This is a genomic window from Psychrobacter sp. H29, assembly GCF_059073055.1.
Genome location: NZ_JCACRY010000001.1, coordinates 1 through 57,671 on the forward strand (window position 1 = coordinate 1; position 57,671 = coordinate 57,671).

The window sequence follows — 57,671 nt, forward strand, 5'->3', positions numbered from 1 at the left end:
ATAGCGACGTTGTCCTTCGGCATAGAGGGTATCGAAAGCCAATGAAGACTTACCAGAGCCAGACAAGCCTGTGATTACCACGAACTTATCTCGCGGAATGTCTAAATCAATATTTTTTAAATTATGAGTACGTGCGCCGCGTATTGCGATATGGTCATGTGCCATCGTTTATGGGTTTCCTATTTGCTAAAAGGGGAGTGAAAATATGTCAAATAAAAAGCTAAATACAGATCAATACAATGTTTATTTGATAGTGGCATATTAAAGATATGCAGTGGTTGGTTGAAAATGCGAATAAGTTTTCAGTTTGTAATTGTGCTACCACTTATAATTTTACTATTAATAGTTTCGCTGCTGACTACCAGTGCTTTATATGGTTACTTACTATTTATTTCGCGAGGCAATTGATTCTGTATATCTGCCTTGTGCGTCTAAGCAAATCTAAATCAAATCCCTGTTAAGTAACAGGCATCGTTTGTTATGGTTTTGACCAAAAGTGTCATTTTTTGAAGGGGTTTGTCATTCAAATTATCGTCTGAGTCGAGTGCTAATAACGTTTGCGACGCCTTACTTTATTGTCATGGCGACAGCATTATTCAAGGTGTAATAAGGTATATGATGCAGTTGGTAACAAAATAATCTTGTAATATGAACGGCTTGAGCGTGAGCGGTCACTAGAGTATGTTCGCTTGAATGGTAGCGTCAGCACAAAAACCCAAAAGTCTCGGCAACCAAACGGCGAATGTCTTATACTAGGGGGCTTGATTTGTAGGCTGATGCCTTGATAAACCAGTAGTGATAAATCATGGTGTAGTAGAAATGCCAGCAGCGAAAAACCAGCAGTGATCAACCAGTGAGGCAATTATGAATAGCGTAGAGAAACGGGCAATCCTCGGGGTCGGTGGTATCTTTGCCTTGCGAATGATTGGCTTGTTTATGATTGTGCCAGTGTTCTCTGTTTATGGGAGCAATTATACACATGCGACGCCGTTTTTGATTGGGCTGGCAGTCGGTATATATGGTTTGGGGCAAGCTATTTTTCAGATACCAATGAGCCTTGCTGCTGATAAGTTCCCGCGCAAACCCATTATATTTTTGGGATTGGTATTGTTTGCGATTGGCGGGATAATTGCGGCAAATGCAACCGACATATATGAGGTAATCATTGGACGGGCGCTGGCGGGTAGTGGCGCGGTCTCTGCGGTATTGATGGCGCTCTTAGCCGATGTGACGCGTGAGGAGATGCGCACCAAAGCAATGGCTACCATGGGTCTGACTATTGCGACCTCTATCATGCTTGCCTTTGCCTTTGGTCCATTGTTAGTCGGTTCGCTCGGTATATCTGGGCTGTTTTGGCTGACATCAGGGTTTGCCGTATTGGCGATGTTATTGCTGCTTGCTGTGCCAACACCGATGCGTGTGCTCAAACACAATCTAGACAACAAAACCATCGGTCAGCAACTGGCAACTGTCCTCAAGATTGGCGATCTTAACCGCTTACACATGGCTATATTTGCTTTGCATTTAACGATGACGGCTATATTTGTCATACTGCCACACCAGCTGAGCGAAGTGATGGGGCTATCAGTACGTCAGCAAGGACTGGTGTATTTGCCGCTGTTGTTCATTGGTTTTGCAATCGCGATACCTTTTATTATTATCGCCGAAAAGAAACGTAAGATGCGTCAGGTGTTCTTGGCAGCGATAGCGCTAATGACCGCAGCATTGGCGCTGCTTGCACTGGGCAGTCAGGTTGGTGTCGGCATCATCTTGGGTTTGCTACTGTACTTTATGGGCTTTAACTTACTTGAGGCCACCATTCCTTCATGGATCTCTAAGCGTGCACCAGTTGCCAATAAAGCAACGGCAATGGGGCTTAACTCTTCGAGTCAGTTCTTTGGTGCGTTCGTTGGCGGTGCGATGGGTGGTTTACTGCTAAATCAGCCGAACTTATTGGCATGGGGTATCTTGGCTATCATTATGGGCGCCGCGCTATTGATCATTCTTCCGATTGCGCAGCCGCCTTATTTATCAAGTACGACAGTGACGATACCCAAAAACATCAATATCCAAGAGTGGTCACGTCAAATGCTCGCGGTAGATGGCGTTGATGAGCTGGTCGTGATGGCAAAAGAGCAGGTGGCTTATTTAAAATTAGATAAGACGCAATTGACGGACGACTCGCGTCAGCAGCTGTCAGGTTTGGCACAGAGTCCACTCGACCTCTAGTACGTTATTTATAGACTCATAAATTCGTAGAAGCGGGACTATTGTAGAAACGAAGATAAATGTGCAGCGCTGAGTAGACAATACTCCTATAGATGGCCATTATGAGTAAGTAGACATTAACCCTTTATCTCTATTTACAAGGAATTGATATGAGTAAGTTTAAAAAGCTAGCGATGGGTTTTGGACTGTCAGCCACGCTATTGGCTTCTGGCTGTGCGACACAGAATATTCAAGCCTATCAGAACACGACGCCGACGCTCGATATGCATGAGTTTTTCTCAGGTCAAATTGAGGGTTGGGGAATGTTCCAAAGTCGCAATGGTGAGGTCAAAAAACGTTTTTATGTCGACATCGATGCAACTCATGAAGGCGATGATGTCATCGTCTTAAATGAAAAGTTCTCATGGGCAGATGGCACAAAGTCTCAACGCATATGGCGTCTGACTGAACAATCAGACGGTCGCTGGGTTGGTACCGCTGGAGACGTCGTAGGCGCGGCAACAGGTGAGGTGGTAGGCAATACCTTGCACTGGAACTACGTATTAGAGCTACCTGTTGAAGATAAGACTTATAATGTCAATTTTGATGATTGGATGTATCTTATCAATGAAGATGTCATGCTCAATCGTTCAGTGATGACAAAGTTTGGCGTGGAGCTGGGCAGTGTGACGCTGAGTATGCACCGTCAAAACGCTACTGATAAGTAATTACTGTCAGGTAACTATTCTTAAGTAACTATTGTCAAGTAATGGTTTATAGGACTGCGATTGGATAACACTATAAATGGATAGCGCTGAATTTGGATAATGCGATAAATTATTAAGCACAATAAAATATGCTTAAAAGTACCCAGTATTCAGCGCATCTTGAAAATGGCAAAATGCCCCTAATAGTAGTAGAACTACGATAGTTTTGAGAAATTATTTAGGCGACATAGATTGACGTCTACCCTAAGTAGACTGTAGATATTTCAATAAAAATTGGTTAAAGTAAACTCATATAATTGATATTACTAAGAGTTGATAGCATCAAATGCTGCTATTAGATAACGATTAAAACAACGTATTAAATTATTCATCAATAAAAGGACAGTATCATGCGCGGAGTTAATAAAGTTATCATCATTGGTAACCTTGGAGCAGATCCTGAGGCACGCCAGTTCAATAATGGTGGCAGCGTGACCAATATTTCAGTTGCGACATCAGAGCAGTGGACAGACAAACAAAGCGGCGAAAAAAGAGAAGCGACAGAGTGGCATCGTATCTCGCTATTCAATCGTCTGGGTGAGATCGCCGCGCAGTATCTGCGTAAAGGCAGCAAGGTCTATATCGAAGGCAGTCTGCGTACGCGTAAATATCAAGACCAAAGCGGCCAAGATCGTTACATTACTGAGATTCGCGCTGAGCAAATGCAGATGCTTGATGGTCAGACTGGCGGTGGTCAGGGACAAGGCAATAGTGGTGGTTTCAGTAACAACCAAGGTGGCTCAAATCAGGGTTATGACAATCAAAATGGCCAAAACAACTATGGTCAGCCAGCTCAGCAAGGCGGGTACAATAACCAAGCGAATGGTGGGCAGAACAGTTTTAATAATCAAAACGCGCCTGCGCCGCAAAATCAGTTCAATCAATCAGCACAAAAGCCAGCACAGTCTAAGCCTACAGCGATGCCAGATGGTCCTGTAGATGATGATATTCCGTTCTAATTTATATAAGAAAGGAAGTGTAAAGTTAATTGAATAGATAAAGAACCTCGTCACTGGCGGGGTTTTTTAATGTGTGATCATAAATACTTAAAAATTCAGTCACTGCTAAAATTCTAATATCAGCTTTGGTCATATTACAAGTTGGTTGCTAAGACATATAGAAGCATCTATCTTTAGAAATACATAAAGATAAGACTTCTGTTTGTTTTTGCCTGCTTTATATTTTTAAATTATTCATTATCTTTATTCATTTTTTTGCCACAAGTAAATGGACAATAGCCACCTGCAAATAAAATTAATGCCATAAACTACTTTTTATGACTGTTTTCATTATCATTTTTTATATTGAAATTTATAAAAACTACCTTTCATACCTCATATAAACCGTTTGTTCTATCCAGTTTAATTGAGACTAACAGTTTATTGATGACATTGATATACTCAGCTCAAATAAAACTGCACACGACTTTAAGTATTGATGCTGCTACTAAAAAGTTATCTAGCAATAAATACGAATCAATTAAAGTTCGATCATGTGACGGTTTAAAACATAAAATTATTTGGGTTGGCATCTTACAGGCAGGGTGCTTATCTGACTGCCAGTACAGAGTATAAAGAATGAATGACGGTGATGTGTTTCGCAAAAGTGATGTGGGTAGAGAAGAGATAAAGTCTCAAAGTCTTGGTGTATTACCAAGAGAAGCAAGAACGTTGTTAATTATGATCGACGGTAAGCGAACCTACCAAAACTACCTAGATACACTCGATAATAGCAAAATGTTTGCTGACTTTGGTGGTGTTGCACCTCTATTCGAGCTGCTTTTAGAGCTCGAGTGTATCGAAGTGGCGAATACCACGAATACGCGTGCCCGTATCAAGACAGAACCTCAAGCATCTAGCAGCACGCAAGTGCCAGAGACCTTGCGATCTCAATCAACACAAAACTCGTTTGATACCAGTACCGAGACAGAGTTCGATCGTACTTTTAATAGTAAATCACCTAGCAGCGTTATAGACGCTGGTAAAAAATCGTTAGGCGGTATTTTTAAGTCAAAAGTATCTGATAGCAATTATGGAACGATAAAATCGGACTTGGCGACTTATATTGAAAAAAACGCCCCGCCTGCTGAGGCTTGGGGTTATCTGTTAAGTTTGGAGCAGTGCAATGACAGCTCACAATTGCTGCGATTGGCACAAGAGATACAAAAGAGCAGCAACGCAAATTTATCACGTGGTATGAATGAGTTTATCAAAAGAACTCAGTAGTAGAGTGGATAAAACAACTGGCTCATTATCAAAAGTAAATAAGCTGTCTTTGCTTATTGGGCTATCAAATATGTACACACTATTAAATATCTACAAGCTATTAAATATTTACAAGCTTAACAAACTAATTGGAAAAACCTATGGAATCAGTCGATCTTTCAGAGTCAAATCGTCAAAAAATGCAACATGGAGAGCATCTCATTGTACGTTTGACTTATATTAGCCGTTATAACAATAATAATCTCAACGGTGAGGTGACTCGTATTCTTGAGCAAGCGCAGCAAAACAATGAGCGCAATGGTATTACTGGTGCCCTAGTATTTAACCACAACTACTTTTTGCAGAGTATTGAAGGGGCAAGACCAGTGATCAATGCACTGCTTAGAAAACTTGTCCAAGACGATCGCCACCACTCTTTACAGATCGTTGAGTGCCGCGAAGTTGATCAGCGTCACTGGAACAAATGGTCAATGAAATACTTGATTCCAAGCGATGAGAACAAAGGGATTGCTCTGAAGTTTTCGACAGGTAATGAGTTCAACCCTTACCTGATGAGTACCAACCAAATTATGATGTTGATTGATACGTTATCGGAGCTTCAAGAGCAAGAAGGACAGCATGCTTCTCAAAAGAAAAAACCTTGGTATGCTTTTGGCTAATTGGTTGATGCCTATAGAGTCTACCTGCTTCCATAACTTTTTTATAAGAGAAAAAATATGACATCAGTAAATACAGATGCTCACATCTTAATGAGCATGACCTATGCCAGTCGCGCAAACCCAGATGTATCGGCTACTGACTTCAACGAGATATTGCAGCAAGCACAGATCAATAACGCCGCCAACGGCATTACTGGCATGCTGACATTTAATAAAGATTATTTTTTGCAGACCGTAGAAGGTCCAAGAGCGCAAATTAATCGTTTGCTATATAGCCTGATTGCTGATGAGCGTCATTATGATTTACAGGTTATTGAAACGCGAGAATTAAAGCACAGAGAATGGTCAAAGTGGTCTATGAATTACGCATCTCCAACCGAAGAGAACGCTGCTGTGTATCTAAAATACTCTACTACGAATGGGTTCAATCCATATTTGTTGAATGCCGACTCTGCCAATGGCTTGATGAATGAGCTGAGTGCTCAAAAAGGTTAGATAAAATATCTGGGTCTCGATAGCAGTCAAATACCCTGAAGTTAATCAAAAAATATTTTGAGATAATAATTAGGATAACAGTCGATTGACTTTAATTATATCTAATATAATGAATATTTGTTGTGGCCAATAATGCTGCATTGCCAATAACGCTCAATTGTTAGTATGACGAAATATCAAAACAGCAACGATGGTTTTTGATAAATGAATGATCAAGCAAATTTTTGAAGATGTAATATCGACTTAGTTAAAAACAGTGTTAATGATGAATGAATATTCATTCAGGTTCTCAATAGGAATGATAGCTCTATTGAGGTGAATAACTTTTATACAATTGGATTTATTATGAGCAAAAACAACGCAATCGATTTAGACAACTTAAACGTAGACGAGCTACGTGCTATTACTGAAAATGCACAACAGCTTATCGCCAAAAAACAACACCAGCGTTTGTATGACGCGTATATGCAGTTCGAAAAAATCGCAAAAGAGAGCAATGCGACTATCGAAGAGATCCTAAAAGCTGGTGAGACGTTAGAGAAAAAACGCAGTATTAAGTACCGCAATGGGGATAACAACGAAGAGACTTGGACTGGTCGCGGACGTAAACCAACGTGGTTGGTCGAAGCACTCGCAGCAGGTCGTGATCTTGAAGACTTTGCGATCTAATGGTGTAGACCTAGGTCGCCATACAGTACGCAGACGAGCTTAGCAGTCTTGTAGATAGTGGTTTATTTACAAGTATTTAGTCGTAAGTGACGTCACATCGCAAAACAGAGAAGCCAGTATCTATGTTGCCATTATTTTGGCAAAAAGATACTGGCTTTTTTTCTGTCATCTATAGGCCATTGTTTGTTATGATAATGACGTTTTGGTCTTATATAAGAGTTGTGCAACTGTGACCCAAGTATCTGAGTTGTCTCATAAACGTCCTCGTAAGCTTTGGTGGCTGATCGGGTTCGTATTGTTTGCACTATTTGCCGTGTTGCAGATGCCAGCGGCGTGGCTACTTGAGAAATATGCGCCCAATACCCCCTATGTACAGCATGTGTCAGGCAATGTCTGGCAGGGCTCTGCTATCTGGCAACTTCCCATATCATCGACACCGCTCATAGGCATGGCCGACTGGTCGTGGCAGCCATGGCAACTGCTCACAGGTAAGCTTGGCGCAGATATCAACATAAAAACAGAGCAAACAAGACTGAATGGACAGGTGAAGCTTGGTTTTAACTCATGGCAAGTCGACGATATGAGTGGGAAAATCGCGCCTGAGACTCTAAAAAGTGTCGTTGACTGGCAATTACCCAATACGCCTATTCAGGTCAATGGCGTCTCATTGACGCGCTTATCTGATGACGCCGACAACAAGGTAACATCAGAAACTTCTAACAATGCATCTACTCAGAGTACTACTGGATTCAGTGCTGCAGAGGGGCAGCTGACATGGGTAGGCGGTGAGGTGGGCTATCCCAGTGGTGGCAAAGTTTTTTATCTGACTATGCCTGCATTACGGGCAGAGCTGAGCGCAGAGCAGAAAAACAATAGAAACCTTCTGCATATCAACTTGTTGAATAATCAAGATAAGCGTCTGGGTGATCTGTATATAGACGGTGATAATATGCTGGATGTCAGTCTGACCCAGCGCCTACTAGAAAACATGCCTGAGTACAAAGGACAGGCACCGCAAGATACGCCAGTCGTTAGTGTGCGTCAACCGTTGCTAACTGGTCTAGGGGCAAACTAAATGGCCAATATGACCGCAAGCCTAAAACCCGTTATAAATACTCTCAATCGTTTTTCAGGATGGTTATTGCTACTCGCCATTGCTTGGTTATGTTGGACAGCTGCCCGTCTTTTGTGGTTATTGTTGGCAGCGCCCTTAGCACCTGCATTACCGCTAGCCCCTTTGCAAAGTAATGCAAAGTCTACCAATGATTACAGTGGTTTGTTTGCGATATTTGCTGATCCCGATCCCATTGCGGAGGCAGTCCAGCCACCACCCAACGTTGAGCTCAAAGGGGTGTTGCTAGCGATACCTGAGAGTATGTCTTCGGCATTACTTAATATTAATGGTGAGGTGAAAAACTACCGAATCGGTGATGGACTAAAAGATAGTGACTATATTCTTGTCGCTGTTGATTGGAATTCAGTTATTATCGCTGATGCTAATGATAAAGAGACCATCATTAGCATGCCAGATGCCATGATACTAGATCAAAGCAAAATGCTGGCAGGCGGCGTTAGTAATCAGCGCTTGCCTAGTAACAGTCTATTACCAACTGCTCCTCAGGCATTGCAAGAGACACCTTCTGAGCCCGCAGTAGAGACGAGTGAAAGTAGTCCGCAGTCAGCTATTGAGGAGGCGGTCACGGCGTTGCAAGAGAACCCTGCCAGTTATTTGAGTAGAATGGGGGTGATGGCGTCAGGTGAGAGCTATCAAGTGACAGCCGCGATGCCGTCAAAACTACGTAACCGATTAGGGCTTGAGCCGGGTGACAAAGTACTGACGGTAAATGGACAAAGCGTGGGTAACAATCCGGCTCAAGATGCGGGCGTGTTACAGCAAGTACAGCAAGCAGGTGAAGCACAGATCGAGGTTCAACGTGGTGAGCAAGTCATTACGATTCGCCAGCAGTTCTAGCACGGCGGCTCTTTAGCACAGGTTGCTCGTTAAAAACTCAGTACATATTATGCAATATCATTGTAGGTAATTATAAATATGGTAAGTTTTCATCAATTTTCAGCCACACCTTTACATCGTGTTCTGCAGCGCTTGATGCGTCTAAGCCGTCCTATCTGCCTAGCGGTACCATTGTGGGCAGCCAGTATGGGCCTTGCGAGTGCTGAGAGTTGGAAGGTCAACTTACAAGATGCCGATATCAAAGCTTTTATCAATGAAGTGGCAACCATCACTGATCAAAACTTTGTCCTTGATCCTCGTATCAATGGCAATGTCACCGTCATCTCCAACAAAGCCTTATCCCGTGATGAAATTTATCAGCTGTTTTTGAGTGTGATGCAGGTCAATGGTATCGCGGCGATTGAGTCGGGTACGACGACCAAGCTAGTGCCGGATAATGTTGCCAAGCAATCTGGCGTTGCTGTTGATTTGCGTGGCAACAGTGTTGGGGAGTCATTGGCAACCCGAGTGATTTATTTGACAAATACCCAAGCTGCGGAGGTTTTAGGGGTCATACGGCCACTGATGCCGCAGTCAGCCCACGCTGCTGCGGTACCTGGCGTAAATGCGCTTGTGCTATCGGATCGAGCAGATAGCCTCAATCAGCTGACAGCGCTTATTCGTGATTTGGACAGCAACGTCAATGATAGTTTACAAGTGATTCCATTACGTCACGTCGATGCCGAACGTATGATGGAGCTCATTAGTGCGTTGGTCGCAAATGCTGGTAGCGGTCAAGCGCAAGGTAGTAACAATCAGCTAAAGGTCATCGCTGATACCTCAAGCGATAGACTGCTGGTCAAAGGCAGTCCTGAGATGATTGCCAAAGTTCAGGAGATGGTCAATCAGCTCGATACTACGCCTACAAGACGCCTAAGTGGCCTCCGTGTCTTTCGCCTAAAGTATGCTAGTGCCACTCACATTGCCGATATGCTAAGAGGGTTGCTGGCCAATCAGTCAATCAATAGCGCTGGTGCAACATCCACATTAGAATCAGCCTCTTTGAATGATGCAAGCAGCATAGGCGCATCCATCAATAGTGCTGCAAATGAAAGTATTAATAATAGCAGCCCCTCAGTGGTACCCACCAGCAATGCAGGCGTAGCGAGTACAGGCGTCGGGAGCCGACCGTTTAGTATCATTGCTGATGAGACGCAAAATGCCGTTATCGTAAACGCTGCGCCTGAGCTCATGTTTGAGATTGAAGATGCCGTCAATCAATTAGACAGTCGCCGCGCGCAGGTATTGATTCAGGCTGCTATTGTAGAAGTCTCAGGAGATGATGCGACTCAGCTCGGTGTTCAGTGGGCGCTTGGCAATGCCAACAGCGGTTACGGCGTTGTAAATTTTAATAATGTCGGCGCTAGTGCAACGACGCTGGCTGCCGCTGCACTGGCAGGGAGCAGTACGGGTATAAGTGCGGCTGCCAGCTCTATCGTTGGTGCATTGGTCGGTATCGGTGACAGTCGAACAGACAGTCAAGGGAATACTGAGTTTTATGGTGCTATTTTGCAGGCACTTGATTCTTCTACCAGTGCCAATCTACTATCTATGCCGTCTATTTTGACATTAGACAATGAAAAAGCCAGTATTCTGGTTGGACAGAATGTTCCTTTTGTCACAGGCTCATTCACCACTAGCGGCAATGATTCAAACAACCCTTTCCAGACCATCGACCGTCAAGACATTGGTATCAACCTTAATGTCATTCCCCACATTGGCGATAACGGCACAGTACGTTTGGAGGTGTCTCAAGAAGTCTCGTCTGTCGTACCAGGCAGTACTGGCAATGCTAGTGGCTTAATCACTAATAAAAGCCTTATTAATACGACGATTTTAGCAGATGATCAGCAAACCATCGCTTTAGGCGGTTTGATGCGTGACAACAGCACCACTCGCCAACAAAAAGTTCCAGGTCTTGGTAATGTTCCGCTAATTGGAAGATTATTCCGCTCTGATAATGACAGTACCCAAAAGAGCAATTTGATCATATTTTTGCAGCCAACTATCTTGCGTGATGGTGGTGCGGTAGCGAGTGTGACTGAGCGCAAGTTCAATCAGATGCGTGTACTGCAGCTGGTCATTGACAAAAACGGCACGATTAAACAACTGCCACTGAGTGGTACACAAGGTTGGGATGGCGATGTCAGTGCAGACTACGAGTTAATGCCACTCAACCCGCTCATTCCTAAGCGTGATCAGACCCCAAATTCAACTTCTCAAGGTTTTACCAAGGTAGACAGTCCTAATAGTGGTATAACGACCTATCCGCTAAGTCGTTAAAGCTAACGTAGTTCGCTACTAGTTATTTGCTACTGTAGATCGCCAATGTCCCTTAATTACTATGAGCCAATGCACGATATAATTGTATAGTTATGTCGTACATTGGCTTGCGTGTTCACAATATAGCCACTACTATACTAAACATTAGTAGAATAATATCGCGTATCCGATATCTGTTGATATGATTTATATTCAGGTAGTAAATGGAGCCAAAATGGCAAATCATAAAATGTTTAAGAAATGGCTAGTCCTGAGCGCTATTGCTACCGCTTTGACGCTCATTCCTCGGCGCAGCAGCCGCAACGCTGACACAGAGGTATCCAATAAAGACTGCAACAAAGCCAGTGATCAAAGTAGCTCTCATGATGATACGAACGCTAATTAGATCACGTATTAAATAGGCAGTGCAGGCTTTTTATATTGGGTTTTATAGTTAGCGCATCAGCTGTTAATATAGTCATTGGTATAATATGATGATTGATAAGGTATTTTGCTAAAACAGTTATTTTGGAGCATATCAATGGCGGCTACCGAGTCATCGACTCTCGATAAAAAAACATCAGTCAGGATGTATCCCCTCATTGATACACATACTCATTTTGATACGCCAGTATTTGATGATGATCGAGCTTGGCAGGTACAGCGTGCTTATAGTCAAGGTGTACGCCATTTAGTGTTGGTAGGTTACTTATATCAGTATTTTGAGCGGATGTACGACACTGAGCAGGTACTGAACAAAAAAGCATCACAGTCTTCTGCCAGCGATATTCAATATCAGGACGAACCTTATATACATACTCATATTGCGCTGGGTTTGCATCCTTTTTATATCGAACAGCATACTGACGAGCACCTGATAGCATTGGCACAGATGATGACAGAGCGCCGCCCTTTAGCTATTGGTGAGATTGGCCTAGATACATTTACTGATGCGATGAAAGCGCCTAGTGTATTTGCTAGGCAAAAGCGCTTTTTTAAGGCGCAATTAGATATTGCAGTGACCCATGAATTGCCAGTGATGCTGCATATTCGTAAGGCGCATGCCGAAGCACTCGCTATATTAAAAGCGCATGATTATGATGCACATGAATTGGGCGGTATTGCCCACAGCTTTAGCGGCGGTGAACAAGAGGCCAAGGCTTTTGTAAAATTGGGATTTAAGCTGGGTGTTACCGGTCAGATTACCAATCCAAATGCCAAAAAACTCCGCCGTGCGATTACAGCCGTTGTTGAAGAGTATGGTATAGCATGTTTGGTGATAGAGACTGACTGCCCAGATATGACGCCTATGATGTGTCAAACATCGCATGATGAGCATTCAGAGTCTGGACAGAGCCCCTATAATGAAAGAGAAAATGCCCATAAGCATGATAGAAACGTCCCTGCTAATTTGCCTTGGGTGCTAATAAGTCTGAGTGAGCTATTGGGCGTATCACGTGATAAACTTGCTAAGCAGTTGTGGCAAAATAGCTGTGACGCCCTAAAAATAACATGGACCTATCCGGCATGACTAATCTTGTATGATTGGTCTAGCATGACCATGAGAGACGATAGGAAAATGGAAAAGGCGAGGGGTAAAACGCAAGTCATAAATGTCGTGGTTAGCACATAAAGCAATAGTTATCATTAAAAAGAGTAATTCGAACCGTTATGAATGAAACACAACAATTTGAGCCGCCAAAATTAAAAGAAAACGCTCTAGTACAACGCGACGCTGATCAAGAAAGTGAGCAGTATGATCGCCGTTTTCAAGGGACGCGCACGCTCTATGGTACGTCAGCGGTAGATACTTTTGCGGCAGCTCATGTCTACGTTATTGGCGTAGGGGGTGTGGGCTCTTGGGCCGCTGAGGCACTGGCTCGAACAGCAGTAGGTACCATCACTTTGATTGATTTGGATGTATTGGTCGCCTCTAATGTCAATCGGCAGCTACCTGCTTTAGACAGTAGCTTTGGTCAAAGTAAGATTGCGGCAATGGCAGCACGTATCAAAGAGATTAACCCCAAAGTGACGTTGAATCTTATTGATGATTTTTTGACAGTAGATAACGTCGCTGCCCTACTACCAAGTCTTGATGATGCAAAAGCTGCTGCCAAGCAAGGTAAGCCCATAGTAGTGTTAGACTGTGTAGATGACATGAATGCCAAGCTAGCAATCGCACTGCATTGCCGTTTTAATAAACTAAAGCTCGTCTGTGCGGGCGGTGCAGGTGGCAAAATAGATCCAAGTCAAGTTAGAGTAAGCGATTTGCGCGACAGCTATCAAGATCCACTACTGGCCAAACTGCGCAATAAATTACGTCATGAAAAAGGCATCAATAGCGCACTAAAAGACAAGTTCGGTATCAAGTGCGTTTATTCTATAGAGCCGCCACATGTAGACAAGAGTTGCCAAGCAGGCGGTTTACAGTGTGGAGGCTATGGGTCAGCAGTGGTTGTCACATCGGTAGTAGCAATGATTATGGTCAATGAAGCATTACAATTATTGATAAAACAGACGAGCCCTCAACCGAGCGTCTGATATTATTTAATGGAGTCTACCTTGTCTATATCTAACTCACCTAAACAAAGTTACCCAGTCGCGGTAGATGAAATAGAGCGCATCAATAAGCTCAGAAAATATCAGGTGCTCAATGAAGATGAGGAGCCAGCATTTGATAGACTGGTCGACCTTGTAAAGTTATTCTTTGACGTACCCGTGGTCACGATCACTTTTATGGACGAAGAAACGCAGTATCTAAAACCAGCCTGCAAATTTGAGACGATGTCTGAGAGTGTCAGTACAGCACCACGCGAAATGGCTTTTTGTAATTACACCATACTGTCTGATGATGTGTTAATAGTACCCGATACATTGGAAGACAGCCGATTTAGCCAAAGCCCAATGGTTACAGGGTCGCCATACTTAAGGTTTTATGTTGGTGCCCCAATTTTGCTACATGAAGACAATAAAAACTATCGTCTAGGTACGTTGTGTCTCATGGATATCAAGCCAAACCATAATTTTGATGCCCAGCAAGAGCAAATATTAGCGCAGTTTGCCATGATGGCAGCAGACGCATTGCAATTACAAGACAAACAGCGTGATGCCAAGCATGCCAATGAAATGAAATCTAGTTTCTTGGCCAATATGAGTCATGAAATACGCACGCCAATGAATGGCATCATTGGTATGGTAGAAATGCTGGGTGATACCGAGCTTAGTGCTGAACAACGAGAATACGTGGATAACATTAAGGTCTCAAACGAGCATCTGATGGTGATTATCAATGGTATTTTAGACTTATCGAAGGTTGAATCAGGCAAAATGACTATTGATTCTATCCCATTGAATTTATCGACATTATGTAACGAAGTGGTCAGTCTGTTCTCTATCAAAGCACGTCAACGAGGTTTGACGTTAGATTATCATTATACTGAGTCATTATCGCCTTACGTGAAAGGAGATCCAGTACGCCTTAAGCAAATCATAGCAAATCTGGTTAACAATGCGATAAAGTTCACTCGTGAGGGTGGGCGCGTGAGCATTGATGTCAGGCATATGGACAACTGTTATTGCGAGGAGATTGACAAGACTGGCGGCAATAAGAGTGTGGTAAACAATAAGTCTGACAAAAATATGACCTTGTGTATTGAGGTGACAGATACGGGTGTTGGTATCAAACCTGAATCGTTAGAAGCAATATTTGATGCTTATGACCAAGCCAATAAGTTTACGCATCGCCTCTATGGTGGCACCGGTCTAGGTCTTTCGGTCTGTAAGTCTCTGGTTGATCTGATGGAAGGTTATATCCATGTGGAGAGTAGAGTGGGAGTGGGTACGACCTTTCGTGTTCTATTGCCCTTGCCAACGATTGATGAGAATAAGTACGAGACATGGCAAGACTCTAATGATCTAACATTGACAGAGCCGAGCCATGAGCGTGCAGGACATATCTTGTTGGTTGAAGATGATGCCGTCAATGCAATCATCGCCAAAAAAGCATTGACCAATAGTGGTCACAAGGTGACGCATGTGACAGATGGTCAACAAGCCATTGATGCTTTTGCGCTATTTCCTAACCGCTATGATGTTATTTTGATGGATCATCATATGCCGATCTTGGATGGCGTACAGGCAACGATCAAACTCCATGAGCTTTATGACCCTCAAGATCTGCCGCCCATTATTGCTCTGACTGCCAATGCTATGGATGGCGAGCGCGAAAAATATTTAAAAGTTGGTATGCAGGATTATTGCACCAAACCCTTTAAACAAGAGCAGCTGAACGCTTTGGTACAATACTGGTTGATGCAGAAGCCGCCATTAGAAGAAGAGTAAACAGTAGGCAGCATTTATAGTAACGTCATGGTGTAAACGACTAATTTACTAGTAAAGCGACAGTTATAAAAACAAAAAAGCTTAACCACTCTATTGGTGGTTAAGCTTTTTTGTTGATGATAGTGATACCAGTATCAGCTGCCAGCTAGGCTTACAGATCGGTTAGCTCACACGAGTCTGATAGTCGCCAGTACGAGTATCAACACGAACAACTTCACCTTGCTGCACAAATAGAGGAACACGTACAACGGCACCTGTCTCTAGCTTGGCAGGCTTACCGCCACCACCTGACGTGTCACCGCGTACGCCAGGATCAGTTTCCGTAATCTGCAATTCAACAAAGTTAGGCGGCGTGACTGATAATGGAGAGCCGTTGAACAGAGTGATGGTACATAATGCATTGCTATTCTCTTTTAGCCATTTAGGAGCATCACCGATGGCGTTTTTGTCAGCTTGAATCTGCTCAAAGCTTTCAGGATGCATGAAATGCCAAAACTCACCATCGTTGTATAGATAGTTCATTTCAGTATCCATCACATCAGCGGCTTCTAAGCTATCGCCTGATTTGAATGTTTGCTCTAATACCTTACCGCTACGAAGGTTACGCAATTTAACGCGGTTAAAGGCTTGACCTTTACCAGGCTTTACAAACTCGTTTTCAAGAATGGCACAAGGGTTGCCATCAAGCATAACTTTTAGACCAGCTTTGAATTCATTAGTAGAAAAACTTGCCACAAGAGACTCCTAGGGGTTGTAATAGATGAGGCTGACTATACCAAAAGCTATTGTTCAGCCAAGTATTTACGTATCAGCGGGTATACTTTGATAGGGTAGACACTAAGGGCGTATAATATCGGATTTTGGGTACAGGTAGTAGGCTGTCATGATAAACCATTTAATCACACAAAAAAACTGGCAAAATCAATTATCCGAAGCCATTACGTCCGTTGACGAGCTGCTGAGTATCCTACAGCTGGAGTCATTGCGTGCCGATGTCTATATACCCAAGCATTTTGCGCTACGTGTGCCGCGCGCTTTTGTAGCAAAAATGGTCGTGGGTGACCGTGATGATCCGTTATTAAAGCAAGTACTGCCGGCTCAGCAGGAACAAATCAACGTCACAGGCTACGTGGCCGATCCTTTGAGTGAAAATACTCAAAACCCTATCAAGGGCATGCTACATAAATACCAGTCGAGAGTCCTGTTGACAATTACGGGGGCGTGCGCCATTCATTGTCGCTACTGCTTTCGTCAGCACTTTGACTATAGCGCCAATATGCCTACTGCGGAGGCAAAACAAAATATCATCAATTATATTGGCGAACACCCCGAGATTAATGAAGTGATTTTAAGTGGAGGTGATCCATTAAATGTGACCAACAGACGCTTATTTGCATGGTTAGATGCTCTTGAGTCTGTTGCGCAGCTCACTACGATTAGGCTGCATACCCGCTTGCCACTCGTCATCCCAGCGCGTTTAGATACCGATCTATTAGATAGACTGTCTCAAAGTCGTTGCCGTATCGTCATGGTGATCCATTGCAATCATGCCAATGAGATTGATGAATTAACAGCTGAATACTTGCAACGTGCCCGGGCAGCTGGCGTTACGCTATTGAATCAGGCAGTGTTATTAAAAAGTGTCAATGACACTGTCGACGCACAAGTGCAGCTTAGTCAGCGTTTGTTTGCTTCTGGCGTATTACCATACTATTTGCATGTGCTAGATAAAGTGGCTGGTGCTGCACATTTCGATAGCGACGAGCGGTCGTCAATTGAGCTTTACTGGTCACTATTATCAGCATTACCAGGATATTTGGTACCTAAGCTGGTGAGAGAGCTGCCGAATAGACCGTTTAAAGTGCCGATTGACATTTACAGCAAGACTTAGTTTAGGCAATATGGTGTTTTGAATAGCAAACAAAAAGCAATTATTAAAAGCGCGCGTACTATTAAAAGCGAGTGTGCCAGTTGTTGTGACAACATAGTGCATATGGTAATAGTGCGTAAGGGAGTTGTATTTGCTTATAAAAGCTACCTCGTTGTGCTTAGATAATAAAATCTGTAATACAGCCTGTCCTTATATTTGATAATGTGTATCTATCAACTCGATTGTATAAATACTTATGAGTGTAGGTACTGCTCTTTATAGCGTTATTACATTTATATTTTGTATCTCATAGGACGCTATTTTTTGTGATTGCGTACTTTTGCACGTTCGTTCAAAGCGAATGATATTGACTGATAGTGAGTAGTAATACCAATGATAACGTTATCCATGTTTCAAGAGCATTTGTCTTCTACTGTACCATTGCCAGTATCGTCAAATCGATCAGTAAACGGTCAAGAGCGTTACTTAGTCAAGCTACTTACCACGCTACCATCACAAACGCCTGAGGAGCAATACCAGCATTTAGAGAGTGTACTCATAGCATTACGAGAGGCTCATATAGATGAAGATCAGCGTCTCAAGTTGATGGCATCAGTACTTGACGCTTCAATTCGATTGATTGCTGCTTTACGGCAACAGTATATTTATGACACAGGGGTGTTCGATGAGGTTCAGCTAGGCTATGTCGCACAAACCAAGTCGTTACATTATCTCATCATCATGGTCTATGATAGGATCATACGCCAACAAGATTCAGAGCCTAATACTGGGTCTAAACGCTCTTTGGGCAATGGCTGGCAGCGTTATTTCAATAATAAGAAATCTTCTAATACGTTTGCTATTGCTATTTACCAGTCTCTGTCAAGCTATCAAAAAATACTGGCAGAAGAGGTACTCTGCTATCGACCACCAGCAAGTTATCTGTGGTCAAAAGTCAATCAGCTGTATCATCTGGCCTATCAGCACCGCATAACCGATATTGATTTGGGCATAGACGCGGCTGTCCCTCATGCAAACAATATCTATCAGCTATATTGTCAAATCTGTTTACACAGTCTGCTAAACCTACGCGGTATGCGTCGCACCAATATTTTGCTAGTGCAGCGTTTTTTGCCTGAATGGGCAAAGCATATGGTCGCGACAACAGAGCCTACCACCAGAACACGCGTATTTGTTGATTTGGAAGCTCATTACCCACCAAGCTATCTCACGGCCAACTCTGAGATAAACCCTTATGAAGAACATCGCACTTGTCTGTTCTTAGAGCTGGCACCGATGATTGAGTATTTTGATTCACGCAAGCAGGCTCTACTTGGAGATAGTGGTGCAGCGTTAGAGTACGGTTTGCTCAATACAATCGCATCAACAGTCAGTTATCGTTACTTACAGCCTCCGCTTACTTTGCCTACCAAATATAGCAAAAAACAAGAAGCGCTATTGGTCACAGGTTTTAATGACATTCATTACCGTGTGGGTGATTTCAACAGCTTTGCTAATTTGGTCTCAATAAAAGAGCTAGCAGAGGAGGAGAGACCTCGTTATGACACATTTGGTAAAGAGCAAAATAGCAACAATCCGTTAAACATTAGAGTATTTGATAGCCAGGATCATCTGTCATTATTTCGTGTATTGCAACTGTTGCCAGAAGCAGAAGGGCCCGAGAAAGAAAGTGCTGATAGCCCTGATCAAGTGATAGCTGAAGATGACACTTCTAGAAATGCACCGCCACTATTACATCTCATGCGTTTGTTTTTGATCTGCCACTCTACGGCAACAGAACAAACTGACTGGTCAATAGGTGTCGTGCGCTGGACGAATCTTGATAGCAAAGACCCAATAATAGAGTGGCAGGTGCTTGGACACAAACTGGTGGCTTGTGGTTTGCGTCTGGAGGGTAGAGAGTTACGAAACCGTCACTTTGTACCTGCATTTATCTTGGGTAGGGATGAGCAACTAAAAACCACGAGTACGCTCATCGTACCGCCTTCTTACTTTCAGAACAATGACCGAGTCGTTATGCGTATTGGTAGCAAGCAAACGCCATTACGCTTGGGAAACAAGATACTGATGACTGATGAGTTTAGTCAGTATGAGATAGTTCAGTTGTAGCCTACGGTATTTTTGTCAAAAAGCAGACACATGTTGATATGTGGAGGTTTTGGAGGGTTTCTTCGCAGAATCCTAATAAACAAGAAAGGTCATAAGTTAATCTGCAGCTTGCCGAGTTATTGTCTATAATGATGGATATTGTTATTCTAATTGATACCCCATTTAATGTGACCAAAATTAGTTAACCAAGCGTATTATACAGAGCAAGGCTCAGTTATTATTATGATAATCGCCAAGCTTAGTGTTTTCTGTGCTAGTTTTATTTTTGGAAAAGGTGTCAGGTTATTAGAAATAATAGATAAAAATACGTCCATAAGATTAAAAGGCTTCCTATGCGCACTCAGTCTACCTTAAACTTGTTAGTTATCAATGATGATCAGCTTTACGCGGAACGTCTTGTGCAATTGCTTAGCGGTTATTATGACAGTGTGAACTTAGGATTTTTAGACGATAAAGAAGAGTTGTTAAAAGTACTACGTCAACAGTGGGACGTTCTCGTATTTGGCAAAGCCTATGATATGAGCTTTACGGATGTGGTGAGTATCGTACAAGAGCAAAGTATCGATTTGCCAATGATTTGCTTAGTGAATGAAGAGACGGCAGCAGCGGTCTCTAATGATGAAGGGCTACCTGCTGTTGTTAGTGGCACGATGATTAAAGCGCTTAGGTTTGATCAAGAGCTGCCAGTAGTTATGGCTATCTGTCTGCAGCACAGTAACTTGCGCAGTCGCCGTACGCTAAAAACCTTACGCCAAGTGCTCTCCGAATCAGAACAGCGTGCCAATGTTTTGATTAAGAACTCAAAAAGTGCCGTTGCTTATATCGATGAAGGCATCCACATCTATGCCAACGACCCGTATCTGCAACTATTTGGCTTTAAATCGATGAATGATGTCGTTGGTGTGCCAGTAATTGATTTGATTTCGGGTGGAAGTAATGTCAAAGGTTTCAAGCAATTTTTGCGTCAGTTTGATAAAGGCAGTCGCAAAGATGTAGAGTTTAATTTTGAGAGTGTACGTACTGATGGCAGCACCTTTGAGGCAAAGTTACAAATGGCTTCAGCGACGCTCGAGGGTGAGCCGGTCACTCAGATTATCATTCAACAAAACCAGAGTAACAGTGCAGAGGTTGCTAAGCGCTTAGCTGAAGCTGAGCGCACAGATAATCTGACAGGTCTCGATAATCGTCGCGGCTTTGAGGAACAAATGGTGGTAATACACCAGCAAGCGACTCAAGGTGAGCTGACAGCAGGGCTGCTGTATGTGCAACTCGATAGCGTTGGTAAGATTAGAAGCAGTCTTGGTTTGAAAGGGATTGATGCAACCGTCAAACAAGTGGCTTATATGTTAGATGAGCTCATACCTGATGGGCACGTCAGCCGCTTTAGTGATACTGCATTTATGATACTGGTCAAAAATAAAAGTACCGCTGATCTTGAAAAGCTCGCAGCACATATTGGCTCTCGTATCAGTGAGATGCTCATCGAAGTCGATAAGCGTACGACCAGTACGACCGTCAGTATCGCAGTGGTCAAAATCGAGAAAAATACCGCTGAGCCTACCATTGTACTTGAGCGTGCCATGGAAACCATCAACCATATTATGGTAGAAACCTCTAATCATGGCGGTACCTATCATATATACGATCCAAGCGAACACGCCAACAGTGATGACCATGCGCTTGCTGAATCGTTAGTTGACGCTATCACTAACAACCGCTTTGAGCTGTCATTTCAACCAATCTATGATATTGATCGGGATCGCAGTGACTTTTTTGAAGTGTATCTACGCCTGCCGCTCTCCGATGCCGAAAACACCGTATTGACACCAGATCAATTTATGACTGTGGCCAAGAGCCACAACCTACTAGAAAAGATAGATCGCTGGGTACTTATTAACGCCTGCAAAAAAATCAATGATGTACGCAAGCACCATCCTGAAGCCAGACTGTTGATACAGCTGACGAGTGCAACCTTGGTCGACAAAAAACTACCCAACGTTGCAAGCCAGTTGATCAAGGCAGTAGGCGGTGCCGCCGGTGTATTAACATTACAATTCAACGAAAAAGACATCGTTGATCACCTAACTGTAGCCAAATCTCAGTTCTCCGCTTTGAGTGAAGTTGATTGCCAAATGGGCATTAACAACTTCGGATCTTCTGCCAAATCTATTGAAATTGCTAGTTTGGTACAGCCAGATATGGTGCGTCTGGCGCGCAGTTACGTACAAGATATCAATTCAGCAGATAACCTAGATACTGTCAAATCACTCATCACAAGTACCAACGAGGTGAAAGTGGATGTGTTGATGCCTTATATCGAAGAGGCAGCGACCATGTCTGTTGCATGGAGTGTTGGTGCGCGCTATCTACAAGGGTACTACTTAGAAGAGCCTAGTCAGACGATAAAACTAGAAAGCCATGCAGCAAGTTAGAAAGTTGTGATGCTAAAGTTGTAATGACATAGACTCTTTATCACTGACACTTACCAACCAAAGATTGCCCAAATGCCACTTATTAGTAAATATCAAATAAGCAGTCTTTTTGCCGCTGTTTTGTTGCTCACCGCGTGTGAGAGCAGTATTCCGCCTGACCATCGAGACCCAGTGACCCTACCTTTATATACAAAAGGTGATGTTAAAAATGGCTTGGTGGTTTACAAAGAGGCGTGCGGTCAATGCCATCAGCTCAATGCAGGTCTGAATAGAAAAGGCCCACAGCTCATGAATATATATGGTGCGCCAGCTGCCGAACTAAAAGATTATGACTATAGCAAAGGACTAGAGTCATCAGGGTGGGTATGGGATGCCAAAACGCTTGACCCTTATATTGCGGATGCACAAAAAGCCATACCAAACTCAAAAATGCTATCTGACCCCATGCCAGATGCCAAAGAGCGTGCAGACGTCATTGCTTATCTATCTACCCTCCGCGCTGAGCCTCCAGCAGCTGCAGAGGATACAAACTGATGCTAACTGTTGAACGTTATGACATAAAAATGAGCCGATAACTGACTATGACCCAGACCGCGAACGATATATCATTATCCAACTCTCAAAAAACAGCAGCGACGCCTAATCAGTCCATGCCGACTACTGCTGACTTTCAATATAATCAGCAAAAAATTGCACAGCTGATGACCCAGTTGAATCAAATCGTATTGGACAAGCCTCAAGCCGTTAAACTTGCACTCAGTGGTATCTTGGCAGGTGGGCATCTGTTATTACAAGATTTGCCGGGCATGGGTAAAACAACGCTGGCGCAAGGATTGGCTCAGCTATTAGGGCTTAGCTTCAGCCGCGTGCAGTTCACTAATGACATGCTACCTGCTGATATCTTAGGTATGAGCATCTACGACCAAAGTAAACAACGCTTTGAGTTCCGTCCTGGGCCTGTCTTTACCCAGCTATTACTCGCTGATGAGATCAATCGCTCTAGTCCTAAAACGCAAAGTGCGCTACTCGAAGCAATGGAAGAGCGACAAGTGACTCAAGATGGCCAAACGTATCCCTTACCTCGACCGTTTTTTGTCATTGCCACCCAAAACCCATTACAGCAAGCAGGTGTCTATCCACTCCCTGAATCACAGCTAGATAGGTTCTTATTATGTTTATCACTAGGTTATCCTTCGCCTATGGCAGAGCGTGAGCTGTTAAGAGGTCAAGATCGCCGCGAGCTACTAAAAGATTTAGATGCAGTACTTGATACTGACGCGGTACTGATGGCTCAGCAAGGTGTCAGACAAGTGTATGTGGCAGATGTTGTGTTGGATTATTTACAAAGGCTCGTTGCAAAAACTCGAGCAAGCCAGGAATATCATGGACTATCACCGCGTGGCGTACTATCGCTACAGCGTGCTGCTCAGGCTCATGCCTATGTATCGGGGCATATGGAGGTGGTACCTGAAGACATCCAAGCGGTGTTTGCAGCCGTAGTGGATCATCGTCTGGGTCAGCGCTTCGTGCCTGCACATGTGAGCGGTGGACAGGCAACCAAAACGATCGCACAGCGTATATTGGCAGAAGTATCAGTTACTGTTTAACTGTCTATACTGTAGCTCGAATAGTGGCTACAACAAATGGCTACATTCGTCGGTTGAAGACGAGTATCACAGTCAATCACATGGCAAGAGTAGGGTAGTCATGAGCTTTTTACCAAAGGCCTTAACCGTACCAATCAAGTCAGCATTGAGCCGTTGGTTTGCCTCTCGTGCACCCAAAAACGATAGTGCCACCCTCAATCTACGCAATGTTTATATTTTTTTTAGCCGTGAAGGCATGCTATTCGCTGTACTATTAGTGATTACCTTTATTGCGGGTGTCAATTACGGCAACAACCTGGTGCTTGGCTTATGTTTTTATCTGGTCAGTGTCTGGCTGATTAGTTTCCATGTGACTTTTGCGCACATATCTGGTCTACAGATTCGGCTATTAGACGTTACGATGACTCAGGCAGGTAGCCCGGCTTGGGTGACGTTACAGTTAGATAGCAAGAGTCGTCAACCACGCAGGCAGCTGTTATTTGAATTTGAGACATCTACTTATCGTAAAGATAAAGCAGATACGAATGATCAAAACGCTATCCTCATTACCAGACTACAAGGTGAGCAAGTCATAAGGCTACCCGTGCAAACGAGCAACCGTGGTCAATTTGAGTTACCACGGTTGACCATCAAAACCGTTTATCCTTTGGGTATCATGCGGGCATGGTCTTATGTCTATTTTGCGCGTAAAGCTTGGGTATACCCCAAACCTGAAGCCTTTGATTGGCAAGCTCAGTATGCAGTTGCAAGCATGGAGGATTTGCCAACAGGCAGTCAGTATAGGCAAGGGCAAGACGACTTTGAGCGCCTAGATAACTATATAGAAGGGGAGTCATTGGCACGTGTCTCTTGGAGTCACGTAGCACGGGGCCAAGGAATGTTTACCAAGCATTTTGCAGATCCTGTCGGTCATGAGCAGACATTAGATTATGCAGATATGCCAGCTGCGCATCATGAACAAAAACTGGCGCAACTGGCTCATGGTGCGTTAACGCTCGGTCAGCTTGGTGTGCCTTTTCAAATGCGGTTACCCAGTGATGCTCCTGCTACCGCGGTGATGGGTGACGGTGAGGTTTTTGCGCAAGCGTGCTTGCTAAGGCTAGCGAAAGCACCATGACCCAATTCAAGCAATCTCCAGCGACTGATGCGAGTGATGTTACAGACACGGCGAGCTTTGAGCAGTTGTCACTTGGGTCTCGCACTCGAGCGAAAAATAGTACTCAAACGCTCCACCGCGTAGCAGATAACAAAAAATGGTATCGGCAGCTGCTGGCATTACCAGCGTACTACTGGGTCCTAATCGCTCAAGTGGCAGTCATACTACCGCATGCTGCTCACTTGCCGTTGTGGTTAATAGGGTTTGCTGTTGTCAGTATTATTGGGCAATTGCCACGTATCAAAAGTCGATTCAAAAAACTATCTCATTTAAAGCGTGTCTATCAAGGCATGCAAATGCTGGGCTTTTTGTTGGGGTTGGTCGGTCTGTGGCTGACTTATAACACCGCTTTTGGTTTGGACATGGGCGTGGCATTTTTGGTGCTATGCCTGGTCAGTAAACTTTGGGAATTGTACAAGCGCCGTGATGCTTACGTGGTGCTGAATTTATCATTGTTTGTGTTGGCTGCTTTATTTTTGATGGATCAAGGCTTGATTACCACGCTAGAGGTCATCATTGGTGCCGTCATCGTCTTATTGGCATTTATCGCGCTCAACGATGATAGTAATGCTCGCGGTGATGGACGCATGCGTACCTTGGGGGTATTGGGTATTGGCGCGTTACCTTTATTGGTAGTGCTGTTTTTATTTTTCCCGAGATTGCCACCGCTGTGGTCCGTACAGTTGTCAGGTCAGCAAGCGATTACAGGGGTCTCTGATAGCATGTCACCTGGTGATTTTGCTAATTTAGGTCAGTCGACCGAGCTGGCTTTTCGCGTAGAGTTTGCAGATGAGCGTCCACCGCAGCAGCAGCTTTACTGGCGCGGTTTGGTATTTAGTGATTTTGATGGGGTAACTTGGCGTCCAAGCCCTCAGGCAAGCAAGTGGTCAGTAAGATCACAACCACCTATGTGGATCCAAAATGCTTTTGCTACTGTTCCTGAACAAGTGCAAGCAGCACCTACTCGTTATCAAGTTATTCTAGAACCTACACAACAAAACTGGTTGTTTGGACTAGATTATCCTTTCTCTCAGCAACCAGATATCAACATCACGTCCAACTTTACGTTATCCAAAGACCAGCCGGTGACGCAGCAGCTTCGCTACGATGTAGTGCAGTTTGCGCCGATGCGTATAGATCCAGTGTTAGCAGAAGCATCCCGGCGCTCGAACCTTGCGCTGCCTAATGAAGGTAATCCTCAGGCACACGCGCTTGCTAAGCAGTTGTTTGCGCAGTCAGGCTCAGATCCGGTGCGCTATATGGCTGCTATCGAGCGCTGGATCAATCAGACAGAGTTTCGCTATACTTTATCGCCGCCGCCACTGAATACTAATCGTATCGATGAGTTTTTGTTTGAGACCAAAGCGGGGTTTTGCGAGCACTATTCTTCAAGCTTTACCTTTATGATGCGGGCAGCTGGTATCCCTGCGCGAGTAGTAGCAGGCTATCAAGGCGGTGAGCCGAGTCGTAATGGTAACGTATGGGAAGTGCGTCAAATGGATGCACATGCATGGACTGAGGTATGGCTTGAGGGCCAAGGCTGGGTGCGTGTGGATCCGACGGCATTTGTCGCACCTGAGCGTGTTGAGCAGGGTATGAATACGATGACCCAGCAGCAAGGGGCCGCTATGTTTGGCAGTGGTGCTAGTGCTCAAATCAGCTATCAGCAGTATCAAATGCTACAAACATTAAGGCGCTTATCAGACCAAGCAAGCTATTACTGGCAAAAAGATGTCGTTGGCTATGATCAAGACAAGCAGGCAGACTCGCTATTAAAATGGTTCAATATCAGCTCAATCACGCAGCAAATCATTTGGTTAGCAGCCAGTGCTGTTATCATTATGACAGTCTTAGTATTTATCATATGGCAGCGCCGCCGCAAGCGCTGGCATCCAGCGGACTTGCCACTTGCACAGCTCTCAAAACGTGTGGGTAAACGTGATCAATCGCTGGCTCGAGAGGACAGTGAGGGGCAACTGGCGTGGCTAGAGCGTTTGGCTACTGCTATTGATAGTCGGCTTGACGGTAACACTCATCATGCAACAAGTAAGTTAACAGATAGTGAAAACCCGATAACGATTCAGTCCAAGCTCATTGAAATTAGACAAGACTACCGTCAGTTACGCTATGGACGATTGAGTACCTTTGATGCCAATCATAGCGAGTATCAAAAAGCACTCCAGCAACTCAAAAAAAACGTACGTGAATTACTCTAAGGTTTTTGGGTTTGGTGTCACTGATTTACTTGTGATCAGAAATACTCATGCCAACATTAGAGCAGTTGTTAGAGTAGAACTCGATACAGCATGCTAGGTCAGCAAATAAGTAAGAGATTGAGATATGGCGATATATGTAGATTTTGTGCAGATACCATTCAAAGGCTATAAATGGTGCCATATGCTTGCGGACAGCCTGCAAGAGTTGCATGATTTTGCGGCACTGATCGAGGTAGATGCGCGTTTATTCCACCGTAATGCCAGCTATCCTCATTATGATATTACGGTACAAATGCGCGAAACAGCTATTGCCCAAGGCGCTATTGCTGCCGATAGGAAAAAAATTATTGAATGCGCCAAAAAGTTAAAAGTAGAACTTAATGACCAGATAAGGTGACCTGGTCATCGTTCATTTCGATTTTTTGAATCAATCGCTAGCGCTTTTGCCAAATTAAGTGAATAGCGAAGCGTCTTATTTTACGGCTGCCGTGCTGATGGCATTGAGTGCTTTTGAGATATTGGCAATCTCAGTATCGCAGCCTTTGATATTATGACGTGTCTTAAGATAGTCAGGGTTGTTGTATGACAACCATACCTGGTTATCAGCATCTTCACTAATGAGGATTTTTTGTGGTAAATCAATAGCAACGGTCTGTTCACAGCTCATCAAGGGTGTGCCTGCTTTAGGGTTCCCAAACATAATGACTTGTGTGGGTCGCAATGACAGATCGACACTTTGCGCATTTTTTTGATGATCAACGCGTGCAAATACTTTCATACCTTTGCTTTCGATAACTGAGACCAGTTTATCAGCAGTAGCTTGGACAGAGTGATTGCTCTGTAAAGTGACCAAGCCTTTTTCGGCATTCATAGACATCGTGGTTTTGGTCATAGCGCCTGTAGTATCCGTGTTATCTAATAGCGTATTGATACTGGCACAGGATGATACGGCGATTGCTAGAGCAGTGATAGAGATAATTTTGATCATAGGTATATCCTTTTAGGTTATCCATAAGTTGGTAACGTCGAATAGTCATTGTGCGTAATCAATTTGGTTATTGCAACACACCTTCATAGATGACTAAACCAGCTGCTCTGCTAAATAATCAACCAATAATCTAATCTTTGGTGATAGATGACGGTTGTGTGGATAGACGGCCCAAATGTTTTCTGTGGGTTCTCTATAATCATCAAGTAAGCTCACTAACTCACCAGATGCGAGATGCTTTTGTACATAGTAGTCAGGCAACTGTACGATACCAAGCCCTTTTAGGGCTGCGTCAACCAGACTATAGCCGCTATTATATTGTACGGTACCAGAGACGCGCAGGTTTTTTTCTTTACCTGCATCCTCACTGATACGTGGGTCAGTATCTATAAAGTGCCAGTAGTCACGAGTGCCAAGTAAGCAATTATGCTGACTGAGATCATTGAGCGCTGTCGGTATCCCATATCTATCAAGATAAGCAGGCGCTGCACAGACAAAGTTGGTACGCTGGCTGAGTTTTTTTGCCATCATGGTTGAGTCGTTTAATTTGCCAATACGAATGGCCAAATCATAACCTCCTTCAATCAAATCGATTTTTTGATTACTCAAAAAAGCACTCACTTCAATATCTTGATACTGCACCATAAAATCATTGATGAGTGGTAATAACTGCTGCTCACCATAAGTCACGGGTGCAGTTAGTTTGATCTTGCCCTGAGGTTTGGATTGTAAATTACTCACTGCTTGCTCAGCGGCATCTAGCCCATCGAGTACACCGCGGCAATGCTGATAAAAGACGCGACCTTCTTCGGTAAGTGAGACTCTGCGCGTCGTTCGATAGAGCAGTTTGATATTCAAACGCTGCTCTAAAGCGCTGATTTGCCGGCTGACTTGAGCTGTTGAGATGCCAAGCGCTTTTGCCCCTTGTGTAAAGCTCTCGTGCTCTGCCACATAAACAAACTCACTGATTCCTTCCCAGTGCATGATTATTACCAATATGTAAAAGATATTTGCAAATATAGCATATTGTTATCTATTTAGAGATAAATATAATGATTAACAACAATGTATAGAGATGGTGCTTTCCTTTTATAGAAGCTTGCCTATAGACAGCAGGCAAGATAAGCTCAATCTATCTTTAGTCGTCTCAGCGATGACAGTCGTAGCTATCAAGCCGAGTAGATAATCGGATGAAATAATGAAAAAGGGTGACGGTGATGATGGTTTGCTAAGTCTGCATTACGCCGCAACCCACAAATAACAATCAACTAAAAGAGAGACTCCTATGTCAGATAAATTTATCAAATCAAAAGCTGCCATCGCTTGGGCACCAAATGAGCCACTATCTATCGAAGAAGTGGACGTGATGCTACCGCGTAAAGGTGAAGTGCTGGTCAAAATCGTCGCAAGCGGCGTCTGTCATACAGATGCGTTCACCTTATCTGGTGAAGATCCAGAAGGCGTATTTCCTGCGATTTTGGGTCATGAAGGTGGTGGTATCGTTGAGCAAGTTGGCGAAGGCGTGACTAGCGTAGAAGTTGGCGACCATGTTATTCCGTTATATACAGCAGAGTGCGGCGTTTGTAAAATGTGCCGCTCAGGCAAAACTAACCTTTGCTCTGCGGTGCGCGAGACTCAAGGTAAGGGCCTGATGCCAGATGGTACCACACGTTTTTACAAAGACGGCGAACCAATCTATCACTACATGGGCTGCTCAACGTTCTCTGAATATACGGTGTTGCCAGAAATCTCATTAGCCAAAGTTAATAAAGAAGCACCATTAGAAGAAGTTTGCTTGCTAGGTTGCGGTGTGACCACTGGCATGGGCGCAGTCATGAATACGGCAAAAGTCGAAGAAGGCGCAACCGTGGCTATCTTTGGTCTGGGTGGTATCGGACTATCAGCAGTAATTGGCGCTGCAATGGCAAAAGCCCAACGCATCATTGCCATTGATATCAACGAGAGCAAGTTTGAACTGGCCAAAAAGCTAGGCGCAACCGATTGTATTAACCCGAAAGATTACGACAAGCCGATCCAGGAAGTCATCGTTGAGCTGACCGATGGCGGAGTTGATTATTCATTTGAATGTATTGGCAATGTCGATGTCATGCGTTCGGCGCTAGAGTGCTGTCATAAAGGCTGGGGCGAGTCAGTCATCATCGGTGTCGCTGGTGCTGGTCAAGAAATCTCAACGCGTCCATTCCAGTTAGTGACAGGTCGCGTCTGGAAAGGGTCAGCATTCGGCGGTGTCAAAGGTCGCACAGAACTACCAGGGTATGTCGAGCGTTACCTTGCGGGCGAAATCCCATTGCAGGATTTCATCACGCATACGATGCCAATAGAAGATGTCAACGAAGCGTTTGACTTGATGCATAAAGGTGAGAGCATCCGTACGGTTGTCAATTTTTAAGCGTCGCTACTGATGATGATATCAGAATCAAGTTTTTAACTCGACGACTGCATAATAAAAAAGCTGCTTCAATATCGAAGCAGCTTTTTTGTATGTTATGTCTAAACACAGGCTCTTAGCTTGGTGTATCAAGTGTTTTGCTTGCTAATGATTCGGTCCGTTAGTGTCAATAAGTCTGCTGCGGTCAGATCTGGTACGGGTACATTTGGCGCGCTCAGCATCTCATTGTAAGGCCGCGTCAAAAAGGCACCTCGGCAACCTGCCGCTTGGGCACCGATGGTATCCCAAAGGTGACAAGCAACTAAGCACAAGTCCGACGTCTCAACAGCAAGCGTATCAGCTACCATCTGGTAGGTCTCAGGCGCTGGCTTGAACTTACTAACGGTTTCAACACTAAAATGTTGTTCAAAGAACTGGCTTAGCCCTGCTTTTTCTAACGGCGTAGGAGACGGGCTACTCGCTGAGTTGGTGAGCGTCACCAGTCGGAGTCCTGCCTCGCGCAAACGTGTAAGGGCAGGCGCCGCATCAGGATGAGCAGGCAGCGCGCTCATTCTTTCTTTGAACTCATTGATATCGTTGTCTGTCAGCGTCACTTGTCTGATATCAGCCACCATCTGCAATGCGCCAACACCAATCTCGCCAAAAGGCGCATACAGACCAGAGAGTGTCATTGTCTGAGAGTACAACACCAGCTGAGCAAACCATTCGCGTAATACTATTTGCTTGCCAAAAACTCGCGTAAAAAATGGCGTAAGCGTATCGATATCCAGTAGCGTTTCATTGACATCGAACACGATAATCGAAGGAAGGTTTTTAGAAGACATAAAGTATCCCTTTTTATAATAAGGTATTTATAACGACAAGTGATTTACTCAGTCATGTTAGCCAGTTGCTCTAAGATACTGACATAGTTCTCCACACCTTGAGCACCACTGACCAGATGACGCTCATTAAAGATGATCGCTGGTACACTTTGGATGCCCTGTTGTTGCCAGTGTTGTTCTTCAGCCCGTACTTCTTTTGCAAAAAACTGACCTTCTAATACTGCTAACGCTTCACTGTGATCAAGACCAGTCTCTGCTGCAATATCAGCAAGTACATGGATATCTGAGATGTCTCTATTTTTAGTAAAGTGCGCGGTAAATAACGCTTGTTTTAAGTCATGCATGCTGCCTTGTTGATCTGCAAAATGCAGAAGCTGATGCAAATTAAAGGTATTGTGCATGCGCGTGTCGTCATTGAAGTTGAACTCAAAACCAACCTCACGACCAGCTTCGGTCATTCTGACTCGGCTCGCATCTGATTCTTGTTTGGTCGAGCCATACTTTTCGATGATGTGCTCGCGTAAGTTTTGACCCTCGTCTGGCATATTTGGGTTCAGCTCAAACGGATGCCAGTGGATAGTATGTTCTGTATTGGTTTGCTCAAGTGCTGCTGCCAATTGACGATAGCCAATGACACACCATGGGCAGACAACGTCAGAGACGATGTCTATACGGAGCGTGTTTTCTGATGGTTTCATAAGTCCTCGCAGGGATTTTTATTGGTATGTTGTGTGATAGTGCGATGACAGGGCTATAAGGGACAGTTGTCTAGATAACCCTGCTCACTGCAAAATAGGTCAGTTCATACTAAGAGAATGATCGAGTGATTACAATGTAGTCTGCGCAGCCAGCGTTACCACTTAGGTAGCTTAATTGTAACTGTCACCAATGAGACAAATGAGTCTTTTGCAAACTCTGACTGGTGTCTAAGATGGTTTAAAGTATTAATAATAAAGCATATGAAAAATTAACCCATTTATCACGGTCATAAAAAAGGTGGTTGTCTGAGATGATCTTATATATGAGCAATGACAACTGATAACGTAGGCTAACAAATAAACCACGTTAATATCGGATACCTAATCAATAATAGAGCTCTAACCACAAATAAAATTTTAATTATAGGAGTCATATATGAAAAGTATCACTGAAGCAATGAGATGGCGTTACAGCACCAAAGAATTTGATACCGATAAAAAAATATCAGCAGAAGACTTTCAAAGTTTAAAGGACATTTTGCGACTCAGTCCGTCAAGCACTAATATTCAGCCTTGGCATTTTGTGATTGCTGATGATGAAGCTGGCAAAGCTCGAGTCGCCAAAGGCACTGAAGGTATGTATGAGTTTAATGATGCCAAAGTAAAAGATGCTTCGCACGTCATCGTATTCTGTAGCCGTGTCTATACTGATGATGAGTTTTTACAGGAAATATTAGATAAAGAAGATAGTGATGGTCGCTTTGCAGAACCAAAATTCAGAGAGCAAATGCATCAAACGCGCAAAATGTTCTTGGATATTCGCCGTTATGAGCAAAAGGATGAGCCGCATTGGTTGATTGAACAGCTCTATCTCAATATGGGTGCACTGCTACTGGGCGCTGCTACTTTGGGTATCGATGCTGTGCCGATGGAAGGCGCAGACTTAAAAGCACTTGATGAAGAGTTTGAGTTACGTAGTAAAGGCTATACAGCCGTTGCCGTTATTTCACTTGGCTACCGTAGCGAAGATGATTTTAATGCTGAATTGCCCAAATCTCGCTTTGACGAAGAGACAGTTATCACCAAGGCTTAATATATTATTCCCAAAGCTTAGTATAGCATGCTTTGTTCGCCGCTAATCTTAGCAACAATTATTTCAAATTAGTTTTTAAGAGCCCCATAAACTCTCGTTTATGGGGCTCTTTCTTATCGAAATTTATTTAGTATGCTGTTTTTCTAAGAACGTATTGCTCGCATCACAAAATATATTATTCAGATAACAGAGCCTAGGTTTGAGTGCTTATAGACAACAACCGAGTAATGTTAGGCATCAGTGGGTAATTAAAATATTTGATGCAAATGATTATCAATTACCCTGCAGCTATTGGTAATGCTTGCTTTCAGAAATTGCCACGGTTTAAAAACTACACTGCAATAACTACAAAGTAAAAACAAAACAAGTTTTTTGGTACGTCATAATGGATTTATTGCCGCTGTAGCTAAACTTATTGTCACTGTAGCTATAAGGCACTTTTTTCACCCATTATATTCATCTGCCAGCGAGAAGCCAGCATGTCTACCTTGACGTTAACAATCAATAAGCAGGATTATCAGCTCGAGAATCTTGACGCCCGTACGACACTGCTCGACGTCTGTCGTCAACACCTACAAATTACTGGACCCAAAAAAGGCTGTGACCACGGTCAATGTGGCGCTTGTACCATGCTTATCAATGGTCGCCGGGTCAATTCTTGTCTCACACTTGCCATCATGCATGATGGTGATGATATCACGACGATTGAAGGTATCGGCATGCCAGATTCGCTCTCGGCATTGCAGCAAGCCTTTAAAGATAACGATGCCTTTCAGTGCGGATATTGCACACCAGGGCAGATTTGTTCGGCCACTGCATTGATAGAAGAAGTAAAACAAAATTGGCCAAGCCATGTGAGCACAGACTTACAACATCCTGATGGTCTACTGGTACAAGAAATCGCTGAGCGTATGAGCGGTAACATCTGTCGTTGCTCTGCCTACCCAAATATTATTAAAGCCATCTCACAAGTACTTGAAAGTGAGATGTCAGAGTCTACTGCCCAGACCAATAACACCTCCACACAAAATTCAAGCGTGACAGGTATTTGGTCACCGCCACCAAGCGAGACGCAACTTGGTAAAGCTTCAGCAGCCAATAAGAATACAAACAACACGACAGCAACTGGTACGACAGGAGGCCGCTCATGAAACGTTTTGAATACAGCCGTGCTGATGCACCAGAGCAAGCCGCAATATCTGCAAGTACCAAAGATGCTTCTTTTATCGCTGGTGGTACCAACTTATTAGATCTTATGAAACTAGAGATCGAGAGCCCAATCAAACTGGTCGATATCACCCGTTTAGAATTAGAGCAGGTTGAGACTACTGATAATGGTGGTTTACGTATTGGCACGCTAGTCACCAATAGTGATCTAGCCGCCCACCCTGACGTGATTGCCAATTATCCAGTATTGTCGCGAGCAATTTTGGCAGGGGCGACCGGTCAGCTACGTAACAAGGCGACTACAGGCGGCAATTTCTTGCAGCGCACTCGCTGCTACTATTTCTATCAAACAGACAGCGCTTGCAACAAGCGTGAACCGGGCACAGGGTGTCCTGCTATCAATGGGGAGAACCGTACCCTAGCTGTCTTAGGTACCAGTGATTCATGTATTGCTCAGCATCCATCCGATATGGCAGTGGCAATGCGCTTACTAGATGCGACGATAGAGACGGTTAAAGCAGATGGCTCGACTCGCACTATCGATGTCAAAGACTTTTATTGCTTGCCAAAAGACACGCCACATATCGAAAATGTATTGGAGGCAGGTGAGCTGATTACGCATGTTGTATTGCCAGCTCCTATTAAGGGTATACATACTTATGACAAAGTACGTGACCGAGCCTCTTATGCTTTTGCACTGGTCTCTTGTGCTGCAGTGGTAGATGTTGATGACAGTGGTAAGCTGAACACAGTACGTTTGGCATTTGGTGGTATTGGTACTAAGCCATGGCGCAATGAAGCGGTAGAGGCATTATTGACAGATACCGATGGCAACAATGACGTCATCACACAGGCAGCCGATCTGCTATTGAGTGATGCCAAAGGTAATGGTCAGAACGACTTTAAGATACCATTGACGCGTCGCCTACTAAAACAAGTCATTCAGCGCGCACTAGCGGGCGAGGGAGCATAATCATGGCACTATTACAATCAATCACGCAGTCAGAACCGACCAAAAAACTGACCATGGATGAGCCTGTTGAAACGCTATTTAGCTCAACGGCAAGTAAGCTAGTCGGCAAGCCGATCAATCGTGTCGATGGCTCATTAAAAGTCAGCGGGCAAGCGCATTATAGTGCTGAGATACATCTAAACAACAAAGCGTATGGTGTCTTGGTAGGTGCGACAATTGCCAAAGGGCGAGTTGAGAGCATTGATAACGATTCGCTCAAAGGCATTCCTAATATTATTAAGGTTGTGACCGATCCTGAGCATTTTTTACGTAACTCTCAACAAGGTGGATTAAAAAAAGCACCGACGCAGGGAGCGACTGAGATTTTTTATCATGGTCAGCCCATCGCGGTAGTCATTGCTGAGACTTTTGAAGCAGCGAGAGAAGGCGCGAAGGCGCTCAAGGTTACTTATACAGACGAGACTGATGAGGCAGCATTAAACTTTACCCAAGAGCTCTCTAATGCACACGCGGTCGATGAGCAGAAAGGTTCTGACAAAAACTATGTTCAAGGAGATCCAGAACAAGGCTTAGCTGATGCGGCAGTGACTGTTGATCGCTTTTATCATACACCAAGTCAAAACAGCTCGGCGATGGAGCCCCATGCAACATTGGCTCATTGGGAAGACGATAAGCTAGTCCTGTATACCGCCAATCAAATGCTCGCGTCTTGCAAACAGCAGGTCATGGATGCTCTAGATTTGAACAAAGATCAGGTACAACTGATCGCACACTATGTCGGTGGTGGGTTCGGTAGTAAGCTTGGTATTGCTCCTGAATCTATTGCGGCGGCGATTGCTGCAAAAGATCTTGGTCGCCCTGTGCTGATCACTATGACGCGTCCACAAGTGATGGAGGCGACAATCCGACGCTCAAACACGCGTCAGCGTATCGCAATCGGTGCGAACAATGACGGTGTGATCGATACATTGATTCACGATACGATCTCTAGTAATTTGCCAGATGAGGCTTTCTTTGAGCCAACTGCCTTGTCTACACACTATCTATATAGTGGCAAAAACCGCCGTGTAAATTATGAAATGGTAGACATGAACCAAGTGTTATCCGGCTCAATGCGTGCGCCTGGGGAAGCGGTTGGTATGATTGCCGTTGAGTGTGCAATGGATGAGTTGGCTACCCAGTTAGCGCTTGATCCTATCGAGCTGCGTCGTCGCAATGAACCTGAAAAAGATCCTAGCAAAGACATTCCATTTTCGACACGTAAGCTGATTGAGTGTATGGAGCAAGGTGCTAAGCAGTTCGGTTGGGATAAAAGAAATGCAAAACCTGCCAGTCAGCTAGAAGGTGACTGGTGGATAGGTACAGGCATGGCTGCTGCTGCCCGCGGCAACCAATTACAGGCATCTGAAGCACGTGCAACCCTACAGGTAGATGAGTCAAAAGCACTCGGTATCAAAGCTGTTATCGAGACAGATATGACAGACATTGGTACAGGGTCTTATACGGTGTTTTCTCAGGTAGCTGCAGACCTGCTAGGACTGCCTATCGATCATGTCGAAATGAAGTTAGGTGACAGTGCATTGCCACCAGCATCAGGCTCAGGCGGTAGTTGGGGCGCTGCGAGTTCTGGTAGTAGTGTCTACCTAGCTTGCGAGCAGCTGCGTGAAATGCTAGCAGAAAAAGTTGGTCTGTATCCTGATAACATTCAGTTGGACAATGGTCAAATCAAGAAAACAGGCGAGCATGATTTAACGGTAGTAGAAGCGGCTAAGAAGGGTGGTCAATCATTTGCTGATAGTACTATTGATAAGCTATCGCAAACCACAGGGCTTTCATTATCAGGAGAGTCGGCATCACAAGAGTATGACTTTGATAATACAGATGCTTACGCGCTTGCAGAAGTAGTCGCTGGCTATGATGAGCAAAAAGTCAGTGCTAAAGGTCAGATAAAGCCAGGCAAGAATGGCAAAAAGTATCGTCAGTCGTCGTTTGGTGCTAACTTCGCTGAAGTCGCTGTTCACAAGGTGACTGGTGAGATTCGGGTCAAGCGTATGACAGGTGCATTTGCCGCTGGTCGTATTCTTAACCACAAAACAGCAACCTCACAATGCTACGGCGGCATGGTGTTCGGTATCGGCTCAGCACTAATGGAGGAAGTTATCCATGATAAACGTGACGGTCGCCTCTGCAATCACGACCTCGCCGAGTACCATGTGCCAGTCAATGCAGACGTACCGCAGTTGGAAGTTATCTTGGTAGAAGAGGATGATCCGTATACCAACCCAATGCATATCAAAGGTATCGGTGAGACGGCTATCGCAGGTGCGGCTGCCGCGATTGCCAATGCCGTCTACAACGCTGTCGGTGTTCGTGTCTACGATTTCCCAATTACGCTCGACAAGCTGCTTTATGAGATGCCAGAGTAACTTTATAAGTTTATATATGACGAAAACCCGCTTACTGAGCGGGTTTTTGTAAATTAATCGGTAGTATGTTTCAACATTATCAAAAAATAATCATTAAATAAGAGACGTTATGAATCAAGTCGCTGATATTCTTAAACTGGCAGGTAACGCTCAGCAGCAAGGGGTCGAGGCTGTATTGGCAACGGTCGTACATACTGAGGGCTCAGCATATCGCCGTGCTGGTGCGATGATGCTCATTTGTGAAGATGGCCGCTCAGTGGGGATGATTAGTGGAGGCTGCTTGGAGCCACATATTATCAAGCGTGCCTTTTGGCTCACGCGTGACGGCGCTACTGTGCAAGTCTATCAGACAGGCGATGACGTTGAATATACAGAAAACGGTCAAGCGCAGGTGGTGATAAACAAAGAAGCAAGCGATACAGATGCTGAGTCAGACGACTTAGATGACTTGGATGGCCTAGACTTTGATGAGTTGAACTTTGGACTCGGTTGTAATGGACGTGTACATGTACTGTTTGAGCGTTTGGCAACAGCTGTACCATTTTTAGAGTCAGTTCGTCAGGTTCGGCGAACTCAGCAGCCGATTACGGTCGCTACTTTGATTCGTACTAAGGATTCCCAGTATCAAACGGATAGTTTACAGAAAAGTGCTGAGCTAAAAATAGGCATGCGTATCAATTTAGAGGAATATCCCCATTCGAGAGACTTAGCAAGACATGAGACAATAAATTCTTCGAATATAATTACCGATATTGTAGAAAAGTTAGTAGAGTACAAGCTGTCTGAGAGTAATACCGAATACGTGACCATAGAAACGAATGAGGTAACTACTGAGTGGCTCGTACAACGCTTGCAACCACAAGTGCGTTTATTAATTTGCGGCGCAGGCAATGACGTGATGTCACTGGTGACGATGGCAAAGCTACAAGACTGGCATGTCACGGTCATAGACAGTCGTACCCAATATGCGACTCGTATGCGTTTTCCTCAGGCAGATGCAGTAATGTCGTTATCTCTAGAGGATAGCGATGCTCTGCTGAAGCTAAGTGAGAATGCAGCGGTTGCTCTGATGTCTCACAGTCTGTCCCAAGACCGCGCTCGCTTGGCGATACTGCTAAGACATTCGCAAAATTATAGATATTTAGGTCAGTTGGGGCCGCGTTATCGTACCGAACGCTTGATCAATGAAATCAGCGCCACTCTCACACAACCTGACGTCTTGGCTGCTGGTATCCGTAAGTTGCATTATCCGATTGGCTATAAGCTAGGCGGAGATGGCCCTGAAGCCCTCGCACTTGGCATCATGGCGCAGATAAATGCAGTCATGCATGGGCAAGCTGCATCAGTAGAAGGCTCTCACAGTGAGGGCTTGAATGTAGCAAGCGTTGGTAATACGGATGCTGATATTGTGCCGAGTACCGTATGAATAGTATCGTTTTAGAAGACAATGATAGACAGGGGCAAAATCATGCGGTCATCATATTGGCAAGTGGCCTCAGTCAGCGTCTAGGTCAACCTAAACAGCTACTTGTTAAGAATGGCGATCCGTTGATTAATTATATGATCCGATTGGCGGCGAGCACCAATCCGCAATTCATTGTCGTGGTGATTCCTGATAAGCATCCTGCAATTGCCAATGCAGTCACAGAGCTGGCCATACAATATCCAGCGGTTCAAGCGGTGCTAAATTCAAAACCTGACACCGGCATGGCGGACAGTTTGTATTTGGGTATTGAGACCATTGCTAGTTTTGAAATTGCCAGTCTTGATGCTGATTCAATCGAGCGCGTGCTTATTATGGGCGTTGATCAAGTTTTATTAGATGAGTCGCATTTAACCGCATTGTTGGCTGGTGATCGGTCTGTGGTAGCCAGTAGTTATCATAGCTGGACGTATTCAGATGAATTAAGCACTACAGAGCCAAAAAATATCATCGGCTTACCGCTAGTAATTGATACAGGTTTACTCAGACAATGGCAAACTGAATTGACAGGTGATAAAGGCTTGCGTCATTTAATCAGAGCATTACCGCCAGGCCAAATACATACAGTGATCAATAAGCAGCTCAGTTATGATATCGATACGCCAGCACAGCTAGCGTTTGCTCAAAAAAAAGGCTGGCTTGATCAGCACTCTGAACGAATATGAATAGTAAGCGACTGACATGACAAGCATGATAGAAACAAAGCGTCTGTACCTAAGACAGTGGCAAACAAGTGATCTTGCGCGGTTTGCCGAGATGAATGCTGATCCTGAAGTGATGGCATATTTTCCTAAACTATTAACCACTTCTATGAGTAACATTATCGCTAAAAAATGCCAGACGCTGATTGAGGATAATGGATGGGGGTTTTGGGCGGTGAGTCGCAAAGACAGCTCAGATAAAAGTGATGACTTTATCGGTATGGTTGGGTTAAATGAGGTACATGCTGATATGCCATTTGCTCCTACTGTCGAGATTGCTTGGCGCTTGCATAGTGAGTATTGGGGACAAGGGTATGCGACAGAGGCAGCGCATGCTGCTTTGCGCTATGCTTTTGAGGTATTAGAACTTAGCGACGTCGTTGCCTTTACTGCCGCTATCAATAAGCGTTCGCAAAAACTTATGCGACGCCTAGGTATGAGTAATACACAGCAAGATTTTTATCATCCTATGCTTAATGCTAAGCACCCACTTGCTGAGCATGTCCTGTACAAAATTACGCGGCAGCAATGGCAAGTCCTTAGAGCATAACGCATTCTATTTATCTGACTATTCATCTGATACGGCTGCTCTTGAAAACGTCAAAATATGCCCCTTAAACGGCAACTCTAGATAAGTTGTATTTTCAGGTTTGATGTGTTGACTACTATAGCCATACTCAATCATCTTGTTGGTCAGTTTGTTTTTGCGGCCACGGCCAGGATCGACCACGATAACCTCACAGATCGGTAGGGCATGGCGCTCGATAAATTCCGCCAGTATATCGATATGCTGGTCTTCATAGAGCAAGTCGCTGCCGATAATCATATCAAACTTGCCAAGGTGGCTATTGTCCTCTGCCCAGTCTAAACGTTCAAAATTAATCTCTTTGTTATTGTTAAGCGTGGTATTTCTATCAAGGAAATACTCAACCGTTGGATGGTAGTCAGTCGCTGTGATATCCGCATGGCGATGATTGAGCAGGAGACTCGATAGCGCCATGCCGCAGCCCACCTCCAAAATTCGTTTGCCCGCGATATCGTAATCAAGCATGTGATTGGCTAATACCAAGCTTGACGGCCAGATTACCCCAAACATCGGCCAAGACGCCGAGCAAATACCCAAATTTAACGCCTCATCATTAGGGTCGCTAAATTGTTGATTGTCACGCAAAGTACAAACATGAATGTCAGTGTTGCCAATTTCGATCGTTTGATAGCGCACGCGCACGGTGGTCAGCGAAGTCATAAACTGTCCTAAAAAATAAGCAAAAGTGCAAAGGTTGGCAAAGATTGCCGCTTTCGGTGAGGTAGGGCATACAAAGGTGGGTGTGCATCTTGGATATAGTATTGACTGTGATTTGGTAGAGGTTATTATTTGACAAAAACACATGTTGTCAAAACAGTCCTCTTAAAGGTGCAGGAAGAGTATGACCTAAATGGTGACAAGTTATTGTTAATTCTGAAGGTATTGTTATTGCTGGATAAAAGGGCTGGTGAAAGCGGACGGTAAAAGAAGCGTATGAGAGATGTTGAATGGCTTTTATGCTGGCATGATAGGCTTGTCGTTTATTTTGACAAGCCCATACAAGAGAGGATTAAAGCTGGCGTGTGCTGCTGAATCAATTTAGAAACTTTAGCCCAGAAGTTTTTAATGCCCATACTAGCTCTACAAAGGCGCGACTGTTGGTTAAAGGTTCACCATCGATAATAAGCACATAGCCCGCGCCGTCAATCCATAAAAATACAAAGCTGGTTTCAGGAATGAGCAAATCAACTTGCTGAAAAAACGAAATCGCTTGGCTTTCTACTGCCCAGCCGCGCTGTTTTTGGCGAAGCATAAAACCTGAAAAGTCAGCAGCTGCGACACTGAGCATGTCCGCTTCTTCTTGACTGTAGCCAATCCGTGCCAGACAAAACCCTTCATCAGAGCCGATCGCTGCACGGCGTTTGCCAGACAAGCTTGCCACCACATAAGGCAAAAACTGATCTAAAGGTAAGTTGGGTGCAGGTAAAAGCAAGGACAGTTTTTCAATCCAGCCTTGCTCGATAAAGCTCTGTAGCCAGATATCAGAATAACGCTGTAACCAATCAGCAGCGAGTAATGTCTGTCCGTAAGACAATAAATCTTGTAGTGCTAACTGCTCGTCAGTCGGCTCATTCTGTGAAAATGCCTCAAAAATACCAGCGGGCGTGAGGGTTAGATAGGTTTTATCAGCATTCAAGTAAGAGGACATAGCGGCTACCGTAGTGATGAAAGGGTGACAAAAAATATTTAAGGTGATAAACGAATGACAATCTATCTTGTAGTAGAAGGTCTAATGGTTTGATCAAGATGCTGTTGGCAATTGTCCCAGCGCTTATCAAACTGCCAATCACTTTTGCCCAAGCTAAACCATACTAAGGAAAATGCCAGACGATCGTTGCGTGCCGTGCAATAGGCAAAAAACTCATTCTCAATTTGCTCAATGGTGTTCCAGTCTTGATTAGCACGTGCTTGCATCAACTCGCTTGTGATGTCTTTAGCGATTTCTTTGGCATCATCGTTACTGATACGCAGTCGCTGTTTCTGCTCATTGAGCGACGGCGACACCAGTACACTCCAGCGAGTAGCAAGCATACTATTGCGCTGAATGTAGCTCTTTTTATCAATACAATCGCGAAACCCTTGCTGGGCATCCGGATACAAGCGATCCTTGATACGCGTAAAGAGATTGTTGACATCGTACGGAATATCAAACCAACACCCATAGAAAAAGTCCGCTACAGCGCCTTGTAACGGTTCTTTTTCAGTCATCAGTAAGGCGGCGTTGATGCGCTGCTCATGAAAGTGACGGTTATTGGGTGCCAAAAATACCTTGCGCGAGTAAAGTCGAAATACTCGGTGCGCCACTTTCTCATTTTCTTTAATCAGGTCTACATCAGACATCATAGTATCCTTGTATCATAGCCGTGATGGCAATAAGCGCAACAAGCCACAGCCTAATTCCGTAAAACGAAGTGCGATATCAATAAAGCGAATAAGCGATCAGTCCAATAGCGTTTGCATCAAATCAATCATAAACTCAGCATCTTCTTCACTCATTGCCTCAAACCCCTGAGGCATACCAAGCTCAGTCAAGGCTTCTTTACCATCGTCATCGCTATGCAGATCAAGAACGGCATCTATAAAGGGTTGTGCATCTGGGAAGTCATCTTTGATAAGCAGGACATGGCTAATATCCGCCAAATCACTCTCAATCAGTACCGATAGCTGAGTCTTGGTCAAGCGTGAAAAGCTGTGGAAGATCTCCGCTAAGAAAAAGGCAGCTTGGGCATCGCCTTTGATCACTTTTCGAGCGGCGGCTTGATAGGTCTCAGTCACATCCCAGTTGAGATCAGATTCTTCTATATCGACAGCTTCTAGTAAACGTAAACCAATCAGCTTGACGTCGCGGTTGTCTGCCATGGCGACAGTTGCACCCGCATGGATATCTTCTAAGCAGTTGATATTGCTATTGGCTGCTGCTGCAATGACCATTTCATCAGACTTACCGATAGGTCGCGCAATGGCGCGGTAGCCTTGTTCACGTATCAGGGCGGCTGCATCAAAAGGATTGGCGTAGATAATTTGAATATCACCTGCCTCAATCAATGCTTCTTGCTCAGCATGTGATGCTGGGATGTTTAGGTGCATGTTTAGGTTGGCACGTTTTTGAATCAAGGTGTTGAACATGTGCCAGCCTGCAAAGCGCTCAGGCGAGAAATCAGGGGCGATTAACATATTGTGTGTCGTCATGATTTAGCCTTCCTCATCTTGTTTCATTTGGGCGTACTGCAACATCGCCGCTTCGATTTTGCTGCGTGATGGCTTGCGGCGTACTGAGGTATAGCCAACGGTTTCGCCGCGGCGAACATTGGGTACGACAGTGGCATATACCCAATAGTGACTACCGTCTTTGCATAAGTTTTTGACATAGCCATGCCATTTTTGTCCAGATTCAGCGGTATCCCATAGGTCTTTATAGGCGGCTTTTGGCATATCAGGGTGGCGCAAGATAGATTGCGGTTGACCGATGAGCTCATCAACGCTATACCCACTAATCTCGACAAAGGCATCGTTGACGTGAGTGAGGATACCGTCTAAATCGGTACGCGAGACAATCAGTTTGCCATCGGGATAGGGACGTTCTATTCCTGTATCATAGACAGTCCGTGACGTGCCATCATAATAGGTTAGGGTGATTTGCTCAGCAGGCAGGTCAGGCTTGTGTGCATCAGGGATTGGAGAACCCATGGTCATCTCCTTCGTTAGTCGTTATGTCGTCAATGCTCTATAAATTGGATACGGTGTCAGCCTTGCTTAGTCTACTAGTTATAGGGCTTTCGCCCAGCTTGCTTGTATCCAAATCATATTGAACCGACTATGTTTATAATAATTAAAAAGCAAATAGATAAGGTGCTTGTTAAAAGCTAAATTTACCAATCAAATGAGTTTTGCAAGGGCTTCTGAGGCGCGCTTAATATCTAAGAATATCAAGCCAAGCTTGGCATTGGGTTTTGCCATGATTGTGAGCACTGCTTCATCACCTGATGAAGTCATGATCACATAGCCTCTTTCTCCTTGAATCATGATGCGATCGATACTGCCGCGTGCCAATTCGCGGCCTGCACGGTCACCCAGTGATAGTAGTGCCGCTGACATCGCCCCAACACGGTCTTCGTCAACGCCTGTAGGTAGAGCTGAAGCAATCATCAGACCATCGTTAGAGATTAGGGCGGATGCTTCAACATCTGCTGATGAGCTGTTTAAGTCTTCCAATATCTGTTGAAATGAATCTGTACGCATATCGCTTTCTCTATACTGTGTGTTAATTTTTATTTATGAACTATAGTTAGCCAAAAATAACCCTGTTTAAAAAAGGGTATTATAAATCCTTACTAAAAATATTGATATAGTAAATCCCTATTTAAACTAAGGTTATGAATTTTTTTTCTTTGATCTCATAAAATTTTTAATATTTTTGCCAAAAAAAAGCCCTAATCATTGAATGACTGGGGCTTTTTAATTGAGATAAATAAAGGTAGCTTGACTATATGGTCTCGCGCCATTTTCCTTTAACCATAATACCCTGGATAAGGTTGAGCCCCATTTGGTATGCCAAATCAGCAGGACGGGCGATATCCCATAACGCCAAATCAGCGTCACAACCAACCTCTACTTTTCCTTTATTAGATAATCCTAGAGCCTGCGCTGCATAAATTGTTGATCCTGCCAATACTTCTTCAGGGGTGAGGTAAAATAGCGTACAGCCCATATTCATCGTCAATAACAGCGACGTTAAGGGTGAGGTTCCGGGGTTGCAATCGGTCGAAATCGCCATGGGTACGTGGTGCTTACGCAGTGCCTCAATTGGTGGCAGCTTGGTGTCACGTAACGTATAAAACGCTCCGGGTAATATCACCGCAACCGTGTTGCTAGCGGCCATCTTTGCTATGTCAGTTTCTGATAAGTGTTCTAAATGGTCGCTAGATAGCCCTTTATATTCAGCAACCAATGCGCTACCGCCGATATCAGATAACTGCTCAGAGTGTAGTTTGACGGGCAGCTCTAATGAGCGCGCGACCTCAAAAACGCGTCTGATTTGATCGCTACTAAACGCAATGTTTTCACAGAAGCCATCGACCGCATCCACTAAGCCTTCTGCATGCAGAATCGGTAACCACTCGCAGACTTGCTCGATATAGTCGTCCGCACGGTCCTTGTATTCTAGCGGTAGCGCATGTGCCCCAAGGTAAGTAGTACTCACATGAATGTCATATTTTTCGCCAAGCTGGCGAGCGACGGTAAGCATTTTGCGCTCAGTGTCTAAGTCCAAACCATAGCCCGACTTGATCTCGATACTGGTGATGCCTTCTTTAATGAGGGCGATTAAACGCTTTTCACTTTGGGCAAATAGCGATTCAATACTAGCCTCGCGGGTGGCGCTCACGGTCGCGACGATACCGCCACCTTGTGCTGCGATGTCTTGGTAACTGGCACCTTGCAAACGCGCTTCGAACTCATTGCTGCGGTTGCCGCCATAGACAATGTGCGTATGACAATCAATGAGCCCAGGCGTTATCCATTTACCATCGGCGTCTGTGATTTGGTTCTCTTGATAATGATGCAGATGAGTAGAGATTAGTTCCTGTGCCCCAAGCCAAGCAATTTTGCCGTCTTTAATACCGATAGCCGCGTCATGTAGTTGACCATATGGGACGCTATCAGTCTCTCCTTTTTCGTAAATATCAAAACCATGTTGTGCCGAGAACGTCGCAATGTTGGCATTGATAATGAGTTGATCAAACGAGGTCATAGTAGATTTGTCGAGCGTCTGCTCGCTAAAATTTTCTGATTCATTCATAGTATGCTCCTAATGATTGGGAGGCGAGTAACCTGTTAAGACCTTTTTTTGTAAGAGCTAGCTGACAAGTAAGTGCTGTTCTACAATCGTTGCCAGCAGTCGAGCAGCGACTTTGCAGCTACGACTATCCACATCAAAGGTCGGGTTGATCTCAGCAATATCGGTCATTTTCACCTTACCTGATGACATAATCAGCTTGACTATACGCTCAACAAAACCAAGCTCAATACCAAAGGCGGCAGGTGCGCTCACACCTGGAACGACACTAGATGGCAAACAATCCATATCGATGGTGAGATACACGATATCGACCTGATCTATGAAGCTTTTGACCTGCTTGGCAAGTGTATCCCAAGGCTGATAATGACAGTCTTCATCGCTAATGACCTGTACGCCCAGTTGCTCGGCGCGATCAAAAAGTGCGGCGGTATTAGAAAAGCGACTGACGCCTATACAGCAATAATGAAAGGGCTGCTCGTGTGCGTCAAGATACTCAGCAATTTGGCGAAACGGTGTCCCAGAGGTCGCCACATCAGACTGACGAATATCAAGATGGGCGTCAAAATTAATGATTCCGATTGTCGGTGCTGCGGATGTGCTGACAGTCGTGTCATTTGTTTCTTTTAACGCTTGCCATAATCCCAAAAAGCTACCGTAAGCGATGGCATGACCACCGCCAAGACCAATGGGTAGGCCACCTTGTTTGATGATAGTGCCGACTGCATCGGCGTATTTGATCTGAGCTTGCTCAAGAGTGCTCTCGGCAAAGCCGTCGTTGTCATGACAGTGAATATCACCCGCATCACCGAGTAAGGATGGTAGTTGATCGTCAAAGCGTTGTTGCAACTCGGCAATGACTGGTAGCGTGGCAAAAGCTTGACGAATCAATGGCGGGGCGGCCCTTGCACCCACACGCCCTTGATTGCGTCTGACGCCTTGGTCACATGCAAAACCAACCAGCCCGACATTTTGAGCCTCATAAGGCTGGGCAAGCTGATACCAGTAGCGGGCGCGCGCAGTCTCAAACGGCTCAGCACGGCCTGTCCACTGGGTCATATCAGCAGGTGTATGGTTAATGGGTGTGGTTGCTACTGTCATCGTTGCTCTCCTTTAACCAATTAACGGTTACTTAGACTCGTACCAGTCGCGACGCAGTTCTTGCCAATGCTCAGCAAGTGTACCGTCTAGTACTAGCTGTTTGGCGGCTTCGATATCAGGGGCTAGGTAGCGATCTTTATCATAGAACGTCACTTGCTCACGTAGTTTCTGATGTGCCACTGTCAACGGCTCTGACGTCTCGAGTCCTCGATGGAAGTCGATACCTTGACCAGCAGCCAATAGCTCAATACCGATGATAGTGGCCGTGTTTTGCGCCATCTCGTATAGGCGGCGTGCACAATATGTTGCCATGGATACATGATCTTCTTGGTTGGCAGAAGTTGGGATACTATCGACGCTGCCTGGATGGGCGATAGATTTGTTTTCCGATGCCAGTGCTGCGGCGGTCACATGCGCAATCATAAAGCCCGAGTTGACCCCAGCGTTATCGACCAAGAATGGCGGTAAGCCACCTGACAGCGTTGCATCAATTAGTAAGGCCACACGGCGCTCAGACATCGAGCCAATCTCAGCGATTGCCAAGGCTAAAATATCCGCTGCAAAAGCGACTGGCTCGGCATGGAAGTTACCACCTGATATGGCGACCGGGCCATCTTCGTTATTAAAGATAAGCGGATTGTCTGTCACCGCATTGGATTCGATGAGTAGCGTTTTTCCTGCTTGGTTGATGATATCAAGGCAAGCACCCATGACCTGCGGCTGACATCGTAGGCAGTAAGGGTCTTGTACGCGATCATCTTGTTCGCCATCGTGCGAGGCACGAATAGCACTGCCTTTGATCAATTGACGATGCGCTTTGGCGATCTCTATCTGACCATGATGACCACGTACTTCATGAATACGGGCATCAAATGGTGAATCTGAGCCTTTGGCAGCATCAATCGATAGCGAGCCGACGATAGTCGCTGTCTCAAGCAAATCCCGTGCTAAGAAATAACCACGTAATGCTAGTGCGGTTGATACTTGCGTACCGTTGATGAGAGCAAGGCCTTCTTTGGCGGCCAATGTGATTGGCTTTAGTCCATGCTGGGCTAGCGCATCAACGGCAAGGACTTTTTTGCCATCGACATAGACGTGACCTTCACCCATCATTGCAAGTGTCATGTGTGATAGTGGGGCTAAGTCACCAGATGCACCAACCGATCCTTTGGCGGGAATGTTTGGCGTGATTTGATTGTTGATCAAACCAAGTAAGCTATCAACCACCTCGCGGCGTACACCAGAAACGCCTTGTGCTAGGCTAGCAACCTTCATCACCATAATCAGTCGTACCACACCGTCTGGTAGCGCGTCACCAGTACCTACCGAATGAGAAATGATCAGGTTACGCTGTAGCAGCTCAAGCTGGTCATCACTGATACGTGTCTTGGCAAGTAAGCCAAAACCAGTATTGATGCCATAAGCGCTTTTATCACGGGCAATGATCGTGCGCACATCTTCGTGCGAGGCATCAATCGCCTCATAAGCGCTCTCAGGCAAGCTCAATACCACGGGCTGATCATAGATTTCACGTAGCATCTCAAAGCTAAGCTGGCGTGGATGTAGGGTCAATTGTTTGATGTTGCTCATAAGGGTAATCCTAGTGTTGTAAGTCATATAGTCATTCCACTACAAAAGTATTACAGCGTTAACCTTGCTTGAAGTATCACATATATATCTGCACACGGTTGCCTTGTACTACTCTTAAATTGAATCGACTATATGGGCTATATTATTTTTAACTCGTATCTTTATAAAAATGGAGTTTTTAAGTATTTTTAGTTAACGCAATACGTATTATCGGGTTTGAATTTTCTAACCAATCCAATTGAGGTGCATAGCTAGCTGTCCAAAGGCTGCAGCCAATAAAATACTGAGTACCACGCGCTCGAACCAAATGACGACCATTTTGCCGACAGAGATAGGAATCTCGGTGGCAAGCACGCATGGAATCATGGCTGAAAAGAACAGCACACTGCTAATGGAAATGACCCCTGCGACATAGCGTGTCAGAATATCTGCTTCACTCAATAACAACGCTGGCAAGAACATTTCAGCCAATCCGGCTGACATACCTTTGGCAGCGACGAGCGGCTCTGGTAAGCCGCCAAGCCATGTAAAGGGATAAAGAAGCAAGCCCAACGCATCAAATACGGGCGTATATTTTGCCAATAGCAATCCAGTTAAGCCGACCGCGATGATAGATGGCACAATGGCGGCTGCCATCGTTAGACCGTCGCGAAAGTTAGACCATAAGATTTGTTTGAGGTCAGTGGCACGGCGCGAAGTAGACAAGCCTAAATCAAATGCTGCTGCTAACCGTGTACCACCTTTATGATCTAAAGCGGGACGTTCGACATGATCATCAAAGAGACTGATAGGTGGAATACGAGCTGTAATCGCAGTGACAATAAAGGTAATTACTAGCGTAGACCAAAAGAACACGTTCCAAAATTCCATTAGACCAAGCGTTTTGGCAACAATCACCATAAACGCCGCTGATACAGTCGAAAACCCAGTCGCAATGATAATAGCTTCACGCGCTGAGTATTGCTTTTGCAAGTACACGCGATTGGTGATGAGCAAGCCAATAGAGTAGCTACCGACAAAGGAAGCAACGGCATCAATCGCTGATGAACCTGGTGTTTTCCAAATAGGTTTCATAATTGGCTGCATGAGTACACCAACCATTTCTAGTAAGCCGAAGCCAACCAAGAATGCCAAAATCAGCGCCCCAAGCGGTACAATCATACCGACTGGTAAGGCCAACTTTTCAAACAAAAATGGGAGCATGTCCTTTTCCATCATAAAGGCAGGTGCAAGGTCAGCCACATACATCACTGCCAACATCAGACCAATGATTTTAAAAGTAGTCATAATCATGTGAGTGATATTTGTACGCCACGAGCCATCGATGAATGGCTTACTCACGCCATATAGCATGAGTAAAAATAACAGCGCTACAGACAGAGTATGCTGCTGAGTGACCAGATAGGTCGCGCCATGATCGAACAAAATCGTACTTTTCTCACCAATGGTAAATGGCACAAAAAACATGATCAAACCGATAGCACTAAATACGATAAGCTGTATTAAAGCAATAGGGGTTGATAGTAGTTTTTTCGATGATGTCGTTGCATTTTTATCGTGCAGATTAGATGCTGTATTTTGCTCAATCATATTATCCTCCTTGATAAAACGCCGATTATGTCCTTATACCCAGCTACAGAGTATAAGGACAAGGAACAAACTATTTGATCATCGGCAGATTTAGACCATAATCCTTTGCAGTTTTAATCGCCAGCTCATAACCTGCATCGGCATGACGCATAACCCCTGAGCCGCAGTCATTGACTAACACGCGTGATAAGCGTTTAGCTGCAGCGTCCGTACCGTCTGCAACGATAACCATGCCTGAGTGCTGCGAGTAGCCCATGCCAACGCCGCCGCCATGATGCAGTGATACCCACGTTGCGCCGCCCGCAACATTGAGCATGCCATTCAATAATGCCCAATCAGATACCGCATCTGAGCCATCTTTCATGCTTTCGGTTTCGCGGTTTGGACTGGCAACAGAACCCGTGTCTAAGTGGTCGCGACCAATGACGATTGGGCCTTTTAGCTCGCCGTTTTTGACCATTTCATTAAATGCCAAACCTGCTTTGTCACGCTCACCAAGCCCTAACCAGCAGATACGAGCAGGTAAGCCTTGGAACTGAATACGCTCTTTTGCCATATCGAGCCAACGATGGATATGTTGGTTTTCAGGGAACAGCTCTTTGATTTTTTGATCGGTTTTATAGATGTCTTCTGGGTCGCCTGATAACGCTACCCAGCGGAAAGGGCCTTTACCTTGGCAAAATAGTGGACGAATATACGCAGGCACAAAACCTGGGAAGTTAAAGGCATCTTTGACCCCTTCATCGAACGCTACCTGACGGATATTATTACCGTAATCGGTCGCTGGGATATCCATCGCTTGCAGATCCAAAATCGCTTGTACGTGTACGGCACAAGATTGGGCAGCGGCTTTGGTCAGTGCGGCATGTTGCTCTGGATCTTCTTGCGCGGCTTTCCATTCTTCTACTGTCCAGCCGCTTGGCAGATAGCCATTGATTAAGTCATGTGCTGAGGTTTGATCGGTGACTAAGTCAGGCTTCATGCCACCAGCGCCACCTGCTTTGGCACGTTTGACCATCTCAGGTAAGATATCTGCGGCATTGCCAAGTAAGGCGATAGAAACAGCTTCGCCAGCATCGGTATGTTGTTTGATTAACTCGTAAGCATGGTCGAGGTTATCTGCTTGCTTATCGACATAACCCGTACGCAAGCGGAAATCGATACTAGACTGCTGACACTCGATATTCAGTGATGTTGCACCTGCAAAAGTCGCGGCTAGTGGCTGTGCGCCGCCCATACCGCCAAGACCGGCGGTCAAAATCCAACGACCTGCCCAGCTACCGTCATAATGCTGACGACCGGCTTCCACAAAAGTCTCATATGTGCCTTGTACGATGCCTTGCGTACCGATATAAATCCAGCTACCTGCCGTCATCTGACCGTACATAAATAAGTCTTTGCGATCGAGCTCATTGAAGTGCTCCCATGTCGCCCAGCGCGGCACAAGGTTAGAGTTTGCAATCAACACGCGTGGTGCATTTTCATGCGTCTGAAAAACACCTACAGGCTTACCAGATTGCACCAACAACGTCTCATCATCTTCTAATTCTTTTAGTGACTCTAAGATTTGATCATAGCTTTCCCAATTACGGGCAGCGCGTCCGATACCACCGTAGACGACCAGACTTTTTGGGTTTTCAGCGACATCAGGATGTAGGTTGTTTTGCAGCATGCGATAAGGCGCTTCGGTCAGCCAGCTTTTGCAATGTAGTGTGCCACCAGTAGGCGCAGCGATATCACGAGACTCATCACGGCGAGTTAGCTTATTGTTGGTTCCATTATCGGTAGTCATGGTCATATCCTTGTAATAACAAATAGGGCAATAGAGTAGTCATAGTCAGTGTTTGACAAGCAGCCTATAAATTCATCGAAATATCGAGTAGTTCAATCAATATTTTAAGTGCTGCTATATATTTGTATATACAAATTATCAAAGATTATTTTTTCATGCAAGGATTTTTTATTTGCCCACTCATTATTTTTGTTATTGATTTAGCAAATTGCTTACTGCTCAGGCATTTTGGCTGAGGTTTGCACAGTGGTCTCATGATATTATGCTGTCATTATTGTGAGCAGAATTGACGGTTAAAGACGAACATGACGAAGACAACTCCAGCATATCAACGTATAAAAAATGCCATATTAGACAATATTCATTCTGGTAAATGGCAGGCAGGTAAGGCGATTTCTACTGAAATGGCATTGGCTGAAGAGTTTGGCGTATCACGGATGACGGTCAATCGCGCGCTCAAAGAGCTGAGCGAGGAGCGGGTATTGGAACGCCGTCAAGGCTCAGGTACGTTTGTCGCGCAGCAGCAGTTTAACCATACCTTTGTAGAAGTGCGTAATATCGCAGAGGACCTCAAATCAGCCAATCGTGACTATGAAGCCAAAGTCGTGAGCAAGCGTGCGATGACTGCTGCTATGATTGGTGATAAATTACGTCGCAAATTCGGTATTGATGAAGTAGCAGCGCCTGTTAGTCCAAGCGCTGATGCAAATGAAACGGGTAGTAACCTTGGTATAGACAGCTTGGGCGATGCGCCTATTCTTTATGAGGTAAAGATCATCCATTTCGCAGATGGTCAGCCTATACAGTTTGAAGAGCGCTGGGTTGATGCTAAGAGGGCACCAGAGTTTATCGAGCAGGACTTTACGGTCGTCAATACTAGTGATTATCTGGTTGAAAAAATACCGCTAGAGAGTGGCAGCTATACCATCCGCGCACTTGCAGCGCCAAACGAGGTGGCAGACGCTCTGCAGATTACCCCGCAATCCCCAACTCTAGTACTACGCAGGCAAACTTACTCAGCAGGTCAAGTAGTGACCTTTGTCAAAATGTGGCATGCTGGCGATCGTTACCAGTTCTCAGGTAGGTTATAGTGACTGTCTTACGTATACTCACTGATTTTGTACGTTTGTGCTATCCAAAATGAGCTACTATATCCATAAGTTGTTATTTATTGAGCCGTCATGGCTTCTTATGTAGCCGCAATTGTACATCCATACTTTTGAAAAATAATATCCAAACAGCATTGAAAAATATGCTGAGTAACCTCAAATCGAGCAGCCAAAGCCGAATATTATAGAGCAGCTATTGTACTGTCCTTGTGTATCGGCTTTTTCCTATTTGTTGATATTCACTCTATTCATTCTTATAAGGACGTCTTATGAAACGTCGTACTCTTTTAGCCCTTGCCGCTAGTACTATATTCCTTGCCGCTTGTGGTCAGTCATCTACCAATGAAGCCGATACTACCGCAACTGACAGTGCAGCGACAGGCGGTTCTGATTTGCTGCAACGTATCAATAACGGCGGTACCATCAACGTCGGTACAGAGGGTACGTATCCTCCGTTCACCTATCATGATGAGAGTGGCAAGCTGACAGGCTATGACGTCGAAGTGACGCGTGCCGTTGCCGATAAGCTAGGCGTAGAAGTCGAGTTCAAAGAGACCCAGTGGGATGCCATGCTGGCAGGTTTGGACTCAAAACGCTTCGATATGGTTGCTAACCAAGTGAGCTTAACGACTCCTGAACGTTTGGCTAAATATGACAAATCTATGGCTTATAGCTGGTCAGGTGCGGTTGCACTAGCACCAACGGATGACAATCGTTACAGCTCTTGGGATAATCTAAAAGGCCTACGTACCGCCCAATCACTCAGCAGTAACTATGGCGAGCTGGCAGAAAAATATGGCGCAGAAATTGTCCCTGTAGACGGTATGGCGCAAGCGATCCAATTGGTCAAGCAAGACCGTGCTGATTTTACGATGAACGACAATCTTGCCGTACTCGATTATCTCAAAAAATTCCCAGACTCTGATCTCGAGATCAAACTGACCGCACCTGCTAGTGAGCAAACAGGCTCAGGTCTAGTACTCATCAAAGGCGATGACGAAGTCGTGGCAAAATTGGATGAAGCAATGGCAGCGCTTGCCGCTGATGGCACCCTCACCAAGCTTAGCGAAGAGTTCTTTGGTGCTGATGTAAGTCAACAAAAATAATGTTAGCGTCTATCACCGCTGTGCTCGCTGAACTGTTGGCATTATTGCCATTTATGAGTCCTGATCGGGCGCAGATTGTCATCTCGTCATTTTGGCCAATGCTCAAAGGTGGTATTTATTATTCGATACCACTGGCGTTAATCTCGTTTGCGATTGGTATGGCGATTGCTCTGACGGTCGCTTTGATTCGGATTGTACCGCGTGCTGGTTGGTTTCATGAGATCGTCTATCGCTTGGCACGTATCTATGTGTCTGCGATTCGCGGTACGCCGATGCTGGTGCAGCTATTTATTATCTTTTATGGTTTGCCTAGTGTCGGCGTCAAGCTCGATCCGTTTCCCTCAGCGATTATTGCGTTCTCTCTAAATATTGGCGCATACGCCTCAGAGACAGTACGAGCTTCGATTTTATCGATTCCAAAGGGACAGTGGGAAGCAGGTTCTACCGTTGGCTTGACGTACTTGCAAACGTTTCGTCATGTGATCTTACCGCAGGCACTACGCGTGTCGGTGCCACCATTGTCTAATACCTTTATCAGTTTGGTAAAAGATACCTCGCTTGCGTCACTGGTGTTGGTCACTGAGCTGTTTAAACAAGCGCAAATCATTACCGCTCGTAACTACGAGTTTATGCTGGTGTACACAGAAGCGGCGGTTATTTATTGGGGTATCTGTCTGTTCTTGACCTTTATCCAAGGTAAGCTTGAAACCCGCCTTGATCGCTACGTGGCAAAATAAGTCATGCGGCAAAACAAATCATGGCTCAATAGATACTCGCAAATATAGACCAGCTCAACAGGAATTTTTATGATCAAAGTCACTAATATCCATAAAACCTTTGGTAGCAATCAGGTGCTCAAAGGCATCGATTTGACTATCAATAAAGGCAAAGTGGTTGTTATATTAGGGCCTTCAGGATCGGGCAAAACCACGTTTTTGCGTTGTCTTAATGCGCTAGAGATTCCTGACAAAGGCGTGATTGCGTTTGATGATGACAGCTTAAGCGTTGATTTTGCGACCAAACCAAACAAAAAAAAGCTGCTCGCTTTGCAGCGCAAATCAGGCATGGTCTTTCAGTCTTATAATTTATTTCCGCATAAGACAGCTATCGAGAATCTGATGCTTGGTCCTACGGTGGTACAAGGACAAAGCAAAGCGCAAGCACGTGAGCAGGCATTGGTCTTGCTCGATAAGGTGGGACTGTCTGACAAAGCCGATCTTTATCCATTTCAGCTATCGGGTGGTCAGCAGCAGCGTATTGGCATTGCCCGTGCGCTTGCGATTGAGCCGTCGTTACTGTTGTTTGATGAGCCAACATCAGCACTTGATCCAGAGCTGGTACAAGATGTCCTTGAAACCATGAAGCAGCTCGCGTCTGAGGGCTGGACGATGGTCGTGGTGACTCATGAAATTAACTTTGCTCGCGATGTTGCTGATCATGTGGTGTTGATCGAAGATGGTGTTGTCGTCGAAGAGGGCAGTGCCAAGCAGTTATTTGAAGACTCCAAGCATCCGCGTACGCAGGCATTTTTGCAGCGTATTGATCAGAAGTAGAATCGAGATCACTCCAACAGTCTATCGAACGTTTAGCGCTTACAGTCTCTGTTATTAAGTCAGTTGCTAAAGCAAAAAACGATAAACTAAAAAGCCCCAATCATGCGGTCATGGTTGGGGCTTTTTTATCGATATAACTAAAATGTATTTCAATTAGCATGTATTTTAACGAGCTTATATCTTGAACATCGGATAATAGCGCTATACCTTTTGTCGTTGTTTTAGCCAGCGAGGTACGCGAGTGGCAGTACCGTTTAGCACTGCATTCAATAACGCTGCTAGCAAGATAAGTCCGACACCTAGATACTGAATCCAAGATAAAGACTGCTGCAATAACAGTACCGCAAGTGCAATAGCCGTCAATGGCTCAAAAATAGTAAAGACTGATGCACGCGTGGCAGGCAGTTTTTCTAACGCTTTCATATATAGCCCAAATGGGACTACAGTACCTAATAGGGACAGCCCTAGGACATAACCCCAAGTCATTAAAGGAAGATCTAACAGCTGCCCATAAGTACGATAAGTCTCAGGCAGGAGCAGCAATCCGCCTGCACTAATGACGATAGAGGTAAAAAACACCAAGGGAGCAGGGTGAGCGTAATGCATCGCCCGCTTGCCCAATACCCCATATAAGGAATAGCACATCCCAGCTGCCAAGCCGAGTAAAATACCCCAATTGACTTGTGCTTGTTCACCCAGCATCGTCAAACCAACACCAAATACCGCCATTAGTGCTAGCAGTATTGATTTGCGAGTAATCGACTCACTCAGTAAGAACCTTGAAAACAGCAGGCTAAACACAGGTGCGGTATACAGCAGTGCCACCGCAGGACCTGCCCCAACATAACTGACGGCAAAAAAATAACACACTGACATACCAAGCACACCGATCAAAGACTGCATTGCTAGTCCAAGCCATTGCTTGGGTTGTAGTTTGATTAGGTCTGGCCATAGTTTTGGTAGCATAGCTAAGATAATAAATGCTGCCGTCACGATACGTAATATCGTCACCTGCCACCCACTGAATCCAATTTGATTGAGGTAGGTCGAAAATATACCAAGCGTGCCCCAGCAAATTGCTGCGGTAATGATTTGAATAGTGCCTATCCATGACTGATGCGAGTATTGTACCGTCGTTCCGCTGTCAATGTTTGCCATACTGTTGTCTTCTTACGATCTAAATGACACAAAGTTTTGTCAGATTACCAGTGATTTAAACGCTCTGAGCAATACTGAAATAAGAAAAGACAACCTGATTAAAGGCTGTCTTTTGTTGGTTCTCTCAGTTTATCACTAAAAGATAATGAGTAGCTACTAGGAGGAGCCCTAAAATCTAAATGCTTTTAAATTTGGTTGTTTTTAGACGTGATTGCTTTTAAATCCTCTTCATCAATCCATAAAAAATAACTTTGCGCTCGCAGGTTATTTTGTTGAATAAAGCACACTTTTTCGGCTTGAGTCCTTGGTAGATGATCCGCATCAGCACCGCAGTTTTTTGATCGCTGCTTTATCCATTGAATTTGCTCTTTTTTGAGGTCGGCTGCGGTCTGTTTACCATAAAGACGTCGAACCTCCTGCTGCGTAGCGCCATAGCTGCTGTTTAGTGCTTGATCTGATATGTTGTAGCTATCGTCAATTA

General features: G+C 44.7%; 52 protein-coding genes (1 of these 52 running past the window's edge). 34 read left to right on the top strand and 18 right to left on the bottom strand.

Annotated features, from left to right (window positions below; genetic code table 11):
• The first annotated feature begins 864 nt into the window (after window positions 1-864).
• The 14 genes from AC5JP1_RS00005 (at window position 865) to AC5JP1_RS00070 (ending at window position 15,637) form a co-directional block, all read left to right on the top strand.
• Complete coding sequence (locus tag AC5JP1_RS00005; protein WP_493842638.1) at window positions 865-2,229, top strand: MFS transporter; 1,365 nt, start codon at window positions 865-867, stop codon at window positions 2,227-2,229.
• 149 nt (window positions 2,230-2,378) lie between these two features.
• On the top strand, window positions 2,379-2,936 hold the full coding sequence (locus tag AC5JP1_RS00010) for a DUF3833 domain-containing protein (RefSeq protein WP_493842639.1): 558 nt from the start codon (window positions 2,379-2,381) through the stop codon (window positions 2,934-2,936).
• 389 nt (window positions 2,937-3,325) lie between these two features.
• A complete protein-coding gene (gene ssb / locus AC5JP1_RS00015; protein WP_493842640.1) occupies window positions 3,326-3,934 on the top strand; it encodes a single-stranded DNA-binding protein in 609 nt (202 codons plus the stop codon).
• Between the two features lie 618 nt (window positions 3,935-4,552).
• The gene (locus AC5JP1_RS00020; RefSeq protein WP_493842641.1) at window positions 4,553-5,200 is read left to right on the top strand and encodes a hypothetical protein; all 648 of its coding nucleotides are present in this window, start codon (window positions 4,553-4,555) and stop codon (window positions 5,198-5,200) included.
• A gap of 140 nt (window positions 5,201-5,340) precedes the next feature.
• On the top strand, window positions 5,341-5,859 hold the full coding sequence (locus AC5JP1_RS00025; protein WP_493842642.1) for a BLUF domain-containing protein: 519 nt from the start codon (window positions 5,341-5,343) through the stop codon (window positions 5,857-5,859).
• Window positions 5,860-5,916: 57 nt separating this feature from the next.
• The gene (locus tag AC5JP1_RS00030; RefSeq protein WP_201607542.1) at window positions 5,917-6,354 is read left to right on the top strand and encodes a BLUF domain-containing protein; all 438 of its coding nucleotides are present in this window, start codon (window positions 5,917-5,919) and stop codon (window positions 6,352-6,354) included.
• Between the two features lie 345 nt (window positions 6,355-6,699).
• A complete protein-coding gene (locus AC5JP1_RS00035; protein ID WP_201607544.1) occupies window positions 6,700-7,023 on the top strand; it encodes an H-NS histone family protein in 324 nt (107 codons plus the stop codon).
• Between the two features lie 229 nt (window positions 7,024-7,252).
• On the top strand, window positions 7,253-8,098 hold the full coding sequence (gene gspN / locus AC5JP1_RS00040) for a type II secretion system protein N (protein ID WP_493842643.1): 846 nt from the start codon (window positions 7,253-7,255) through the stop codon (window positions 8,096-8,098).
• Entirely contained in the window at window positions 8,099-8,995 is an 897-nt protein-coding gene (locus tag AC5JP1_RS00045) for a type II secretion system protein N (RefSeq protein ID WP_493842644.1), read from the top strand. It abuts the gene before it with no gap.
• A 78-nt stretch (window positions 8,996-9,073) separates the two neighbouring features.
• Window positions 9,074-11,317 (top strand): type II secretion system secretin GspD, encoded by a 2,244-nt coding sequence (gspD, locus tag AC5JP1_RS00050; protein ID WP_493842645.1) that lies wholly within the window; start codon window positions 9,074-9,076, stop codon window positions 11,315-11,317.
• Between the two features lie 214 nt (window positions 11,318-11,531).
• Window positions 11,532-11,702 (top strand): hypothetical protein, encoded by a 171-nt coding sequence (locus AC5JP1_RS00055; RefSeq protein WP_443525850.1) that lies wholly within the window; start codon window positions 11,532-11,534, stop codon window positions 11,700-11,702.
• Window positions 11,703-11,885: 183 nt separating this feature from the next.
• The gene (locus AC5JP1_RS00060) at window positions 11,886-12,827 is read left to right on the top strand and encodes a TatD family hydrolase (protein WP_493844401.1); all 942 of its coding nucleotides are present in this window, start codon (window positions 11,886-11,888) and stop codon (window positions 12,825-12,827) included.
• Between the two features lie 140 nt (window positions 12,828-12,967).
• Entirely contained in the window at window positions 12,968-13,837 is an 870-nt protein-coding gene (locus AC5JP1_RS00065; RefSeq protein WP_493842646.1) for a tRNA threonylcarbamoyladenosine dehydratase, read from the top strand.
• A gap of 21 nt (window positions 13,838-13,858) precedes the next feature.
• Entirely contained in the window at window positions 13,859-15,637 is a 1,779-nt protein-coding gene (locus tag AC5JP1_RS00070) for a GAF domain-containing hybrid sensor histidine kinase/response regulator (protein ID WP_493842647.1), read from the top strand.
• Between the two features lie 162 nt (window positions 15,638-15,799).
• Here AC5JP1_RS00070 and efp read toward each other — a convergent pair whose 3' ends face one another.
• Window positions 15,800-16,372 (bottom strand): elongation factor P, encoded by a 573-nt coding sequence (gene efp, locus AC5JP1_RS00075; protein ID WP_443525856.1) that lies wholly within the window; start codon window positions 16,370-16,372, stop codon window positions 15,800-15,802.
• Between the two features lie 148 nt (window positions 16,373-16,520).
• Here efp and epmB point away from each other — a divergent pair, with 148 nt between their 5' ends.
• From epmB to AC5JP1_RS00115, 8 genes are all read left to right on the top strand, one after another.
• Entirely contained in the window at window positions 16,521-17,528 is a 1,008-nt protein-coding gene (gene epmB / locus AC5JP1_RS00080) for an EF-P beta-lysylation protein EpmB (protein ID WP_493842648.1), read from the top strand.
• A gap of 387 nt (window positions 17,529-17,915) precedes the next feature.
• Window positions 17,916-19,637, top strand: coding sequence for a cyclic-di-GMP receptor FimW-related protein (locus AC5JP1_RS00085; RefSeq protein WP_493842649.1), 1,722 nt, complete (start codon window positions 17,916-17,918; stop codon window positions 19,635-19,637).
• A gap of 332 nt (window positions 19,638-19,969) precedes the next feature.
• Entirely contained in the window at window positions 19,970-22,069 is a 2,100-nt protein-coding gene (locus tag AC5JP1_RS00090) for an EAL domain-containing protein (RefSeq protein WP_443525861.1), read from the top strand.
• A 72-nt stretch (window positions 22,070-22,141) separates the two neighbouring features.
• Window positions 22,142-22,603 (top strand): c-type cytochrome, encoded by a 462-nt coding sequence (locus tag AC5JP1_RS00095; RefSeq protein WP_493842650.1) that lies wholly within the window; start codon window positions 22,142-22,144, stop codon window positions 22,601-22,603.
• A gap of 116 nt (window positions 22,604-22,719) precedes the next feature.
• A complete protein-coding gene (locus AC5JP1_RS00100; protein ID WP_493844402.1) occupies window positions 22,720-23,676 on the top strand; it encodes an AAA family ATPase in 957 nt (318 codons plus the stop codon).
• A gap of 100 nt (window positions 23,677-23,776) precedes the next feature.
• Window positions 23,777-24,793: a DUF58 domain-containing protein gene (locus tag AC5JP1_RS00105; RefSeq protein ID WP_493842651.1), complete on the top strand. Its 1,017-nt coding sequence runs from the start codon at window positions 23,777-23,779 to the stop codon at window positions 24,791-24,793.
• Entirely contained in the window at window positions 24,790-27,048 is a 2,259-nt protein-coding gene (locus AC5JP1_RS00110; RefSeq protein ID WP_493842652.1) for a transglutaminase TgpA family protein, read from the top strand. The genes AC5JP1_RS00105 and AC5JP1_RS00110 overlap by 4 nt, the downstream gene beginning before the upstream one ends.
• A gap of 124 nt (window positions 27,049-27,172) precedes the next feature.
• On the top strand, window positions 27,173-27,445 hold the full coding sequence (locus tag AC5JP1_RS00115) for a DUF4031 domain-containing protein (RefSeq protein WP_493842653.1): 273 nt from the start codon (window positions 27,173-27,175) through the stop codon (window positions 27,443-27,445).
• Window positions 27,446-27,520: 75 nt separating this feature from the next.
• Here the strand turns inward: AC5JP1_RS00115 and AC5JP1_RS00120 are convergent, their stop codons facing one another.
• A complete protein-coding gene (locus tag AC5JP1_RS00120; RefSeq protein WP_493842654.1) occupies window positions 27,521-28,036 on the bottom strand; it encodes a DUF302 domain-containing protein in 516 nt (171 codons plus the stop codon).
• A 93-nt stretch (window positions 28,037-28,129) separates the two neighbouring features.
• Complete coding sequence (locus AC5JP1_RS00125) at window positions 28,130-29,020, bottom strand: LysR family transcriptional regulator (RefSeq protein ID WP_493842655.1); 891 nt, start codon at window positions 29,018-29,020, stop codon at window positions 28,130-28,132.
• A gap of 316 nt (window positions 29,021-29,336) precedes the next feature.
• Here AC5JP1_RS00125 and AC5JP1_RS00130 point away from each other — a divergent pair, with 316 nt between their 5' ends.
• Entirely contained in the window at window positions 29,337-30,446 is a 1,110-nt protein-coding gene (locus tag AC5JP1_RS00130) for an S-(hydroxymethyl)glutathione dehydrogenase/class III alcohol dehydrogenase (RefSeq protein WP_442967661.1), read from the top strand.
• 128 nt (window positions 30,447-30,574) lie between these two features.
• Here AC5JP1_RS00130 and AC5JP1_RS00135 read toward each other — a convergent pair whose 3' ends face one another.
• The gene (locus AC5JP1_RS00135) at window positions 30,575-31,270 is read right to left on the bottom strand and encodes a haloacid dehalogenase type II (RefSeq protein ID WP_493842656.1); all 696 of its coding nucleotides are present in this window, start codon (window positions 31,268-31,270) and stop codon (window positions 30,575-30,577) included.
• 44 nt (window positions 31,271-31,314) lie between these two features.
• Window positions 31,315-31,968 (bottom strand): DsbA family oxidoreductase, encoded by a 654-nt coding sequence (locus tag AC5JP1_RS00140; RefSeq protein WP_493842657.1) that lies wholly within the window; start codon window positions 31,966-31,968, stop codon window positions 31,315-31,317.
• 436 nt (window positions 31,969-32,404) lie between these two features.
• Here AC5JP1_RS00140 and nfsB point away from each other — a divergent pair, with 436 nt between their 5' ends.
• From nfsB to AC5JP1_RS00175, 7 genes are all read left to right on the top strand, one after another.
• Window positions 32,405-33,061: an oxygen-insensitive NAD(P)H nitroreductase gene (gene nfsB, locus AC5JP1_RS00145; RefSeq protein ID WP_493842658.1), complete on the top strand. Its 657-nt coding sequence runs from the start codon at window positions 32,405-32,407 to the stop codon at window positions 33,059-33,061.
• Between the two features lie 479 nt (window positions 33,062-33,540).
• Window positions 33,541-34,212: a 2Fe-2S iron-sulfur cluster-binding protein gene (locus AC5JP1_RS00150; protein ID WP_493842659.1), complete on the top strand. Its 672-nt coding sequence runs from the start codon at window positions 33,541-33,543 to the stop codon at window positions 34,210-34,212.
• Window positions 34,209-35,201, top strand: a complete 993-nt coding sequence (locus tag AC5JP1_RS00155; protein WP_493842660.1) for an FAD binding domain-containing protein — start codon at window positions 34,209-34,211, stop codon at window positions 35,199-35,201. The genes AC5JP1_RS00150 and AC5JP1_RS00155 overlap by 4 nt, the downstream gene beginning before the upstream one ends.
• 2 nt (window positions 35,202-35,203) lie before the next feature.
• Window positions 35,204-37,627 (top strand): molybdopterin cofactor-binding domain-containing protein, encoded by a 2,424-nt coding sequence (locus AC5JP1_RS00160; protein ID WP_493842661.1) that lies wholly within the window; start codon window positions 35,204-35,206, stop codon window positions 37,625-37,627.
• Between the two features lie 109 nt (window positions 37,628-37,736).
• Window positions 37,737-39,053, top strand: a complete 1,317-nt coding sequence (locus AC5JP1_RS00165; RefSeq protein ID WP_493842662.1) for an XdhC family protein — start codon at window positions 37,737-37,739, stop codon at window positions 39,051-39,053.
• Window positions 39,050-39,775 carry a nucleotidyltransferase family protein gene (locus AC5JP1_RS00170; protein ID WP_493842663.1) on the top strand — a complete coding sequence of 242 codons (726 nt, stop codon included), beginning with the start codon at window positions 39,050-39,052 and terminating at the stop codon, window positions 39,773-39,775. Before AC5JP1_RS00165 ends, AC5JP1_RS00170 begins: the two co-directional genes overlap by 4 nt.
• Window positions 39,776-39,800: 25 nt before the next feature.
• Complete coding sequence (locus AC5JP1_RS00175; RefSeq protein WP_493844403.1) at window positions 39,801-40,361, top strand: GNAT family N-acetyltransferase; 561 nt, start codon at window positions 39,801-39,803, stop codon at window positions 40,359-40,361.
• A gap of 18 nt (window positions 40,362-40,379) precedes the next feature.
• On the opposite strand, the gene AC5JP1_RS00180 is transcribed toward AC5JP1_RS00175, so the two are convergent.
• The 11 genes from AC5JP1_RS00180 to hutU all read right to left on the bottom strand — a co-directional run bounded on the left by AC5JP1_RS00180 (window position 40,380) and on the right by hutU (window position 52,264).
• On the bottom strand, window positions 40,380-41,057 hold the full coding sequence (locus tag AC5JP1_RS00180) for a class I SAM-dependent methyltransferase (protein WP_493842664.1): 678 nt from the start codon (window positions 41,055-41,057) through the stop codon (window positions 40,380-40,382).
• A 373-nt stretch (window positions 41,058-41,430) separates the two neighbouring features.
• Window positions 41,431-42,045, bottom strand: coding sequence for a hypothetical protein (locus AC5JP1_RS00185; RefSeq protein WP_093070549.1), 615 nt, complete (start codon window positions 42,043-42,045; stop codon window positions 41,431-41,433).
• Between the two features lie 62 nt (window positions 42,046-42,107).
• Window positions 42,108-42,737: a hypothetical protein gene (locus AC5JP1_RS00190; RefSeq protein ID WP_493842665.1), complete on the bottom strand. Its 630-nt coding sequence runs from the start codon at window positions 42,735-42,737 to the stop codon at window positions 42,108-42,110.
• A 99-nt stretch (window positions 42,738-42,836) separates the two neighbouring features.
• Window positions 42,837-43,586: a PhnD/SsuA/transferrin family substrate-binding protein gene (locus AC5JP1_RS00195; RefSeq protein ID WP_493842666.1), complete on the bottom strand. Its 750-nt coding sequence runs from the start codon at window positions 43,584-43,586 to the stop codon at window positions 42,837-42,839.
• Window positions 43,587-43,589: 3 nt separating this feature from the next.
• The gene (locus tag AC5JP1_RS00200; protein ID WP_493842667.1) at window positions 43,590-44,084 is read right to left on the bottom strand and encodes a PAS domain-containing protein; all 495 of its coding nucleotides are present in this window, start codon (window positions 44,082-44,084) and stop codon (window positions 43,590-43,592) included.
• Window positions 44,085-44,273: 189 nt separating this feature from the next.
• On the bottom strand, window positions 44,274-44,636 hold the full coding sequence (locus AC5JP1_RS00205) for a roadblock/LC7 domain-containing protein (RefSeq protein WP_201559454.1): 363 nt from the start codon (window positions 44,634-44,636) through the stop codon (window positions 44,274-44,276).
• A 244-nt stretch (window positions 44,637-44,880) separates the two neighbouring features.
• The gene (gene hutI / locus AC5JP1_RS00210; RefSeq protein WP_493842668.1) at window positions 44,881-46,194 is read right to left on the bottom strand and encodes an imidazolonepropionase; all 1,314 of its coding nucleotides are present in this window, start codon (window positions 46,192-46,194) and stop codon (window positions 44,881-44,883) included.
• A gap of 57 nt (window positions 46,195-46,251) precedes the next feature.
• Window positions 46,252-47,292, bottom strand: a complete 1,041-nt coding sequence (gene hutG / locus AC5JP1_RS00215) for a formimidoylglutamase (RefSeq protein WP_493842669.1) — start codon at window positions 47,290-47,292, stop codon at window positions 46,252-46,254.
• Window positions 47,293-47,319: 27 nt separating this feature from the next.
• Entirely contained in the window at window positions 47,320-48,882 is a 1,563-nt protein-coding gene (hutH, locus tag AC5JP1_RS00220; protein WP_493842670.1) for a histidine ammonia-lyase, read from the bottom strand.
• A 225-nt stretch (window positions 48,883-49,107) separates the two neighbouring features.
• Window positions 49,108-50,472, bottom strand: coding sequence for a YjiH family protein (locus tag AC5JP1_RS00225; protein ID WP_493842671.1), 1,365 nt, complete (start codon window positions 50,470-50,472; stop codon window positions 49,108-49,110).
• Window positions 50,473-50,542: 70 nt separating this feature from the next.
• The gene (gene hutU, locus AC5JP1_RS00230; protein ID WP_493842672.1) at window positions 50,543-52,264 is read right to left on the bottom strand and encodes a urocanate hydratase; all 1,722 of its coding nucleotides are present in this window, start codon (window positions 52,262-52,264) and stop codon (window positions 50,543-50,545) included.
• A gap of 305 nt (window positions 52,265-52,569) precedes the next feature.
• Between hutU and AC5JP1_RS00235 the strand changes: the two genes are divergently transcribed.
• The 4 genes from AC5JP1_RS00235 (at window position 52,570) to AC5JP1_RS00250 (ending at window position 56,032) form a co-directional block, all read left to right on the top strand.
• On the top strand, window positions 52,570-53,355 hold the full coding sequence (locus AC5JP1_RS00235; RefSeq protein ID WP_493842673.1) for a UTRA domain-containing protein: 786 nt from the start codon (window positions 52,570-52,572) through the stop codon (window positions 53,353-53,355).
• Window positions 53,356-53,642: 287 nt separating this feature from the next.
• On the top strand, window positions 53,643-54,479 hold the full coding sequence (locus AC5JP1_RS00240; RefSeq protein WP_319051307.1) for an amino acid ABC transporter substrate-binding protein: 837 nt from the start codon (window positions 53,643-53,645) through the stop codon (window positions 54,477-54,479).
• Entirely contained in the window at window positions 54,479-55,216 is a 738-nt protein-coding gene (locus AC5JP1_RS00245; protein WP_319051306.1) for an amino acid ABC transporter permease, read from the top strand. Before AC5JP1_RS00240 ends, AC5JP1_RS00245 begins: the two co-directional genes overlap by 1 nt.
• A gap of 69 nt (window positions 55,217-55,285) precedes the next feature.
• Window positions 55,286-56,032 (top strand): amino acid ABC transporter ATP-binding protein, encoded by a 747-nt coding sequence (locus tag AC5JP1_RS00250; protein ID WP_493842674.1) that lies wholly within the window; start codon window positions 55,286-55,288, stop codon window positions 56,030-56,032.
• Between the two features lie 201 nt (window positions 56,033-56,233).
• Here the strand turns inward: AC5JP1_RS00250 and AC5JP1_RS00255 are convergent, their stop codons facing one another.
• Together AC5JP1_RS00255 and AC5JP1_RS00260 are read right to left on the bottom strand one after the other, a co-directional pair.
• Complete coding sequence (locus AC5JP1_RS00255) at window positions 56,234-57,190, bottom strand: DMT family transporter (RefSeq protein ID WP_493842675.1); 957 nt, start codon at window positions 57,188-57,190, stop codon at window positions 56,234-56,236.
• A 185-nt stretch (window positions 57,191-57,375) separates the two neighbouring features.
• Window positions 57,376-57,671, bottom strand: the 3' portion of a protein-coding gene (locus AC5JP1_RS00260) for a lysozyme inhibitor LprI family protein (RefSeq protein WP_493842676.1). 502 nt of this gene lie beyond the right edge of the window; the window shows 296 of its 798 coding nt (coding positions 503-798); its start codon lies off the right edge, out of view — the gene reads right to left on this strand; the stop codon is at window positions 57,376-57,378.

What these genes read in the sequence shown, in the direction of transcription:
- AC5JP1_RS00165 (WP_493842662.1), top strand. Translation starts at nt 37,737, where the DNA reads ATGAATCAAGTCGCTGATATTCTTAAACTGGCAGGTAACGCTCAGCAG.
- AC5JP1_RS00030 (WP_201607542.1), top strand. Translation starts at nt 5,917, where the DNA reads ATGACATCAGTAAATACAGATGCTCACATCTTAATGAGCATGACCTAT.
- AC5JP1_RS00250 (WP_493842674.1), top strand. Translation starts at nt 55,286, where the DNA reads ATGATCAAAGTCACTAATATCCATAAAACCTTTGGTAGCAATCAGGTG.
- AC5JP1_RS00095 (WP_493842650.1), top strand. Translation starts at nt 22,142, where the DNA reads ATGCCACTTATTAGTAAATATCAAATAAGCAGTCTTTTTGCCGCTGTT.
- AC5JP1_RS00020 (WP_493842641.1), top strand. Translation starts at nt 4,553, where the DNA reads ATGAATGACGGTGATGTGTTTCGCAAAAGTGATGTGGGTAGAGAAGAG.
- hutI (WP_493842668.1), bottom strand. Translation starts at nt 46,194, where the DNA reads ATGAATGAATCAGAAAATTTTAGCGAGCAGACGCTCGACAAATCTACT.
- AC5JP1_RS00110 (WP_493842652.1), top strand. Translation starts at nt 24,790, where the DNA reads ATGACCCAATTCAAGCAATCTCCAGCGACTGATGCGAGTGATGTTACA.
- AC5JP1_RS00055 (WP_443525850.1), top strand. Translation starts at nt 11,532, where the DNA reads ATGGCAAATCATAAAATGTTTAAGAAATGGCTAGTCCTGAGCGCTATT.
- AC5JP1_RS00155 (WP_493842660.1), top strand. Translation starts at nt 34,209, where the DNA reads ATGAAACGTTTTGAATACAGCCGTGCTGATGCACCAGAGCAAGCCGCA.
- AC5JP1_RS00150 (WP_493842659.1), top strand. Translation starts at nt 33,541, where the DNA reads ATGTCTACCTTGACGTTAACAATCAATAAGCAGGATTATCAGCTCGAG.
- AC5JP1_RS00240 (WP_319051307.1), top strand. Translation starts at nt 53,643, where the DNA reads ATGAAACGTCGTACTCTTTTAGCCCTTGCCGCTAGTACTATATTCCTT.
- AC5JP1_RS00100 (WP_493844402.1), top strand. Translation starts at nt 22,720, where the DNA reads ATGCCGACTACTGCTGACTTTCAATATAATCAGCAAAAAATTGCACAG.
- AC5JP1_RS00235 (WP_493842673.1), top strand. Translation starts at nt 52,570, where the DNA reads ATGACGAAGACAACTCCAGCATATCAACGTATAAAAAATGCCATATTA.
- AC5JP1_RS00105 (WP_493842651.1), top strand. Translation starts at nt 23,777, where the DNA reads ATGAGCTTTTTACCAAAGGCCTTAACCGTACCAATCAAGTCAGCATTG.
- AC5JP1_RS00185 (WP_093070549.1), bottom strand. Translation starts at nt 42,045, where the DNA reads ATGTCCTCTTACTTGAATGCTGATAAAACCTATCTAACCCTCACGCCC.
- AC5JP1_RS00060 (WP_493844401.1), top strand. Translation starts at nt 11,886, where the DNA reads ATGTATCCCCTCATTGATACACATACTCATTTTGATACGCCAGTATTT.
- AC5JP1_RS00190 (WP_493842665.1), bottom strand. Translation starts at nt 42,737, where the DNA reads ATGTCTGATGTAGACCTGATTAAAGAAAATGAGAAAGTGGCGCACCGA.
- hutG (WP_493842669.1), bottom strand. Translation starts at nt 47,292, where the DNA reads ATGACAGTAGCAACCACACCCATTAACCATACACCTGCTGATATGACC.
- AC5JP1_RS00115 (WP_493842653.1), top strand. Translation starts at nt 27,173, where the DNA reads ATGGCGATATATGTAGATTTTGTGCAGATACCATTCAAAGGCTATAAA.
- AC5JP1_RS00255 (WP_493842675.1), bottom strand. Translation starts at nt 57,190, where the DNA reads ATGGCAAACATTGACAGCGGAACGACGGTACAATACTCGCATCAGTCA.
- AC5JP1_RS00085 (WP_493842649.1), top strand. Translation starts at nt 17,916, where the DNA reads ATGTTTCAAGAGCATTTGTCTTCTACTGTACCATTGCCAGTATCGTCA.
- AC5JP1_RS00025 (WP_493842642.1), top strand. Translation starts at nt 5,341, where the DNA reads ATGGAATCAGTCGATCTTTCAGAGTCAAATCGTCAAAAAATGCAACAT.
- AC5JP1_RS00035 (WP_201607544.1), top strand. Translation starts at nt 6,700, where the DNA reads ATGAGCAAAAACAACGCAATCGATTTAGACAACTTAAACGTAGACGAG.
- AC5JP1_RS00045 (WP_493842644.1), top strand. Translation starts at nt 8,099, where the DNA reads ATGGCCAATATGACCGCAAGCCTAAAACCCGTTATAAATACTCTCAAT.
- epmB (WP_493842648.1), top strand. Translation starts at nt 16,521, where the DNA reads ATGATAAACCATTTAATCACACAAAAAAACTGGCAAAATCAATTATCC.
- AC5JP1_RS00125 (WP_493842655.1), bottom strand. Translation starts at nt 29,020, where the DNA reads ATGCACTGGGAAGGAATCAGTGAGTTTGTTTATGTGGCAGAGCACGAG.
- AC5JP1_RS00005 (WP_493842638.1), top strand. Translation starts at nt 865, where the DNA reads ATGAATAGCGTAGAGAAACGGGCAATCCTCGGGGTCGGTGGTATCTTT.
- AC5JP1_RS00090 (WP_443525861.1), top strand. Translation starts at nt 19,970, where the DNA reads ATGCGCACTCAGTCTACCTTAAACTTGTTAGTTATCAATGATGATCAG.
- AC5JP1_RS00135 (WP_493842656.1), bottom strand. Translation starts at nt 31,270, where the DNA reads ATGTCTTCTAAAAACCTTCCTTCGATTATCGTGTTCGATGTCAATGAA.
- gspD (WP_493842645.1), top strand. Translation starts at nt 9,074, where the DNA reads ATGGTAAGTTTTCATCAATTTTCAGCCACACCTTTACATCGTGTTCTG.
- AC5JP1_RS00140 (WP_493842657.1), bottom strand. Translation starts at nt 31,968, where the DNA reads ATGAAACCATCAGAAAACACGCTCCGTATAGACATCGTCTCTGACGTT.
- AC5JP1_RS00010 (WP_493842639.1), top strand. Translation starts at nt 2,379, where the DNA reads ATGAGTAAGTTTAAAAAGCTAGCGATGGGTTTTGGACTGTCAGCCACG.
- AC5JP1_RS00225 (WP_493842671.1), bottom strand. Translation starts at nt 50,472, where the DNA reads ATGATTGAGCAAAATACAGCATCTAATCTGCACGATAAAAATGCAACG.
- hutU (WP_493842672.1), bottom strand. Translation starts at nt 52,264, where the DNA reads ATGACTACCGATAATGGAACCAACAATAAGCTAACTCGCCGTGATGAG.
- AC5JP1_RS00195 (WP_493842666.1), bottom strand. Translation starts at nt 43,586, where the DNA reads ATGACGACACACAATATGTTAATCGCCCCTGATTTCTCGCCTGAGCGC.
- ssb (WP_493842640.1), top strand. Translation starts at nt 3,326, where the DNA reads ATGCGCGGAGTTAATAAAGTTATCATCATTGGTAACCTTGGAGCAGAT.
- AC5JP1_RS00205 (WP_201559454.1), bottom strand. Translation starts at nt 44,636, where the DNA reads ATGCGTACAGATTCATTTCAACAGATATTGGAAGACTTAAACAGCTCA.
- AC5JP1_RS00175 (WP_493844403.1), top strand. Translation starts at nt 39,801, where the DNA reads ATGATAGAAACAAAGCGTCTGTACCTAAGACAGTGGCAAACAAGTGAT.
- nfsB (WP_493842658.1), top strand. Translation starts at nt 32,405, where the DNA reads ATGAAAAGTATCACTGAAGCAATGAGATGGCGTTACAGCACCAAAGAA.
- AC5JP1_RS00200 (WP_493842667.1), bottom strand. Translation starts at nt 44,084, where the DNA reads ATGGGTTCTCCAATCCCTGATGCACACAAGCCTGACCTGCCTGCTGAG.
- AC5JP1_RS00180 (WP_493842664.1), bottom strand. Translation starts at nt 41,057, where the DNA reads ATGACTTCGCTGACCACCGTGCGCGTGCGCTATCAAACGATCGAAATT.
- AC5JP1_RS00160 (WP_493842661.1), top strand. Translation starts at nt 35,204, where the DNA reads ATGGCACTATTACAATCAATCACGCAGTCAGAACCGACCAAAAAACTG.
- AC5JP1_RS00120 (WP_493842654.1), bottom strand. Translation starts at nt 28,036, where the DNA reads ATGATCAAAATTATCTCTATCACTGCTCTAGCAATCGCCGTATCATCC.
- AC5JP1_RS00065 (WP_493842646.1), top strand. Translation starts at nt 12,968, where the DNA reads ATGAATGAAACACAACAATTTGAGCCGCCAAAATTAAAAGAAAACGCT.
- AC5JP1_RS00245 (WP_319051306.1), top strand. Translation starts at nt 54,479, where the DNA reads ATGTTAGCGTCTATCACCGCTGTGCTCGCTGAACTGTTGGCATTATTG.
- hutH (WP_493842670.1), bottom strand. Translation starts at nt 48,882, where the DNA reads ATGAGCAACATCAAACAATTGACCCTACATCCACGCCAGCTTAGCTTT.
- AC5JP1_RS00170 (WP_493842663.1), top strand. Translation starts at nt 39,050, where the DNA reads ATGAATAGTATCGTTTTAGAAGACAATGATAGACAGGGGCAAAATCAT.